This window comes from Streptomyces sp. NPDC127108 (assembly GCF_042677545.1).
Lineage (GTDB): Bacteria > Actinomycetota > Actinomycetes > Streptomycetales > Streptomycetaceae > Streptomyces.
Genome location: NZ_JBHXTE010000053.1, coordinates 1 through 55,042 on the forward strand (window position 1 = coordinate 1; position 55,042 = coordinate 55,042).

The window sequence follows — 55,042 nt, forward strand, 5'->3', positions numbered from 1 at the left end:
CGCGTCTGCCGGGTGCTCGGCAGACGCGTCTGCGGCTGTTCTCGCGCTGAGCGCGCAGTTCCCCGCGCCCCTTACGGGGCCCGGCCGGGCCTACGGGGCGCCGGCCCCGATGTCAGGCTCCGGGGCCCGCTCCAGTTCGTGACGGAGGTCGTCCAGCTCGGAGCCGCCCGCCATCTGGCGGGTCAGCTCGTCCAGGGTGATCTCGTCCCTGGAATGGCTGCCGGACATCGCACCGCGCTTGAGGAGGACGAAGCGGTTGCCGACCAGGTAGGCGTGGTGCGGGTTGTGGGTGATCAGGACCACACCGAGGCCGGCGTCACGGGCGGCGGCGACGTACTTGAGGACGACGCCGGACTGCTTCACGCCGAGCGCCGCGGTGGGCTCGTCCAGGACGAGGACCTTCGCGCCGAAGTACACGGCGCGGGCGATCGCCACGCACTGCCGCTCACCGCCGGACAGGGTGCCGATGGGCTGGTCCACGTCGCGCAGGTCGATGCCCATGCGGAGCAGCTCGGCGTGCGTGGTCCGGCGCATCAGGTCGACGTCGAGGCGCTTGAACGGGCCGGTGCCCTTCGTCGGCTCGGAGCCGAGGAAGAAGTTGCGCCAGACCGGCATCAGCGGGACGACGGCCAGGTCCTGGTAGACGGTCGCGATGCCGCGGTCCAGGGCCTCGCGGGGGCTGGAGAGCTTGGTCTCCTCGCCCTCGATGCTGAGGGTGCCCGCGTCGTGCTGGTGCAGCCCAGCGATGATCTTGATGAGCGTCGACTTGCCCGCGCCGTTGTCGCCCAGGACGCAGGAGATCTCCCCGGCGTGCACTTCGAGGGAGACGCCTTCGAGGGCGCGGATGTTGCCGTAGTACTTGCTGACGCCGTCGAGCTCGACCAGCGGCGTACGGTCCGCGGGGGCCGTGTCTTCCTTGGATTCGGCCTCAGTGGTCATTTCGTCGCCTCCGCGCGCTTGCGGACCCAGGCGTTGAGCAGGGTCGCGAGGAGCAGCATCGCCCCGAGGAAGAACTTGAACCAGTCCGGGTTCCACTCGGCGTAGACGATGCCCTTGCTGGTCATGCCGAAGATCAGGGCGCCGACGGCGGCGCCGACCGCCGAGCCGTAGCCGCCGGTGATCAGGCAGCCGCCGATGACGGCCGCGATGATGTAGATCAGTTCGTTGCCGACGCCCTCGCCGGACTGCACGACGTCGTAGTTGAAGAGCAGGTGCTGGCCGGAGACCCAGGCTCCGAAGGCGACGCCCATGTACAGGCCGATCTTGGTCTTGCCGACGGGAACGCCGACCGCGCGGGCGGCCTGCTCGCCGCCGCCGACCGCGAAGATCCAGTTTCCGGCGCGGGTGCGCAGGAGGACCCAGGTGGCGACCGCGATCATCGCGAGCCACCACACGATGGTGATCTTGAAGTCGACGCCGCCGATGGTGATGGTGGAGGCGAAGACGTCCTTGGCGGACGAGAAGCCCTCCATGTCGGAGATCGACTTGGTGGAGACGGTGTCGCTGATCAGCTTGGTGAAGCCCAGGTTCGCGCCGGTGAGCATCAGGAACGTACCGAGCGTGATGATGAAGCTCGGCGGGTCCGTGCGGATCAGCATCACGCCGTTGAAGACGCCGATGGCCAGGGTCGCGAGCAGGGACACGCCCACGCCGACCCAGACGTTCGCCGTCATCTGGTAGCTGAACATCGACGAGATCAGCGCGGACGTCGTCACCATGACGCCCGCCGACAGGTCGAACTCACCGCCGATCATGAGCAGCGCCACCGGCACCGCCATGATGCCGATCGTGGAGGCCGCGTACAGGACGGTGGCGAGGCTCGCCGCGCGCAGGAAGCTGTCGGCGACGATCGCGAAGAACAGGAACACCGCCACGGCGCCCACGACGGAGCCCAGCTCGGGCCGGCCCAGGAACTTCTTCAGCGGCGAGGTCTTCAGGAGCCGCTCGTCGACCGCCTTCTCGGGCCGCTGCGGTGACGGTGCGGGTGCAGGTGCGGTCGCGCTCATCGGGTCCCCCGCTTCGCGTATTCCTCCAGCTCGGCGGCCTGGTCCTTGGTGATGATCTGCGGTCCGGTGAGGACCGGCTTGCCGCCGCCGAGCACATCGGCGTTGTACTTGTAGAGCCACAGCAGGTCCACGGCCTCGTAGCCCTGGAGGTAGGGCTGCTGGTCCACGGCGAAGCCCAGCGTTCCGGACTTCAGGCCGCCCGCGACCTTCTCGTTGAGGTCGAAGGTGTCGATCTCGGCCTTGCTGCCCGCGCCGTCCTTGGCCTTCACGGCCGTGTCGGCGAAGGGCGCGCCGAGGGTGACCACGGCGTCGATGTCCTTGTCGGACTGGAGCTTGGCCTCGATGGAGGACTGCACGTCGGGCATGTTGGTGCCCTCGACGTACAGGTTCTGCATGTCGCCGTCGAACGTCTTCTTGGCGCCCTCGCAGCGCTGCTCGTGGCCGACGTTGCCCTGCTCGTGCAGGACGCACAGGGCCTTCTTCTTGCCGCGCTTGTTCAGCTCCTCGCCGACGGCCTCGCCCGCGATCGTCTCGTCCTGGCCGATGTGGGTCAGGGCGCCGAACTTCTTGGACTCCGCCGAGCCCGAGTTCACGGTGACCACCGGGATCCCGGCCTTCGTCGCGCGGGCCACGGCGGCCTTCATCGCGTCCGGCTTGGCCAGCGTGACGATGATGCCGTCGACCTTCTTGTCGATGGCGGCGTCCACGAGCTGCGCCTGCTGCTGCGCCTCGTCGTGGTGCGAGTACAGGAACTTGATGTTGTCCTTCACGGCGGCCTGCTTGGCACCGCTCTGCACGATGTCCCAGAACGTGTCGCCGTCGCCCGAGTGCGTGATCATCGCGAACGTCCAGCGCGGCGTGTTCACCGCGGCCCTGCCCTGTGCCTGCTGCGCCTTGCGGGCGTCCTCGGCGCGCTTGCCGCCGGTGCTGCTGCATCCCGCCAGGGACACCCCGAGCACCGCCACAAGCACGGCACCCACCGCACGTACTCCAGTCCGAACCCTTGCCACGACGTCGTGCCCTTCTTGCTGTCCAGTGTCTGCTGTGCCTGCGGTGCGCGCGGAGCCGTCCACGTTTGCGTTCGCGGCGCCGGTTTGGTTTGCAGTGCTTGCTGTGCTCTTCGGTGCGGCCGGGCCCGCTGCCCGGACCCGGCCGCCCAAGTATCGGTCACACGGATCAGCCGTGTGGTCATCGGGTACCGCGGGCGGTGTACTTCTCCAGCTTCGGTACGTCCTTCTTGGTCACCACCGCCGGACCGGTCAGGACCGGTTTGCCGCCGCCGATCACATTCGCGTTGGACCTGTACAGCCACAGCTCGTCGATCGCGAGGTAGCCCTGGAGGTAGGGCTGCTGATCGACGGCGAAGCCGACCTCTCCGGCCTTGAGCCGCTTGACCACCTCGGCGTTGAGGTCGAAGGTGTCGATCTCCGCGTCGCTGTCCGCGTCCTCCTTCGCCTTCACGGACACGGCCGCGATCGGCGCGCCCAGCGTGACGACCGCGTCGATGTCCTTGGCGGCCTGCAGCTTGGCGCTCACCGACGACTGGGCGCCGGGTGCGTTGGTGCCGTCGACGTTCAGGTTCTCCACCGTGCCGTCGAAGGTCTTCTTCACACCCGCACAGCGCTGCTCCAGCGAGACGTTGCCCTGTTCGTGGATCACGCACAGGGCCTTCTTGCGCCCTCGCCGGTCCAGTTCGTCGCCGACGGCCTCGCCCGCCACGGACTCGTCCTGCCCGATGTGGCCCAGCGCGCCGAAGCGGGTGGAGAACTCCCCGCCCGAATTGATCGTGACGACCGGTATCCCGGCCTTGCGGGCCTTGCCGAGCACGGCCTTCATGGCCTCCGGCTTGGCGAGCGTCACGACGATCCCGTCGACCTTCTTGTCGATCGCGGTCTGGACGAGCTCCGCCTGGCCCTTGCCCTCCTTGTCGTTGGAGTACAGGAACTCGACGTTGTCCTTCCTGGCGGCCTCCTTGGCGCCGTTCTGGACGATGTCCCAGAAGGTGTCGCCCTCACCGGAGTGCGTCACCATCGCGATCTTCAGGCGTGGCGTGCCGGCCGTCTTCCCGCCGTCACCGCCGTTCCCGTCACTCTCGTCGTCCTTGCCCCCGGAGCCGCTGCACCCTGCCGCGAGTGCGATGACCGCTAGGAGCGCTGCTGCCGTGCGGGCTGTACGCATGAGGGGTCCGCCCTTCTCCCGGCCGCGGAATCGCGGCTTCGGCCGCGCCGATGCGGCTTGAGGAGTTCTAACGGCGGGAGCGGGCCAACGTCAATGACTTTGTCAGAACATTCTTACGGCCGCACCAGAAGTTGGAACTCGAAGGAGTACCGCGAGGCCCGGTAGATGTGCGAGCCGAACTCGACCGCGCGTCCGGTGTCGTCGAAGGTCGTACGGCGCATCGTGAGCAGCGGCGCGCCCTCGGGCTCGGCGAGCAGACCGGCCTCGTCGGCCCCGGCGGCGCGGGCGCCGACGGACTGGCGGGCGCTGTGCAGCGTGATGCCGGCGGCGCGCATCAGCCGGTAGAGCCCGGTGGCCTCCAGGCGCTCCGTGTCGAGCGGGAGCAGTCCGGCGGGGATGTGGTTCCGCAGGTACGCCATCGGCTCGCCGTGGGCCAGACGCAGGCGCTCCACCAGGTGGACCTCGCTGCCCTCGGCGACCCCGAGGGCGGCGGCGGTCTCGGCGGTCGCGGGCTCGACGACGTTGCTCAGGACCCGGGTCTCGGGTCGCTGTCCGGCCGCCTCCAGGTCGTCGTAGAGGCTGCTGAGCTCCAGCGGGCGCTTGACCTGGCTGTGCACGACCTGGGTGCCGACGCCCCGGCGGCGCACCAGGAGGCCCTTGTCGACGAGCGACTGGATGGCCTGGCGGACGGTGGGCCGGGACAGGCCGAGGCGCCCCGCCAGGTCGATCTCGTTGCCGAGGAGGCTGCCGGGCGTCAGGGCGCCGCGCTCGATCGCCGCCTCCAGCTGCTGCGACAGCTGGAAGTACAGCGGGACCGGGCTGCTGCGGTCGACGCCGAGGTGCAGGGCCACCGTGGGGTCCACGGCCGGTTTGGCGGCTTTGGCCGCGGCTGGATCGGTCACGGGGTGAGCGTAGTCCCGGGAGATGATGACGGGAAGTTCGGAAGTTCTGTTGTCAGGACAAACCATTGACAGGAGCGCGGGTGCCTCGCGAAGGTGTGCCCATGCGCATCGGACTGATCGGAACGGGACGTATCGGCACCTTCCACTCGGCGGCCCTGGTCGGCCATCCGGGGGTGGACTCCCTCGTCGTCGCGGACGTGGACGCCGCGCGGGCGGCGGACCTCGCGGCCCGGGTGGGAGCGGAGGCGGTGCCCTCGGTGGACGCGTTGTTCGCGTCGGCCCCGGGCACGGAGGGCGGCCCCGGCGTGGACGCCCTGGTGATCACGGCGGCGACCTCGGCGCACGCGGAGCTGATCGGCAGGGCGGCGCGGGCCGGGTTGCCGGTGTTCTGCGAGAAGCCGATCGCCCTCGACCTGCCCGGCACCCTCGCCGCGCTCGCAGAGGTCGAGGCCGCGGGCACGGTGCTCCAGCTCGGCTTCCAGCGGCGCTTCGACGCCGGGTACGCGGCGGCGCGCGAGGCGGTGCGGGCCGGACGGCTCGGGCGGCTGCACACGGTGCGGGCCATGACGTCGGACCCGGCGCCGCCGCCCGCCGCGTACCTGCCGCTCTCCGGCGGCCTGTACCGCGACTGCCTGGTGCACGACTTCGACATCCTGCGCTGGGTGACGGGCCGCGAGGTGGTCGAGGTGTACGCCGTCGGGTCCGACGCCGGACCCGCGATGTTCCGCGAGGCGGGCGACGTCGACACGGCCGCGGTGCTGCTCACCCTCGACGACGGCACGCTGGCCACGGCCACGGCGACGCGCTGCAACGGCGCGGGCTACGACGTCCGCATGGAACTCGCGGGCGAGAACGACCAGGTGGCGGTCGGCGTGAACGACCGCACCCCGCTCACCTCGGCGGAGCCGGACGGACCGCCCGCGCCCGACAAGCCGTGGCCCGGCTTCCTGGAGCGCTTCGCCCCCGCGTACGAGGCGGAGCTGGCCGCGTTCGTGGAGGTCGTGCGCGGCGAGCGGGACAACCCCTGCGACGGCCGTGAGGCGCTGCACGCGCTGCGGATCGCGGAGGCGTGCGAGCGGTCGCGGGCCGAGCGGCGGCCGGTGCGGCTCGCGGAGATCGACGGGGGCTGAGGCCGCGCTCGCGGAGATCGACGGGGCCTGAGGCCGCGCTCGCGGCGGACGACGACGGCGGGCGCGGCTCAGCGAGGCGCTCAGGTCGACGTGGCGCGGACCGTGCCCTGGGCCAGCGCGCACAGCGACTCCGTGCCGTCGTCGGCCACGGCGAACAGGTCGCAGCGGACGACGGCCTGACGGCGGGTCGCCTCCGCCACCGTCGCACGGGCCACCAGGCGGGCGCCGGTCGCGGGGCGTACGTACTGAATGGTGAAGCCGGACGTCAGGACCGCGGCGCCGAGCACGGTTCCGGCCGCGAACGTGATGCCGTTGTCTGCGGCGTACGCGAGGACGCCGCCGTGCACGAAGCCGTTCTGCTGGCGGAGTTCGTCGCGTACGGGGATCTCCAGCGTGGCCGCGCCGTCCCCGAACGCCGTGACCTCGGCGCGCACGAGGCGGCTGAAGGGCTGGGCGTCCAGGGTCTTGCGGGCCAGGGGGAGATCGAGGGCGGCGGCGGGGTCGAGGTCTCCCGCCGCGCCGTGCTCTTGGTCGTGTTCCGTCATGAGGCGACTTCTACCATCGGACGCCCAGATGGCGCCTGCTCCGCATGAGCATTCCCGGCTTCCACTCCCCCGGTGTGCCGTCCAGGGCGAGGTCCGGGCAGCGCTCCAGGAGCGAGCGGAGGGCGACTTTCCCCTCGATGCGGGCGAGCGGGGCGCCCAGGCAGAAGTGGATGCCGTGGCCGAAGGCCACGTGGCCCTGCGGGGCGCGGTGGATGTCGAAGTCGTCGGGGGCGGGGAAGCGGTCCGGGTCGCGGTCGGCCCCGGCGAGGGAGACGATGACGGCCGAGCCCGCCGGGATCACCGTGCCACCGATCGCGAGGGGCTCGGCGGTGAAGCGGTACGTCGCGTTCGACACCGGTCCCTCGTGGCGCAGGGACTCCTCGACGGCGCCGTCCAGGAGGCCCATGTCGGCGCGCAGCTCGGCCAGCTGACCGGGGTGGGTGAGCAGCGCGTGCACGGAGTTGGCGATGAGACCGACCGTCGTCTCGTGGCCCCCGACGAGCAGCAGGAAGGCCATCGCGCGCAACTCACGCGCCGAGAGACGGTCGCCGTCCTCCGCCGTCGTGCGGATCAGCGCGCCGAGCAGGTCCTCATCCGCGGCGGCGGCGCGCTTGGCCTCGATCAACTCGTCCAGATAGGCGGCCATTTCCGCCAGGGCGCTGTTCCGCGCCCCCACGGTCGGCGGGGCGACGCAGTCGTTCGACATCCTGCGGAACTCCGCGCGGTCCATGTCGGGAACGCCGATGAGTTCGCAGATGACGGTGATGGGCAGCGGGAAGGCGAGGGCCTCGATCAGGTCGGCGCGGTCCCCCGAGGCGAGCATCGCGTCCAGGAGGCCGTCGGTGATCTCGTGGATGCGGGGGCGCAGGGCCTCGACACGGCGGGCGGTGAACTCGCGGGCGATGAGTTTGCGCAGCCGCGTGTGCTGGGGCGGGTCCGCCATCAGCAGGTTGGTGCCGAGCACTTCCTCCTCGGGGAGCTGAAAGCCCACGGTGGCCGAGGACTTGGCGAGGCGGGGGTCGGCGAGGGCCGCCCTCGCCTCCTCGTACCCCACGATCAGGTAGAGGTCCGCGTCGTCGTCCCGGTGTGGGATGCGGACGCGGTGGACCGGCCCGCGGGCGCGGAGTTCGGCGTAGACGCTGTAGGGGTCGGTGGTGAATCGGGGGCCGTATGCCGCGAGGTCGACGCTCTCCGCCATGCAGGTCCCTTTCGGTGTCCGTACCCCCTCAACGCGCGGGCGGTCGGTCCGAGTTCCCCCGGCTCACTCCTCGTTGAGCAGCCCCGCGTCATGGACCAACAGCGCGATCTGCACGCGGTTGTTCAGGTCGAGCTTGGTCAGGACGCGGGAGACGTGCGCCTTCACGGTGGCCACGCTCAGGTACAGCTCGGCGGCGATGTCCGCGTTGGACGCGCCCTTGCCCACGGCGACGGCGACCTCCCGCTCCCGGTCGCCGAGCACGTCGAGCCGGTCGAGGGCGCGCCGCCGCCGGTCGAGTTCGGGCCCGCCCCCGGCCACCTGCGAGATCAACTGCTGCGTCACGCTGGGCGAGAGCACCGGCTCGCCCGCGGCCACCGCCCGTACCGCCGCCACGATCTCGGCGGGCGCGGTGTCCTTCAGGACGAACCCGGCGGCCCCGGCCCGCAGCGCCCGCAGCACCTGCTCGTCGGCGTGGAAGGTGGTGAGCACTACGACCTCGGGGGCGTCGGGCCGCTTGCGCAGGGCCTCGGTGGCGGCGAGCCCGTCCATCGTCGGCATCCGGATGTCCATCAGGACGACGTCGGGCCTGACCTCCGCGACGAGGGCCGCGACCTCGCTGCCGTCGCCCGCCTCCCCCACGATCTCGATGTCGTCCGCGCCGCCGAGCATGAAGGAGAGACCGGCGCGGACCAGCGGGTCGTCGTCGACGAGCAGCAGCCTGATCGGATTCATGCGCCTACCGTAACCAGCATCGCGAGCCCGCTCGGCACGGCCGGGCCCGGTCACGACGGGAGCCTCAGGCGCAGCGGGCCGCAGCCGATGCGCTCCGCCTCCAGGGCGACGTACCGCGGCAGCAGCCTGCGGATGTCGGCGCTCCGCCGTCCGTCGTCCGCCCGGATCAGGAAGGTGACCTCGCCGGTCTGGCAGGAGGCCTGGTAGAGCCCCATGTCCTCGCGCAGGAAGCCGTGCCCGCGCGACTCCTTCTTGGTGTCCCCGACGGCACTGACCTCGCGGCCGCCGTCGAACGACAGGCCCTTGTAGAGCACCGCGAGCCTGGGGTCCTCGACCGTCATCAGCCGCAGCGACGGGTGGCCGAACAGGACGTCCCGGTCGCAGGTGCGCACGGGGGCGTCCTTCGAGGCCTTGGTGACGAGCGGCCGGTAGTAGCGGTTGACGATGTTCTTGCCCGGCGCCGCGAGGCCCTTGACGCCGCAGACGGCGTCCCGCTTCTCCGTCGTGAACTGCGGAGGCTCGGCGAGCCGGTCCGTGGGGTCGCCGATGGGACTGTCGCACCCGCGGTCGGCCATGTGGCCGTTGACGAGCTTGACGACGGCGCGCGCCAGCCGGGCGCGCTCGTCGGTGTCGACGGCGTCGCGGTAGTCCGTCCAGCCCGCCTCCACGTCGACGACGAGCGGGCCGTCGTCCTTGCTGGGCCGCCCGATGCAGCCCTCCGGTATCGCGAGCCACGCGCGCGTGTCCGACACCATGCCGAGCAGTCCGCCGCCGAGCGGTGTCATCCGCGCGGACAGGTACTCGTCGGCCCACTTGTCGCGCGCGCCGCCGAACCGGTCGTCGAGCCGGTGCAGTTGCGCGCGCACGCGCATCCCGCGCGGTGACTTCAGCTCGCACAGGCCCGACGGGCCGTCCGAGGAGATGCTGTCGTAACTGACGCCCACCTCGGAGGACTCGATGTCCCGCTTGCCGTGGAAGAGGTCCGCGACGTCGTCCTCGCCGAGCGCGCCCCAGCAGGCCCGCTCCTCGTGGAAGGGCCCCGCGTCGGCCTGCCAGGCCACGACGGTCCCGCCGAGCAGCGCGCCCGCGAGCGCCGCGGCGACGGCGGGCGTCCAACGGGCGCGGGCGAGGCGACGGAGACGGCGCCAGTGCCACCAGGGGGGCGGGGCGGCGGCGATGGCGGCGGCGAGCACGCCGAGGGGCTTGTCCGCCCGGTCGGGACTGGTGGCGGCCTTGGATTCCGCGGGGGTTTTGGGGGTGTCCGCAGGCGTCGCGGAAGACTCCGCAGAAGTCACGGCCCCCTCGCCCGCGTCCAGAACCCCCTTGTCCGCAGTCCCCTTGTCCACGGTCCCCTCACCCTTGTCCACGTCACTCATCGACCGCTCCCCTCCGTGTCGGCGGCCGGCGCGACGGGCGCGCAGCCGAGGCGCCGCGCCACCGCGTTGGTGAACGTGGCGAAGTAGTCGGAGGTGGTTCCGGTAGGCGCGCCGAGCAGCAGGAAGGACGTGGGCCTGCCCGCGCAGTCGGCGCGCACGACGCCGTGGTCGGAGGCGAAGGTTCCGGTGCCTCGCCAGCCCTTCCCGGGTGCGCGGGTCCCGGTCGCGCCGTCGAGGAGCGCCGAGATGCGGGGCTGGCGGACCATCACGGCGTCGAAGAGCGGCTGGTCCACACGCTCCCCGAGCCGCACGGAGCGCCCGATCCGGGCCGAGCAGGACTGCAGGTCGTCGTCGACCGTGCCGACCTGGTAGCGCAGGCGCATCGCGGCCTCCTTGCCGAGGTCGGACTCGATGTCGAGGCCGGGGATGCGGCAGACGGCCCCGTCGGGGAAGCTCTCCTCGCGTTCCGGCAGCGTGGGTACGGGACCGCTGACGCGCAGCGGTTCGCCGTCGGCGCAACCGGCGGCCTCCATCCCCTTGTTGGCGGCGGCCACGAGGAGTTCGGCGACGTCCCGGGAGCCGCCGAGCTTGGGGACGGCGGCCAGCACGTCGTCCGGCTCCGCCGCTTCGCTCGCGTCGAGGGTGACGGCGGTGGGCCGCCCGTCGCGGGTGTCGCACCGCTCGGGCAGCACGAGGAGCCCGTGGCTGCCGTCGGCGACGCCGGGAAGCCTGTCGGGCAGGGGCATCGCGCGGTCGCCGAGGTAGCCGCCGAGCCAGGTGACGCGACGGCCCGCGGACTGGGGCGCGGGACCGTACTTCACCGTGACGGTCGTGTCCTGCTGATCCTTGTCACCGTCGTACGTGTCGCTCGACGTGACCGACAGACGGCACTGGCCGCGCGGCTCGCGGGACGTCGGCGCGGTTCCCGTGGACGTACGGCTGCGGTCGTCGTCGCCCTCGAAGCCCTCGTCACCGAGGATGCCGGGCCCGCTGTCCTCCCGCCACGCGCCCCAGCAGTAGCGGTCGCGACCGTCGAAGGGCCAGGTGTCCGTGGCCCAGGTGCCGACGCCGCCCGCGAGCAGTGCGACCACGAGACCGGTGACCGCTCCCCCTCGCCGCGTTCTGACGAACCGCCGTACGCGTACCAGCCGTTGGGCCCGGTTATCCACCGTTATGTCCCCCGGCGCACCGCCGGACGCGCCCCCTGGGCTCTCCCCCGTCACGATCTCCGCCTCTCTCAGTAAGGCGGCTGATCGTACAGAAGGTGTGCGGACGCGAAGTCAGCAGGTTGCCCGCGAGGTCACGCCCATGGCAGCCAGGCCTCGACGGTGAAGCTCCCGTCGGATCCGCTGCCGTGGCCGAGCCGGCCGCCCGCGAGGGAGGCGCGTTCGGTCAGCCCGATGAGGCCCTGCCCCGAACCGGGCACGTCCGGCACCTCGCCGGGCGGCGGCGGATTGCGCACGGACAGGGTGAGGCCCTCGCCCGGCGCGCCCGCGACGACGACGGTGACCTCGGCGCCGGGCGCGTGCTTGCGGGCGTTGGTCAGGCCTTCCTGGGCGATGCGGTAGGCGGTGCGACCGATCGCGGCGGGCACCGCGTCCGGGTCGGGGACGCGCAGGTCGAGGACGACCTTCATGCCGGCCTCGCGGGACTCGGCGACGAGCGTGTCGAGGGCGGCGAGGGTGGGCTGCGGCCGCCCCGAGGCGTCCGCGTCCCCGCCGCGCAGGACGCCGATGACCTGCCGCAGGTCCTGCAGGGCCTCGTGCGCGCTCTCGCGGATGACCCCGGCGGCCCGGGCGATCTCCTCGCGGGGCGCGTCGGGCCGGAACTCCAGGGCGCCCGCGTGCACGCTGAGCAGGGTGAGCCGGTGGGCGAGGACGTCGTGCATCTCGCGGGCGATGGCCTCGCGGGCGAGCTGCTGGGCCTTCTCGGCGCGCAGCGCGGCCTCGTTCTCGGCGCGCCGCGCACGGTCGCGCAGGGCGAGCAGGAGCTGGCGCCGGGAGCGGACGAACATGCCCCAGGCGACGGTGGTCGCGGCGAACAGCGAGGTCAGCACGATCGAGAGGACGTAGGGCAGGTCCGGGTCGGGCCGCCACCAGTAGAAGGGCACCATCAGTGCCACGGACGTGCCGACGACCCACGCGGAGTACTTCCAGGGCCGGTGCACGGCGAGCGTGAAGTAGGCGACGACAGCCGCGCCGCCCGAGGTGTTCGACAGCAGGCCGACGGCGACCATCGCCACCGCGAGCCCCACCGGCCAGCGCCTGCGCAGCCACACGGCGGCGCAGGCGAGCGCGCCGAAGAGGTGGTCGAGCGCGGCCCAGCCCTCGGAGACGGCGGGGTTGTGCTGCACCTCGTCGCTGATGACAAGGCCCAGGAAGACGGCGAACAGGAAGCAGGCGAAGTCGACCAGCCAGTCGCGCACGGTCCGCTTGTACCGCCCGGTCCTGCCGGTGGCCCGGTCCGGGTCGAGCTCCGCGGCGACCGCCGAGGGCAGGAACCACTGCCTGCGGGCCACGGGCTCCGCCCCGGTCCCGACGTCTGCCGTGCCCGCGGGCTCCGTACGACTCTTCACTCGACAAATCTACGCACCGTACGGCGCCGCACCCGGCCCCCGTACGTGATCATCGACGAAAGTCGGAGCGTCCGAGACTTTGGGCGCACGGGGCGGGCGCCGGGGTGCGCCTTGCGACGGGCGCGGCCACGCCCCGCGGCCGATGTGCGCGCGGGGCCGCGGGGCGAGGCTGTTGTGCCATGAAACAGCTGCTTGAGTTCCTCGGTGTGATCCTGCTGATCCAGGGCGCGGTGGGCCTGTTGAACGAGCTCACCGGCTGGCTCGGCGGGTGGGGCGCCGTACAGCGCCTGGCCTTCGTCGACGGCTACGAGCTGTATCTGAGCATCGCGATGATCGTGCTCGCGTGCGCGCTCTTCGCCGCGGCGGAGAGCCGCAGGTTCGGCTGAGCCCGGGCGCGCGCCTCAGCCCGCGCCCGCCTCAGCCCGGCCGGGCCCCGCCCCGCACGCGGTCAGCAGCCGCGGTCGACGAGGTCGAAGGAGCGGTAGTGGTCGGCGGTGTAGTAGTCCTCCTGCTGGGACTCACCGGTGACGATGCGGCGCGCGCCCCGGTTCGGGGAGCCGGGGGTCTTGACGGTGTACTCGTGGTAGTAGCCGTTGTTCTGCTTGGGCAGGATGCCTTCCCTGTTCTGGAAGACGGTGCCGTCCTGCGGGTAGGGGTACGGGCCGCCCCGCTCGATCAGTTCGAGCGTGTCGTGCGCCTGGGACGGCAGGTCGGAGTAGCAGATCTCGCCGACGGCGGCGGCCGAGAACCCGGCGGGCGCGACGGCGGCGACCGTGTGGGGGGCCGCGGCGTTCGCGGTGCCGGTGACGGAGCCGCCGACGAGCAGGGCGGCGGCGAGGGCAGTGACGCTGATGATCCGTGGGGGGATTCGCATGCCCCCAGGATGACGCGCGTAGAGGTTGATGTGTCAACGTCAAGTACATCGAATTTTCCGGAAGTTAACTTCCTCCCCGGAGCCCTCACAGTGACGCCCCGCCTCAGTAACTCCCGTACTCCGGGCGCCCGTCGCGCTCGTACGTGTTGATGGCGACGCCCTTGGACGTCGTACGCGCCCCGGCGTGCCGGAACGCGGTGGGCAGGCCGCCCTCCGCGAACAGCCGCTTGCCGGTGCCGAGGACCACGGGGAACGTCAACAGATGGAGCGTGTCGATCAGTTCGTGCTCCAGGAGGGACTGCGCGAGCCCGGCGCTGCCGTGCAGCTGCAGCTCGCGGCCCGGCCGCTCCTTGAGCGCGGTGACGTCCTTGACCAGGTCCTCACGGCCGATGACCTCGGCGCCCTGCCAGTCGGCGCCGGTCAGCGTGGTGCTGGCGACGTACTTCGGCAGGGAGTTCAGCCGGGAGGCGATGGGGTCGGCGGGGTCGGTCATCCTCGGCCAGTACGAGGCGAAGATGTCGTACGTCCTGCGCCCGAGCAGAAAGGCGTCCGCCCGGTCGAAGACCTCCGTGACGAACCGGACGAAGTCCTCGTCCCCGTAGGGGAACGACCAGCCGCCGTGCGTGAAGCCGCCGCTGGTGTCCTCCTCCGGGCCGCCCGGCGCCTGGATGACTCCGTCGAGCGTGAGGAACTGGGTGAGCGTGATCTTCATGGTGTGACCTCTCCGGGACGACCGGCTGCCGCGTCCGCGGCGCGTTCGCCCCTGTCTCACCTACTCAGACCGCCGCCCGCGCCGGAAGTCATCGGCGCGCCACCGTGTCTCCCGGGCCCTCGGACTACCCGTCCGTTTACCGCCAGCCGTCCCCCGTGCCCACGGCTTTGATGGAACCCGTTGAAGCAGTTGAACCTGCAAGCACTTCTACGAATGGGCATGGATATGTCTTCTCTGAACGGCAAGACGGCTCTGGTCACCGGCGGCAGCCGCGGCATCGGCGCGGCGACGGCCCTGCGGCTCGCCCAGGAGGGCGCCGACGTGGCCGTCACCTACGTCCAGGGCGAGGACGCCGCCCGCGAGGTCGTCGCCAAGATCGAGGCCATGGGGCGGCGCGGGTTCGCCATCCGGGCCGACGCGGCCGACGCCGGGGACGCCTCGGGCGCCGTCGAGCGCGCCGCCGATGACCTCGGCGGCCTGGACATCCTCGTCAACAACGCCGGCGCGGGGGTGCTCGGGCCCATCGGGGACCTCGCCCTCGCCGATGTCGACCGGGTGCTCGCCGTGAACGTGCGCGGCGTCTTCCTCTCGTCCCAGGCCGCCGCCGGGCGGATGCGGCGTGGTGGGCGCATCGTGTCCATCGGCTCCTGCATGGTGCAGCGTGTGCCCGGGGCCGGGGGCACGTTGTACGCCACCAGCAAGGCCGCGCTCGTCGGGCTCACCAAGGCGCTCGCCCGTGAGCTCGGTGAGCGCGGCATCACCGTGAACCTCGTCCACCCCGGGCCCATCGACACCGACATGAACCCCGCGGACGGGCCCTACGCCCCCGCCCAGGCCGCCGGGACGGCCCTCGGCCGCTACGGCTCCGCCGGGGAGGTCGCTTCCATCGTGGCCCATCTGGCCGGGGAGGAGGCGTCGTACGTTACGGGGGCGGAGTGGGCGGTGGACGGGGGGCATGCGGCGTAGTCGGCCTCGCGGGTGCGCCCCAGGCCCGCCCCTTCTCCGAAACCGGGGGCTGCGCCCCCTGGACCCCGCTTGTCGGCGCTTCGCGCCTCGTCCTCAAACGCCGGACGGGCTAGAAGATGTGCGGCTGTATTTCAGCCCCTCCGGCGTTTGAGGAGCGGGGTCTGGGGCGGAGCCCCAGTTCGGGAAGGGGCGGGATTGGGGAGCCCCCCGGCAAGGCCCCCGCCTCAGCCCCCGAGCTCCCGATGCCGCGCGGCCAACGCGTCCGCCCCACCCGCCGTAGGCGCCCCGTACAGACGGAGCCGCGAGATCCCCCCGTCGGGGAAGATGTCGACGCGAGCGTGCGTCCCGACGGCACCCGCGGGCAGCGCGAAGCGATGGTTGGTGTCGGGCTGGAGCCGCGTACGGGGAAGGACCTCGACCCAGTCGCCGGACTCCCCGTCCCGGACGGAGACGGAGGCCCACCCGGCGGAGTTGCCCTTGAGGTAGGCGGTGTCGATCTCGAGGGCGCGGATCTCGGACTGCGCGGCGAGGCGATAACGGATCCAGTCGTGCCCCTGGTCCCGCCGCCGCCGCGTCTCCCACCCGTCGTCCATCTTCCGCGAACGGCCGGGCTGAATGGTGTTGGTGGCGGGCGAGTAGAACCGGTCGGAGGCGTCCTCGACCTGGCCGCCGTTCTCCAGGGCGACGACGTCGAAGGTGCCGAGGGCGGCGAGCCAGGCGGGGTCGGCGACGACTTCGCCGTGGACACGCAGGCGGGCGATGCCCCCGTCGGGGTGCTGGTTGACGCGCAGGTGGGTGAAGCGCTGGGGGACGTCGACGGCGAACCCGTTGGCGGCGTGGCCGCCGACAGCCGTGCGCGGCACGAGGGTCGTCCACTTCACGTCGTCGGAGAGGAGTTCGCCGGGCGTGGGCGAGCCCTCGACGTTGGCGCCCTCGATGGACACGGCCTGCGGGTAGTTGCCGCGGAAGTGCGCGGTGTCGATCACGATGCCGTGGACGACGCCGGGCGCGCCGAGCCGGACGAGCGCCCAGTCGTGGTCGTCCGCGGTGGGCCAGGGGTGCTCGGCGGAGACGCCGCGCCGCCGCCGGGTCTCCCAGCCGTCCATGATCTTGCCCTTGTGGCCGAAGTGCTCGGGGTCGAACTCGGCGTCGTTCGGAAGGAGCAGGTTCTCGCGCATGGCGAAGAACTCGTCGTTGGCGGCGATGACACCGGCCCCGAGCTGGCGGTCCGCGAGGTTGGCGTACTGGGTGAAGGGGAAGTCGGCGGTGCGGTAGTCGGCGTAGGGCTCGCCGCCGCCGTAGGGGTTCGCGTCGCCGGTGAAGCGGGGTATCGGTGTCGCCGTCACGGTGATCAGTTCTTCCTTTCCAGAAGTCGGCCCGTCGGCGCGCTGAACTCGCCGTCGGACACGATGCGTTGGCCGCGCAGCCAGGTGGACTTCACAACACCGCTGAGGGTCTTGCCCGCGTAGGCGGTGACCCGGTTGCGGTGCTGGAGGCGCGCGGGGTCCACGGTGAAGGTCTCGTCGGGCGCGAGGACCGTGAAGTCGGCGTCGCGGCCGGCCTCGATGGCGCCCTTGTGGTCCAGGCCGACCAGTTCGGCCGTGCGCGTCGACATCCAGCGCACGACGTCCTCCAGGCCGTACCCGCGCGCCCGGGCCGCCGTCCACACGGCGGGCAGGCTCAGCTGGAGGCCGGAGATGCCGCCCCAGGCGGTGGCGAAGTCGGACGTCTTGAGGTCGGCGGTGGACGGGGAGTGGTCGGTCACGACGCAGTCGATGGTGCCGTCGGCGAGCGCCTGCCACAGCAGGTCCTGGTTGGCGGCCTCACGGATCGGCGGGCAGCACTTGAACTCGCTTGCCCCGTCCGGGACTTCCTCGGCCGTCAGGGTGAGGTAGTGCGGGCAGGTCTCGACGGTGACGCGGACGCCCTCGCGCTTGGCGGCGGCGATCAGCGGCAGCGCGTCGGAGGACGACAGGTGCAGGATGTGGATGCGGGCGCCGATGCGCTTCGCGACGGCGATGAGGCCCTCGATCGCGGTGTCCTCGCTGACGCGCGGGCGGGAGTGCAGGAAGTCCTCGTAGCGCGGGCCGCTCCTCGCCGGGGCCGCCGCCAGCTCGTGCGGGTCCTCGGCGTGCACGATGAGCAGGCCGCCGAACCCGGCGATCTCTCCCATGGACACGGCGAGTTGATCCTGCGTCAGCTCCGGGAACTCGTCGACGCCGGAGGGCGAGAGGAAGCACTTGAAGCCGAAGACGCCCGCGTCGTGCAGGGGCCGCAGGTCCTTGACGTTGTCGGGCAGCGCGCCGCCCCAGAAGCCGACGTCGATGTGCGCCTTGGCCGCCGCCACGTCCTTCTTCGTACGGAGGTTCGCGACCGTGGTCGTCGGCGGCAGCGAGTTCAGGGGCATGTCCACGAGGGTGGTGATGCCGCCGGCGGCCGCGGCGCGCGTGGCCGTCCAGAAGCCCTCCCACTCGGTGCGGCCCGGGTCGTTGACGTGGACGTGGGTGTCGACGAGGCCGGGCAGCAGCGCGTCGTCGCCGAAGTCCTCCACGCGGGCGTGCGTCGGCACGGCGGCGTCGTGTGCGCGTACCGCCACGATCGTGCCGTCCGAGACGACGACGGACGCGGCGCGCGTCCCCTCCGGGGTGATGACGCGCGTCGAGCGCAGCACCAGTTCCTCGCCGGACACCGCGGCCCCTCTCTGTTCGCCTGTGCGTCTGAGACGCCTGATGCGCCTGTGCGTCTCCACCGACCTTCCGGCCAGCGGAATTCAACGTTCTGTTGAAGAAGTCTTCGCCTCGGCCCTCGATCCGTCAAGGGCCTATACGTTTCCACAAAGTGGAATTAGAATTCCGCACACCAGAACGTAGCTATCTACAACGCGGACCGTCAAGAGAGGTCCACGCCCGCCTCGAAGACCGGACAAACGCCCACTGACCGGCACCGACGTGACGGCCGCACCGGGGCTGTCCGGGAAAGTGCCCGGTAGGCTGCTGCCTTGCCTGCCCTCCCGTAAGGCCCCGAAAGGAACGCGCCGTGCCGACGTCTAGCGCCAGCACCACCGACGCCGCGAAGTCCCCCGCGAGCGGAGGCGTGCAGTCCCTCGAGCGCGCCTTCGACCTGCTCGAGCGCATGGCGGACGCGGGTGGCGAGGTCGGCCTGAGCGAGCTGTCCGCCAGCAGCGGGCTGCCGCTGCCCACCATCCACCGGCTGATGCGCACGCTCGTCGCCTGCGGATACGTCCGTCAGCAGCCCAACCGCCGGTACGCCCTCGGGCCGCGCCTCATCCGCCTCGGCGAGTCCGCGTCCCGGCTGCTCGGCACCTGGGCCCGGCCCTATCTCGCCCGGCTCGTCGAGGAGACCGGCGAGACCGCGAACATGGCGCTGCTCGACGGGGACGAGATCGTGTACGTCGCGCAGGTGCCGTCCAAGCACTCCATGCGCATGTTCACGGAGGTGGGGCGGCGGGTCCTTCCCCACTCCACCGGGGTCGGCAAGGCGCTGCTCGCGCACACCCCCGCCGACGAGGTGCGCGCGCTCCTCGCCCGTACGGGCATGCCCGCCGCCACCGAGAAGACCATCACCACCCCCGACGGGTTCCTCGACGCCCTCGAAGAGGTGCGTCGCGCGGGGTACGCCGTCGACGACAACGAGCAGGAGATCGGGGTGCGGTGCCTCGCCGTGTCCGTGCCCGACTCCCCCACGGCGGCGGCCATCTCGATCTCCGGCCCCGCGGGCCGCGTCACCGAGGAAGCCACCGAGAAGATCGTCCCCGTCCTGCAGCAGGTCGCGGCGGAACTCTCGGAGGCCTTGGCCACGACCACACCGTCGCCCTGACCTCGCGGGGCGCCCCAGTCCCACCCCTTCTCCGAAACCAGGGCTCCGCCCCTGGACCCCAGCCGGTGGGAGTCCCCTCCTGGTGAGACAGCCCACCCCCGATCGGCGCTCCGCACCTCGCCCTCAAACGCCGGACGGGCTGGAGACTTCGCCGATGTGAGCCAGAAGGTGCCGGGCTGTCGGTCTGCTGGTGCAAGTTCGGGCGGGTGGGTGGGAGATAGCCCGTCCGGCGATTGAGGACGAGGCGCGGAGCGCCGATCGCGGGGGTGCGCCCGGCCCACCCGCACAAGGGGTCAGCGGCGGTCGAGCCCGGAGGGCCGGAGGGCGCGCCGCAACCCCCGGACCACCATCACCGCACCCCCCGCATGTGCGTCCACATACCGCCGCACCCGCCCCCGCCCCCACCGCCGCCCACCCCGCGCCCCGATCACCAACAGATCCCCCGGCCGAGAGGCCACCCCGCACAGCACCGGCCCGGCGGGCCCCCGCAGGACCCGCCGCTCGACCGCACCCCCGGCCCACACCCCCGCGGGCACCCCGCCGAACACCGAGTCGAACGCGGCGTCCAACCGCTGCCACGCGGCCCGCTCCCAGTGCCGCGCCCACTCCCGGTCGGGCCACCGCGCGTACAGCGCCTCGCCCTCCGGCGGCTCCCAGGCGAGGACGACGACGAGCCGCCGCCCGCCCCACCGGGCCTCGCGCGCGGCGGCCCGCAGTGCCGCGAGGCTGGCCCGCGACCCGTCGGCCCCGCTGACCCCGACGACGACCCGCCCTTCCGTCTCCATGCCTGCCGTCTCCATGCCCGCCACCTCTTCGCTCTCCACTCCGAAGGGGGGCCACAGCTGGGCCACATTGCCCCCGGCACCCCGTCACCGCCGAGTCTGTAGGCTGATTGGCCTGGACAGCAGGGCCAATATGCAGGAGTTGGCATGGCAGACGTACGTACAGTGGTCCCTTCCCCGGACCGGCGCCTCGGCGGCACCCAGCTGGCGGCCCTGGTGACCGGCGCGGCCGGTGAGCGGCCGGGCTACCGGGCCCTGGCCCACACCGTCCGCACCCTCCTGCTCGACGGCCGGGTCCCCCTGCACACCCGGCTGCCCGCGGAACGCGAGCTCGCGTCGGCACTGGGTGTCAGCCGGGCCACGGTCACGGCGGCGTACGACCTGCTGCGCGAGAGCGGGTTCGCGGCCAGCCGGCGGGGCGCGAGCACCTGGACGGAGCTGCCGGAGGGGCGACGCCCGGCGAGCGTGGCGGCGTTCCCGGTGGGGGCGCCGGGCGAGGGCGTCCTGGACCTCGCGGTGGCCGCGCCCCCGGCACCGGCGGGGCTCGGCGACGCGGTGGCGGCGGCCGCCGCGCTGCTGCCCGCGCACGCGCCGACATCGGGCTACCACCCGTACGGGCTGCCGGAGTTGAGGGCGGCGGTGGCGGAGCGGTACACCCGGCGCGGGCTGCCGACGCTGCCCGGCCAGATCCTCGTCACCACGGGCGCCCAGCAGGCGATCTCCCTCGTCCTCGCCCTCCTCGGGCGGCCGGGCGACCGCGTCCTGGTGGAGAACCCCTCGTACCCGAACGCCCTGGACGCGGTCCGTCGCGCGGGCCTGCGCGCGGCGCCCGTGCCGGTGACGGACGCGGGCTGGGACACGGCCCTGGTGGAGTCGACGCTGCGGCAGACGGCGCCGCGGATCGCCTATCTCGTACCGGACTTCCAGAACCCGACGGGCGCCCTGATGCCGCGTGAGCAGCGGCTGCGGGTCCTGGAGACGGCGCGCGCCACGGGCACCTGGCTGCTGGTCGACGAGACGATCGCCGACATGGCCCTCGATGTGCCGCCGCCCGCGCCGTTCGCGGCGCTCGCCGCGCACGGGGTGGCCGAACAGGTCGTCACCGTGGGCTCGTTGAGCAAGTCGTACTGGGGCGGCCTGCGGATCGGCTGGGTGCGGGCGGGCTCACGGCTGATCACGGAGCTGACCATGGCGCGGATCCCGGCGGACATGGCCACGCCGGTGCTCGACCAGTTGGTGGCGGCGCAGTTGCTGACCGGGCTCGACGAGGTGCTGCGCGAGCGGCGGGCCGCACTGCGGGAGTCCCGCGCCGCCCTCGCCGCCGCGCTCGGCCGTCATCTGCCCGACTGGCGCTGGCAGTTGCCGCCCGGCGGCCTGTCGCTCTGGGTCGACCTGGGCGCGCCCGTCGCCTCGTCCCTCGCGCGGGCGGCGCTCGGGCACGGCGTCCGGATCGAGGGCGGTTCGCGGTTCGGCGCCGACCCGGGCACCCATGAGCACCGGCTGCGCATCCCGTTCACGCTGGCGCCCGACCGGTACGAGGACGCGGCCGTCCGCCTGGCCGCGGCGCTCGGCGGCGAGCCGCGGTCGACGGTCGCGGAGTCGGACCGCGTGGACTGGGTGGCGTGACACGGCGGGACCCGGCTGGGGGAACGGGGCGCCGCCGCGTTCAACGCGCGAGAGCCGCCGCATCACCTCGGATGCGGCGGCTCCCCGAACAGCTCCACGGCCCCTCTGACGCCCGTCAGAGCACCGGTCAGGGCACTGACCGAGCCGATCGAACTCGCGACGAGCAGCAGCGAACGACGCAGCCTGCGGGCCTCGGGCGCGCCCGTCGCGGCCATGGCGGCAAGGGCCGCTAACTCGTCCTCCGCTATCGCCCGGTCCGGGAACTCGCCCGGGTACGCGGCCAGTTCACGGCGCAGCCGGGACACGGCCGCCCGCAGTTCCGTCACCCGCGGATCCTCGAAGTTTCCCCTCACGACTCTCTGCCCAATGCTCCGCAACACAGCTCTCCCCCTCGCACGTCGTTGTGCGCCTGTTCGCGCGCGGGCCCGGGCGGACCCGCCGCGGCGGCCGGACACCGAAGGGGCGCGGGCGGATGAGGCCACACCGCGACACGGGCGTCACTTTCGGCCACGCCCCCGGCCGGAACAGGGTGCCCAGAACCCATGCGGTAAGCAAGAGTCATGACCGAATCACTGTCACCTTCCGTCCCCACCGCCCCCGTCGAGGTCGTCGGCCTGCTGTTGGCCGCGGGCGGCGGCCGGCGGCTCGGCGGGTGTCCGAAGGCCCTTCTGGAGCATCGCGGCGAGCTGTTCGTGGAGCGTGCGGCGCGGGCGCTGCGGGACGGCGGCTGCACCCGCGTGCACGTGGTGCTCGGCGCCACCGCCGATGTCGTACGGGAGCGGGCGGAGCTGCCCGGGTGCGTCCTGGTGGACAACCCGGACTGGCGCGAGGGCATGGGGTCCTCGCTGCGGGCGGGCCTCGCCTCGCTGCGCGCGGGCGACGCGGGGCCGGGGCCGGGGGCGGCGCTGGTGTGCCTGGTGGACCAGCCGGGCATCGGCGCGGCGGCGGTGGCACGGGTGCGGGCGGCGTACCGCTCTCCGGCGACGCTCGCGGCGGCGACGTACGCGGGCGAGCGCGGCCATCCCGTGCTGTTCGGCGCGGACCACTGGGACGGCATCGCGGCGAGCGCGACCGGCGACCGGGGCGCCCGTGCCTACCTGAAGGAGCACGCCGGGGCCGTCACGGCCGTCGAGTGCGGGGACGTGGCCGAGCCGTCCGACATCGACACGTTCTCCGACTTGGAGAGGCTCGAGTGAGCTGGTCCACTTGGAGTGACAGGCATGGCACTCAGCGCCACGTTCTGTCGACGAGAAGAATCTCGACATCAACAATCCATTGAACTTCCACCATAAGGAAACTAGTATCCACTGCTCAGAAGCGCCCGACCCGGTGGACGGCGCCCGCAGCCGTATCTCGGCACCGCGGCACTGAGTGCCGTGGCGACTGGCCCGGCGGCCGCGGGACACCGCACCGCCCGTGAAGCAAGCTCGCTGAAGGAAGTGACAGCTCATGTCCGCACCAGCGCCGTCCCCGCTGGCCATCGTCGACGCCGAGCCCCTGCCCCGGCAGGAAGAGGTCCTCACCCCCGCGGCCCTCGCCTTCGTGGCCGAGCTGCACCGCAGGTTCACGCCCCGGCGTGACGAGCTCCTCGCCCGCCGTGCGGAGCGCCGCGCCGAGATCGCCCGCACCTCGACCCTGGACTTCCTCCCGGAGACCGCCGCGATCCGCGCGGACGACTCCTGGAAGGTGGCCCCGGCCCCGGCCGCCCTGAACGACCGCCGGGTGGAGATCACCGGCCCCACCGACCGCAAGATGACCATCAACGCGCTCAACTCCGGCGCGAAGGTCTGGCTCGCCGACTTCGAGGACGCCTCCGCTCCCACCTGGGAGAACGTGATCCTCGGCCAGCTGAACATGAGCGACGCCTATGAGCGACGCATCGACTTCACGGACGAGCGCACCGGCAAGTCGTACGCCCTGAAGGACGCGGGCGAACTCGCCACCGTCGTGATGCGCCCGCGCGGCTGGCACCTGAACGAGCGGCACCTCACGGACGGGGACGGCCGCGCGGTCCCGGGCGCCCTCGTCGACTTCGGCCTGTACTTCTTCCACAACGCCCAGCGCCTCATCGACCTCGGCAAGGGCCCGTACTTCTACCTCCCGAAGACGGAGTCGCACCTGGAGGCCCGCCTCTGGAACGAGATCTTCGTCTTCGCGCAGGACTACGTCGGCGTGCCCCAGGGCACCGTCCGCGCCACCGTCCTCATCGAGACGATCACGGCCGCGTACGAGATGGAGGAGATCCTCTACGAACTGCGCGACCACGCCTCCGGGCTGAACGCCGGGCGCTGGGACTACCTCTTCTCCATCGTCAAGAACTTCCGTGACGGCGGCCAGAAGTTCGTCCTGCCGGACCGCAACCTGGTCACGATGACGGCCCCGTTCATGCGCGCCTACACCGAACTCCTCGTCCGCACCTGCCACAAGCGCGGCGCGCACGCCATCGGCGGCATGGCGGCCTTCATCCCGTCCCGCAAGGACGCCGAGGTCAACAAGGTCGCCTTCGAGAAGGTCCGCGCCGACAAGGACCGCGAGGCGGGCGACGGCTTCGACGGCTCCTGGGTCGCCCACCCCGACCTGGTCCCGATCGCCCTGGAGTCCTTCGACAAGGTCCTCGGCGAGAAGCCGAACCAGAAGGACCGGCTCCGCGAGGACGTCTCCGTGGCCCCCGGCGATCTGATCGCCATCGACTCCCTCGACGCCAAGCCCACCTACGACGGCCTGGTCAACGCCGTCCAGGTCGGCATCCGCTACATCGAGGCCTGGCTGCGCGGACTCGGCGCCGTCGCCATCTTCAACCTCATGGAGGACGCGGCCACCGCCGAGATCTCCCGCTCCCAGATCTGGCAGTGGATCAACGCGGGTGTGGTCTTCGCGGACGGTACGCCCGCGACGGCCGACCTGGCCCGTGAGGTCGCGGCCGCCGAACTGGCCGCGATCCGCGCCGAGATCGGCGAGGAGGCCTTCGCGGCCGGCAAGTGGCAGCAGGCCCACGACCTGCTGCTCCAGGTCTCCCTGGACGCCGACTACGCGGACTTCCTGACGCTGCCCGCGTACGAGCAGCTCGGCTGAGCCCACGCCCCCAGCCCCGTAGGGCACATGACGGCCGCCCCCGGTTCCTCTCGGTGCCGGGGGCGGCCGTCCGCGCACCCGCTGTCCCGTCGACGGGCAGATCTTCGCCTCCGCCCGCTCCCGTGGCATAACATCCCCGCCCAGCACGGCAGTTGACGGGATGTTCGACACGGGTGCGACGGAGGACGGGCATGAACCTGCGCAGACGACTGACGGCCGCGGCGATATCGGCGGTGGCGGTGGCGACGGTGGCCGCCACCACCGCCACCGCCGCGCCCCGCCAGGACCGGCACCCCCGGCAGGAACAGGGCTCGGGCCACGAGGCGACCCGCGAGGCCATGGAGGCGGTCGTCGCGGGCGGAGCTCCCGGCGTGACCGCGCGGGTCACGGACGCGGACGGCGTCTGGAAGGCCGCGGCGGGCCTCGGCGACATCAGGCGCGGGACCCCGCGCGGCGAGCGGGACCACTACCGCGTCGGCAGCATCACCAAGACCTTCGTGGCCACCGTCGTGCTCCAGTTGGAGGCCGAGGGCAAGCTGGACCTGGACGACACCGTGGGCTCCTGGCTGCCGGGCGTGGTCGAGGGCAACGGCCACGACGGCGACCGCGTCACCGTCCGCCAGCTCCTCAACCACTCCAGCGGGATCTACGACGTCAACGCGGACCCGGAGTACGCGCGCAAGGTCTTCTCCACGGACTTCCTCAAGCACCGCTACGACACCTGGACCCCGGCGCGGATGATCGCCATGGCGATGCGCCACGAACCGCACAACCAGCCCGGCGAGGGCGTGCTCTACTCCAAGACCAACTTCCTGCTCGCGGGCCTCGTCATCGAGAAGGCCACGGGCCGGTCGTACGGCGACGAGATCCGCCGCCGCATCATCGACCCCCTGCGCCTGCGCGGCACCCGCGTCCCCGGCACGTCCCCGACCCTCCCCCGCCCCAGCGGCCGCGCCTACGACCTGCTCTCCAGCCCGCCCGGCGGCACCCTCCACGACACGACGGAGCTGAACCCGTCCTACGCCGGAGCGGCGGGCGAGATGATCTCCAACGGCGCGGACCTGAACCGCTTCTACGCCGCGCTCCTGACCGGCAAGCTCCTCCCGAAGCGCCAGCTGGACGCGATGAAGACCACCATCCCGGTGCACCCAGACGTCCCCCAGATCCGCTTCGGCCTCGGCCTCGGCTCCTACCGGCTCTCCTGCGGCATCACCGTCTGGGGCCACACCGGCAGCGCGCTCGGCTCGTCGTCGGTCGCGGTCACGACGGCGGACGGCCGCCACACGCTGGCCGCGAACGCGAACGGGGACCGGTACACGTCGACCATGGGGCTGATGGACGCGGAGTACTGCGGAACCTGACCTCCCGTGAGCGGCCGGGTCCCCCGGCGGCTAGCGCTCCGAGTGCCCGAGGCTCCGCCCCGGCGCCACCACGTCACGCACCAGGCGCTTCACGGCGGTCGGCTCGGGGAAGCCCTGTTCGCGGCGGTCCCAGACCGTCGCGCCGTCGACGCGTACGACGAAGACGCCGCCCGTTCCCGGCTTCAGCGCCAGCTCGGTCAGTTCGGCCTCGAAGGTGGTGAGGAGTTCCTGCGCGAGCCAGGCCGCGCGGGGCAGCCAGCGGCACTGGGTGCAGTACTCGATCTCGACCCGGTGGGGCTCTACGTGGTCGCTCATGGGTACCTCTTCGCGGGGCGCGGGTCGGGTTTGCCGTGCAGGTTCGGGACCCGCTTCAGCCAGGCCGGGCGGGACGCCTCGGTGGCGCGGGCGCGCCGTTCGTCCTCGGCGGCGAGTGCGGCGCGGGAGGGGAAGTCGGTGGGGAGCCAGACGGCGGAGGCGCGGGCGCGGGCGGTGAGGTAGGTGACGTACGCGTCCCGCAGGGCGTCGGTCGTGGCGAAGCCGGGCTCGTCGGCGAGCCACGCGTCCGGGACCTCGGCCACGATGTCGCGGAGGAGTTCCTCGGTGACGCGGGGGGCGAGCTCCGCGTCGGCGGCCGCGGTGTCCGGGCCGTAGCGGCCGAGCGCGTGCTGCCGGAAGTCGTAGGCCTTCTCGGCGGTGGCGAGGACGGTGGCCGCGTCCCAGCGGTGGTGGAAGACGAGGGCCGCGCCGTGGTCGATGAGCCACAGGTGCGGCTCACGGGCGGCGAAGGTCGGCCAGACCATGAGGTTCGAGCTGTGCACCGTGCGGTCGACGTTCGCGGTGAGGGCGTCGAGCCACACGACCCTGCCCGCCTCCAGCGGGTCGACGTCGAGGTCGGTGTCGGGGGTGAAGTCGCGGGCTCCCGGCAGGTAGTCCATGCCCAGGTTCAGGCCCGCGCTGGCGCGCAGCAGGTCCTGCACCTCCTGGTGCGGTTCGTGCGCGGCGACGGCCGGGTCGAAGTGGGCGAGGACGAGATCGGGCACGCGCAGGCCGAGGCGGCGTCCCAGCTCGCCGACGATGACCTCGGCGACCAGCGCCTTGCGGCCCTGCGCGGAGCCGGTGAACTTCAGGACGTAGGTCCCGAGGTCGTCGGCCTCGACGATCCCGGGCACGGAGCCACCGGCCCGCAGGGGTTCCAGATACCGGACAGCCGTCACTTCTCGCAGCACACCAGCCACCCTAACCGGCGGCCGCAAGCCATTTTTGGAGCGGGCGGTCCTTGATCCATAAGATCCTCCGATGATCACTGGAAAGCGGTTCGCGGCGGGCTTCTGTGCCCTGTTCGCGGCCCTGAGCATGGGGCTCTCGCCCACGTCCGCGTTCGCGGACGACGAACCGGACCGCGCCGACGGCCCCGTCCCCAAGGTCGAGCTGCTGCTCGACGCGAGCGGGTCGATGCGGGCCCGCGACATCGACGGCAAGAGCCGCATGGCCGCGGCGAAGCAGGCGTTCAACGAGGTGCTCGACGCCACCCCCGAGGACGTCGAGCTCGGCATCCGCACCCTCGGCGCCAACTACCGCGGCGACGACCGCAAGACGGGCTGCAAGGACACCGAGCAGCTCTACCCGGTGGGCCCGCTGGACCGCAGGGACGCCAAGACGGCGGTCGCCACGCTCGCGCCCACCGGCTGGACCCCGATCGGCCCGGCCCTCCTGAAGGCCGCCGACGACCTGAAGGGCGGCGAGGGTTCGCGCCGCATCGTCCTCATCAGCGACGGCGAGGACACCTGTCAGCCCCTGGACCCGTGCGAGGTGGCGCGGGACATCGCCGCCAAGGGCATCCACCTCACCATCGACACGCTCGGCCTGGTCCCGAACACCAAGATGCGCGCGCAGCTGAGCTGCATCGCCGAGGCCACCGGCGGTACCTACACCTCCATCCGGCACACCGACGAACTCACCGACCGCGTCGGCCAGTTGGTGGACCGCGCGGCCGACCCCGTGGTCACGCCCGTGGGGGTCGAGGGCGCCGACCGGTGCTCTGCTGCGCCGCGGCTCAAGCCGGGTGTGTACACCGACCGCGCGCGCTTCGGCGAGCACCGCTGGTACCGCGTGGACGTCGAGCCGGGGCAGGAGCTGCGCGCCTCGGTGAGCGTGGCGGCCGACCGGGCCGTGACCAACGACTACGGCGTGCTGATGCGGGCCGTCACCAAGCACGGCCGCGAGATCGTGCGCGGTTCCGAGGCGGGCGACGGACGCACGGACGCGATCTCGACGGGCCTGCGCTACCCGAAGCCGGACCAGGACTCCGACGACTCCGACGAGGCCGGGACCGAGGCGGTCTGCCTCCAGGTGTCCCACTCCTACGCGCCCGCGTCCGGCGACGCGGCCGCCGCCAAGGGCAAGCCGGGTCTGCCCGTGGAACTGGCCGTCGACATCGTGGACGCCCCGGACGACGCCTCCGACGTGGCGGCGTTCGGTCTGGGCCGCGGCTGGTGGCTGCTGGGCGCGCTGGTGCTGACCGGCTTCGTCGGCGGATTGCTGTGGGGCTGGGTGGCGCGGTGGCGCGTCGCCGTCTGGAGGACGAGCTGATGCGTACGACACGTCTGTTGAAGACCCGCCTGATGGCGGCCGCGGGCCTCGCGGGCCTGGCCGCGCTCCTCAGCGCCGCCCCGGCGCTCGCCGCCTCCGGCGACGACGACAAGGGCAAGGCCGACGCGGGCACGTCCTTCCGCACCGCGACAGAGATCGAGCAGGGCCACCGCGCCACGGCGAGCGCGTCCACCGGCGACTACCTGTACTGGTCCTTCCCGACCGACGCGGGCCAGCGCCCCACCGTCAAGGCGACGGTGAAGCTCCCCGACGCGGCGCGCAAGGCCGACGCCCGGTGGCGCGTCGACGTGTACGACGGCCTGAGGCGCCGTCAGTCCTGCATGTACGGCATGCAGTCGAGGCCCGCGGACGCGGCGACGGTCGACCTGGCCTGCGTCCTGCGCCCGGTCCGCGCCTGGTCGGACCCCTGGTCCAACGACCCGCTCCCGGGCACGTACTACATCCGCCTGACGGCCACCGGCCTCAAGACGGCCGACCTGGGCGCCCCCGTCACCGCCGAGGTCGAGGTGACGTCGAAGGACATCGGCGGCTCGGCGGCGGTCGACGGCTCCCTGGCGAAGCCCCTGGTACCCGGCGCCTCGGTGGACACCGACGACACCGACGGCTCCCACACCCGGGCGGCCCTGTCGACGGCGGAACCGGAGGACGGCTGGGCGTCGGGCTGGTGGACGGACCGCTGGGTCTGGACGGGCGCGGGCGGAGTGCTCGCGGCGCTGGCGGGAATCGGCGGCTACGCGTTGACGCGCGGCACCGGAAGGGCTCCGTCGGGCGCCTGACGACGCGGTGAGGGCCCGTCCCACTCACACGGGCCCTCACCCGCACCCCGACCTCACCCCTCCCGCAACACCTCCGCCAACACCCCTCCCCCCTCCACCACCACATCCCCACCCCGCACCGCGTCCCCCCACGCCAACTCGCCCCGCGCAAGGGCGACACACACATCCGCCCCCAGCACGACCCGCGCGTCAGCCTCGCCCTCCCCACCCCCGTCGGCGTACACGGCCCGCCCCTCGGCCACGTCCCCGAGCCACAGCAGGAACTCCCCCTCCTCAAGCCGGACTTGAACGACCCCGTGCCCACCGAGCGCCTCCAACCGCCCCCGCAGCGGCAAGGCGAACCAGTGCGCACGCACCGCGTCGGTGGGGGCGCGCTCACCGAGGTCGAAGGCCCCCCACTCCCCGAGCGCCGCAAGGACGGGCAGCAACGCCCGCCCGCGCGGGGTGAGTTCGTAGACGTACGCGGAAACGGGCGCGGCCATCCGCCGCCGCGAGGCGATCCCGCCCTGCTCCATGTCCTTGAGCCGCGAGGCGAGCACATCCGTGCTGACGCCGGGCAGATCGGCGTGCAGGTCGGTGTACCGCCGGGGCCCGGCGAGCAGTTCGCGGACGATCAGCAGGGTCCAGCGGTCCCCGACGGCGTCGAGGGCGCGGGCGGCGGCGCAGTACTGGTCGTAGCTTCGGCGTGGTCGAGGTGGCATGCGTCGCAGTCTAGACAAGTTGTTGGACTTTCCAAGCGGCAGCTTGGTAAAACCAAGTAACGCACGCCACGGGAGGCACAGCACATGGAGTTCCGGCAGTCGAGCAAGCTCAGCGAGGTCTGTTACGAGATCCGGGGCCCGGTCATCGAGCACGCGAACGCCCTGGAGGAGGCGGGCCACAGCGTCCTGCGCCTCAACACCGGCAACCCCGCGCTCTTCGGCTTCGAGGCGCCCGAGGAGATCGTCCAGGACATGATCCGGATGCTGCCGGGCGCGCACGGCTACACGGACTCGCGGGGCGTCCTCTCCGCCCGGCGCGCGGTGGTGCAGCGCTACGAGGCGCTCGGCCTCGACGACATCGACGTGGACGACGTCTTCCTCGGTAACGGCGTGTCCGAGCTGGTGACGATGGCCGTACAGGCACTCCTGGAGGACGGCGACGAAGTCCTCGTTCCCGCACCGGACTTCCCGCTGTGGACGGCCGTGACGACCCTCTCCGGGGGCAAGGCCGTGCACTACCTGTGCGACGAGCAGGCCGACTGGTACCCGGACCTCGACGACCTGGCGTCGAAGATCACCGACCGCACCAAGGCCCTGGTGATCATCAACCCGAACAACCCGACGGGCGCGGTCTATCCGCGCGAGATCCTCGACGGCATGCTCGACCTGGCCCGCCGCCATGGCCTGATGGTCTTCGCCGACGAGATCTACGACCGGATCCTGTACGACGACGCGGTGCACCACAGCGTCGCCTCGCTGGCCCCGGACCTGGTGGTCCTGACCTTCTGCGGCCTCTCCAAGACGTACCGGGTCGCGGGCTTCCGCTCCGGCTGGCTGGTCGTGACGGGACCGAAGCAACACGCGCGGAACTACCTGGAGGGCCTGACGATGCTGGCCTCCATGCGGCTGTGCCCCAACGCCCCCGCGCAGTACGCGATCCAGGCCGCGCTCGGCGGCCGCCAGTCCATCCACGAACTGACGGCGCCCGGCGGCAGGCTGTACGAACAGCGCGACCGGGCCTGGCAGAAGCTGAACGAGATCCCGGGCGTCTCCTGCGTGAAGCCGCGCGGCGCGCTGTACGCCTTCGCGCGCCTGGACCCGAAGGTGCACGCGATCCACGACGACGAGAAGTTCGTCCTGGACCTGCTGCTCCAGGAGAAGATCCAGGTGGTCCAGGGCACCGGCTTCAACTGGCCGCGCCCCGACCACTTCCGCATCCTCACCCTCCCGTACGCTGACGATCTGGACGCGGCGATCAGCCGCATCGGCCGCTTCCTGAGCGGCTATCGCCAGTAGCCGAAGGCCCGCGGCCACGAGCCGCGCGTCCACAAGCCCCCAGGAGGAGCGTGCCGGTGACGTCCTGCGCCAGCTGCCAGACCCCGTCCCTCGTCCAGTTCGCCTCGCCGGACCTGGTCGCCAAGATCGTTTACGAGGGTCACGACGCCACGGACGACCCGGCCTGGCGGACGTCGGGGGCCGCCACCCTGGAGGACTACGGACGCTGGTGCAAGCACCTGTGCGGGATCACGTGCCTGCGGATGGCACTCGGCCCGGACGCGCCGTCGCTGTTCGAGCTGCGTGACGGCGCGCTGAAGTACGGCGGGTACACGGAGGACGCCGACGGCACGATCCGGGGTCTGATCTACGCGCCGTTCGCCGAGTACGTGCGCGACGTGCACGGCATGGACGCGACCGTGCACCGCCACCTCTCGCTCGACGAGATCCCCGCGCTCCTGGACGCGGGGCGCACGGTGATGGTGTCCGCGCACTTCGAGATCCGGCGCCCGGAGCGGCCCGCGCCGGGCAGGGGCGGGCATCTGGTCCTGATCACGGGGCGCACGGCGGACGGCGCACTGCACTTCCACAACCCCTCGGGCATCGACGCGCGCACCCGCACGGCCGAGCTGCCCGTGTCCCAATTCGAGCCCTTCTTCGCAGGCCGGGGCGTATCGCTCGGCCCGCGCGCGGACGCGCTGACCACGCACTGACAGGCGCTCATGACAGAACGTCATCAGCCCTGCCAGGATGGCGCGATGATGCATTCAGGCAGGGTCGCCGTCGTCGGCGGCAGCGTCGCGGGCTGTGCCATGGCGCTGGCGGCGCACCGTGGCGGGGCGGACGAGATCACGGTGTACGAGCGGGCGGGCGGCCGCCTGGCGGAGCGGGGCGTGGGCCTCGCCGTGCACAACTCCCGGTACGCGGAGCTGGAGTCGGCCGGGTACATGGACGCCGACATGCCGTGGGTGCAGCTGGTCAGACGCCGCTGGTACGTGCGGGACGAGCGGGCGTCGGGCCCGCTCGGGCATCCGATCGGCACGATGCCCTTCCCCTTCCGCACCTACAACTGGGGCCCGCTGTGGGGCGAGTTGCGGCGCCGGGTGCCGGAGTCCGTGGAGTTCCGCACCGCCACGTCGGTGGAGGCCGTGCGCACCGGCGCGGTCGGCGCGGAGGTGGACACCGCCGAGGGCACCGAGCGGTTCGACGTCGTGGTCGGCGCGGACGGCTACCGCTCCGTGGTGCGCGCCGCCGCCCACCCGGGCCTGCGCGCCGAGTACGCGGGATATCTGGCCTGGCGCGGCGCCTACCCCGCCGACCGCCTCGCCGATCCGCACCTGTGGGACGAGGAGGACTGCGTGTACGCGGTCTTCGACGGCGGACACGTGATCATCTACCGGATCCCGGACGGCGTCGGCGGCCACCGCGTCAACTGGGTCCTGTACACCGCGCCGCCCCCGGGCCTGGACGCCGACCTCGGCTTCACCAGCCCCACGAGCCTGCCGCCCGGCGGCCTCACCGACGCCCTCGGCGCCCATCTCGCGCACGTCGCCGACGCCCTCCTGCCGCCGTACTGGGGCGCCGTGGTCCGCGCGACCCGGCCCGAGGAGCTGTTCCTCCAGCCCATGTACGACTTCACGGCGCCCCGCTACGCCCTGGACCGGGTGCTCCTCGCGGGCGACGCGGCCACGGTCGCGCGGCCGCACACCGGCGCGGGCGCGGTGAAGGCGCTGCAGGACGCCACGGTCCTGGAGTCGGCCATCGCCACGGCGACGACCTGGCCGGAGGCCCTGGAGTCCTACGACACCGACCGCACCGTGGCGGGCCGCACGATGGTCGACCTGGGGCGGCGGCTCGGCCGGGCCCTGGTGGAGCGGACCCCTCGGTGGCGCGACCTGGACCAGGCGGGCCTGGAGTCGTGGTGGAAGCAGGCGGACGGGACGGGGGCGTTCGGGGGGCGCGAGCTGCGGCCCCGGTGAGGGCGGGCGGGCCGGAGCACCGAGGGCCCGTCGGCGCTGCTCCGCTGCTCCGGCCCTGCCCCCGCCCCTGTCACCCGGGACTACGGTCGCCGGGAACTACGCGCCGTTCCTGAAGTGCAGGATGCCCCAGGTGATGTGCCCGTCGCGGCCCGCGGCGACCCAGCGGGCGAGGCCGATCTTCATCTGCGTGAGGTAGTCGTGGCTGACCTGGCCGGCCAGTCCTTCCGCCTCCTGGCGCTCGGTCTCCTCGAGCACGCGCGCGTAGTGCGTGATCAGTTGCTCGCGGTGCTCCTCGAACCCGCCCGTCGGGGCGACGAACCCGAGCCGGGCGAGCTCGCGCTTGTAGAAGCCGGGCGAGCCCATGTCGTCGAGGTGGATGCGGTCGAGGATCGGCTGCAGGACACCCGGTGGGCAGTTGTCGACGGCCATCGGGTCGGTGAAGATCAGCCGGCCGCCGGGCCTGAGCACCCGGGAGATCTCCTCCAGGACCCGGACGCGGTTGCCGCTGTGCAGGAAGGCGTCCTGCGACCAGACCACGTCGACCTGGTCGTCCGGGTAGGGGATGTCCTCGAAGGACCCGTCGACGACCTCGATGAGGCCGGAGAGACCGCGGGCGTGGTTGAGCTCCTTGTGGCGCTGGTTCTCCACCTCGCTGAGGTTGAGGGCGAGCACGCGGCAGCCGTACGTCGACGCCAGGTACCGCGCGGAGCCGCCGTAGCCGGAGCCCAGGTCGAGGACCACGGACTCCTCGGTGAGGCCGAGCTTGTCGGCCATCCGCTCGACGGTGCGGCGGCTGGCGTCGGCGATGGGCTCGCCGGAGTGGTCGTACAGGCCGATGTGGATGTCCTCGCCGCCCCAGACCCGGGCGTAGAAGGTGTCCGCGTCGGTGGAGTTGTAGTAGCTGCGGGCGACGCCGACGGCCCCGCTGTACCGCTCGTCCTGCTCGTCGTCCGCGCGGTACTCCTTCTCCGCGACGTGCACGAAGAAGTCGGGCTGCTCGCCCCGGTAGGTGTGCTGGAAGTCCCCGTACGTCTCGATGTTCTGGAACCCCACCTCCGACATGAGCCGCCGGGTGTAGTCCTTGCGCAGCGGGAACATGTTGAGGTGGTAGACGGAGTCGTCCGGGAAGCTGTACCGCATCCGCACGAGGCCCTCGTCGACGTACTCGGGCTCCACGGACACGTCTTCGCCGCAGTAGTAGTACGTGTGCTTGCTGGTGTAGCCGTCGTCGAGGATCGCGTCGTAGTTGCGCTGGTCCAGGACGAGGATCCCGTCGTGCTTGAGCATCGCGTAGAACTCGGCGAGCGCCCTGCGGCGGTCGCGCTCCGAGAACAGGTGGGTGAAGGAGTTGCCGAGGCACACGATGGCGTCGTACGCCCCGTGCACGTCGCGGTTGAGCCAGCGCCAGTCCGCCTGGACGACCCGCATCACGTGGCCGTCCTTCATCCCGTTGGAGAAGGCCGCCGACAGCATCTCCGCGCTGCCGTCCGCGCTGACCGTCTCGAACCCGGCGGCCAGCAGTTGCACGGAGTGGAAGCCCGTGCCGGTCGCGACGTCGAGGACGCTCTTCACGCCCCGTTTGCGCAGCAGGTCGATGAAGAAGTCTCCTTCGCTCTGCGACCTCCTCTCCCAATCGATGAGCGAGTCCCATTTCTCCACGAAGCTGGGTATGTACTCCTCGGTGTAGTGGCCGGTTTCTCGTACTTCGACGGGGTTTTCGCCGAACTTCTGAGCCGGATGCACGATGAACACCCTTCGACTTCAATGGGGGATGGCCTGGGCACATCGCTATCCCAAGGCGGGTACCCCCATGCGTCCGCGCTTCGTATACATACGCTGGGCTGACGATCCGCCGACCAGAACAGGACCCGCAACGCCATGGGTGATCTTCTCCTCGTACGTCACGGCGAGACCGAATGGTCCCTGTCGGGGCAGCACACCAGCTGGTCGGAGATCCCCCTCACCGAGAACGGACGCGCCCAGGCGCGGTCCGTGGCGCCGCTCCTCGGCAAGTACCGCGTCGACGCGGCCTTCACGAGCCCGCGCGTGCGCGCGCGTGAGACGGCCGAGCTGGCGGGCTTCGCCCACGCGCGCATGGATCCCGATCTCTCCGAGTGGGACTACGGCGCGTACGAAGGCGTCACCACCGTCGAGATCCACCGCACCCGCCCCGACTGGTTCCTCTTCACCGACGGCGTCGCCCCCGGGCCCGCCGAGCACCCCGGCGAGACCCCCGCCCAAGTCGGTGAGCGGGCCGACCGGATGCTCGCCAAGGTCGACGCCGCGCTCGCCAACACCGAGGGCAGCGTCGTCCTCTTCGCCCACGGCCACTTCCTCCGCGTCCTCACCGCCCGCCGCCTCGGCTTCCCCCCTGCGGCGGGCGCCCACTTCCAGCTCGCCACCGGCACCGTGAGCCGCCTCAGCTACGAACACGGGCGCCCGGTGCTTGCCACGTGGAACGTGCGGCCGTGAGGGCTGGGGCCCTGCCGGGGGCTCCCCAACCCCGCCCCTCCCCGAACCCGGGGGCTGCGCCCCCGGACCCCCGCTATCGGCGCTCCGCGCCTCGTCCTCAAACGCCGGACGGGCTAGAAAATGTGCGGCTAAGTCTTAGCCCCTCCGGCGATTGAGGAGCGGGGTCTGGGGCGGAGCCCCAGTTTCGGGAAGGGGCGGGGTTGGGGAGAGCCCCGCAGGGCCGATGTCAGTGGCACGAGGCAGTATCGGGAGCATGGCCAAGCCGACCACAGCAGCCCAGCGCCGCGTCATCGCGGAGGCCGACCCGACCACGGGCCGCCTGACCGGCACGGAGGCCCAGCTGACGGCCCTCGTGCGGCTGCGCCTGGCCTTCCGCCACCCCCGCCCCCCGCATGCGTACTTCCTGACCCCTGCGGGCCACCGCGTCCGGGAGGAACCGGAGCGGGCGGTCCCGGAGACGGCCCCCGTGGAGCCGGTCCCCGGCGTGTTCGCCGCCCGCACGGGCACGGAGGACGCGGATCACGCGGTGGACGGCCCCGCGCGGCAGCGCGAGGTGCGGGGCGCGTGGCTCGGCCTCGTCGAGATGCGCCGCATGACCAACGCGGACGCGGACCGGGACCGCCCCTGCGCGTGGGAGCGCGCGCATCTGGTGCAGGCCGCGGCGATAGCGCTGGAGGCGGCGGGCCGCACCCCGGCGGGCCGGGGCCGTGAGGGCTATCGCGTGACGGCGACCCCGCAGCCGGAGGCGGTGGCGGTGCGCGAGCCGACGGCGGCGGGCGTCCGGGCGTGTGCGGAGGCCCTGGAGCGGGCGGGGTGGCAGGTGAGCGAGCACAGCGAGCGGGGAGCGGGAGCGGGGCGGTATGTCCTGGTGTCGCCCCGGAGGGGATGAGTTTCGGCGGTGGCCGGAATGCCGCAGGTCGAGAGGGTGTTGGTGTGGAACCTGATGACATCCGTTGAAGTTGAGAGGAAAGCCGTGTCGCAGCACTCGTCACCCGAGCCGTTCTCCGTGGGCGTCAGCGTCCGCGGGTACGAGACGGACTCCCAGGGTCACCTCAATCAGTCCGTGTACTTGCAGTACGCGGAGCACGCGCGCTGGTCGGCGCTGCGGGCGGCCGGCATCGAGCAGCGGGACCTCATCGGGAAGGGGGTTGGCCCGGTCGCCCTGGAGAACACGGTGCGCTATCGGAGCGAGCTGCGGGCGGGCGACGAGGTGCAGGTGACCTGCCAGTTCGTGTGGGGTGAGCGCAAGACGTTCCGGATCGAGCAGACCCTCGTGCGGGCGGACGGCCAGGTGGCCGCGACGGTCTCCGGTCTGGGCGGTCTGCTCGACCTGAAGGAGCGCAGGATGGTGGAGGACCCGAAGGAGTACTTCAGGGCGCTGGCGTCGGACCCGCGCGTGCTCGGCCTCTGACACGTACGGGGACGCCGGTCGCGTCAGTCGGCGGTCAGTTCCGCGAGGTCGGCCGCTTCGAGGCGCAGCCCGGCCGCGGCGGCGTTCTCCTCCAGGTGCGCGAGGGACGACGTCCCTGGGATGGCGAGCATCGCCGGGGAGACGGCCAGGGACCAGGCGAGGGTGACCTGCGCGGCCGTGGCGCCGTGCCGGTCGGCGACGGCGCGCAGGCCCGCGATGTGCGGGGCGCCCGCGCCGCCGAGGGGGAAGAACGGCACGTAGGCGATGCCCTGGTGGGCGCAGAGCGCGATCATCGCCCGCGCTTCGGCGTCGCGGTGTCCTGGGCTGAACCTGTTCTGGACGGCGGCGACGGGCGCGACGGCCTGCGCCTCGGCGAGTTGTGCGGGGGTGGCGTTGCTGACGCCGAGGTGCCGGATGAGGCCTTGTTCGCGGAGTTCGGCGAGGGCTCCGAAGCGGCCGTCGCCGGGGCCGTCCGTGCCGAGGAACCGCAGATAGACCAGGTCGAGGTGGTCGCGGCCGAGTTCGCGCAGGTTCCGGTGGACGTCGGCCTTGAGCTTCGCGGGGTCGGCGGCGTCGAGCCAGTTGTGGTCCCGGTCGCGGTCGGGCCCGACCTTGGTGGCGATGACCAGGTCGTCGGAGTAGGGGTGGAGGGCTTCGCGGATGAAGGTGTTGGCGGAGAGGTCCTTGTGGAAGTAGAAGGCAGCCGTGTCGATGTGGTCGACGCCGAGTTCGACGGCGCGGCGCAGCACGGCGCGGGCCGCGCGGGGGTCGCCCGCGGGTCCTTCCCAGGTGCGGCCCGGCAGCCGCATCGCGCCGAAGCCCATGCGGTGGACGGGCAGGTCGCCGCCGAGGAGCCAGGTTCCGGCGGCGGTGGCAGGACCGGGGGTGGAGGCGGGACCCGGGGCGGCTCCCGGTGCCGGGTCAGCTCCCGGTGCCGGGTCAGCTCCCGGTGCGGGGGCCGCTCCCGGTGCGTGGGCGGAGGTCACGGCGGGCTTGTCGTTCACGTTCGGCATGGCCCCATCGTGCGGGCGCCGGGGCCCGGGTGGGCGCGGGTGGCACGTTGTTGCCAGTTCGGAGAGGCTGTCCCGGCCGGGGCTCGGAAAGCCGGAAAAGGCAGAAAAGGCGGAAAGGTGGAACGGGGCCATGGGGTACGGGGAGACGGCGGACTTCGTCACGCTGCGGGGCGAGGAGGAACTGGTGCGGCGCGCCGGTGATCTCTTCGCGTCCGCCCGGGACGAGTTCCTGTGCGGGGCCGCCGACCTCGTCACCTGGTCGGGCGGGGTGAACGCCGTCTTCGCCGACGGGAAGCGGCCGCCGCTGCGGCCGGGGCGCCCCGGCGGGCTCGCGATGCGCAAGGTGTACACGCGGCGGGCGCTCGGCGACCCGGAATCGGAGCGGCGGCTCGCGGCCATCGCCGCGTCCGGCGCGCAGGTGCGGATCTCGGCCGCGCCGCTGGCCCGGGAGGCGATCGTCATCGACCGGCGGGTGGCGGTCCTCGCCGGGTCCGAGGGGCGGGGCGCGCGTACGTACACGGTGGTGCGGGCGGCCGATGTCGTCGAGGGCGTCCACTCGCTGCTGTACGCGACCTGGGAGGCCGCCGAGGACGTCGCGGACTGCCTCGCGGGCGCCGCGCCGCCCGCGTTGGACGCGGAGGCCCGTTCAGTGCTCGGGGCGTTGTCCGACGGGCTCACCGACGAGGCTGCCGCTCGGCGGCTCGGGATGTCCTTGCGGACCTACCGGCGGCGGGTGGCCGGGCTGATGGCGACCCTCGGGGCGACGTCGCGCTTCCAGGCGGGGGTGCGGGCGCGGGGGCGGTAGCCCCGCGCGGCGCGCCCCGGGCCCGGCCGCGACCAGTTCCTGACCGAGCGTGCCCCGCGAGGCGACTGTTCAGCCGCACGGCAGCCACGCCCACACCGTCTTCCCCGGCGCCCGCTCCACCACCCCCCACTCCGCCGCCAGCGCCGCCACCAGGACCAGGCCCCGCCCCGACTCGGCGTCCGGGCACGGCAGTTCGGGGCTCTGCGGCGGGCGGCGCTCCGTGCGCGTGTCCGTGACCTCGACGCGTACGCCGTCCGCCGCGAGCAGCAGGCGCAGCTCGAAGTCCCGGCCCGCCACGCGGCCGTGCGTCACCGCGTTCGCCGCCAGCTCGGCGGTCACCTGCGCCACCGCGTCGGACAGTTCGCTGTCGTACGGGACGCCCCAGCCGTCGAGGTGGTACCGCGCGACCCTGCGGGCCAGGCGGGCCCCTCGCGGGGTGGCGCTGATGCGCTGCGTGAACATATGTGCTGGTGTGGGGGTTTGCACCTGGAGTGGCATGACACCCACCGTGACCTGCACTGTCGTCCGACGGGAGCCCCGGAACTCGTACGCTGCGTAAGTGTACGGGTGCGAAGTGTGGACAGTACGGGTAACTGTCCGTGAGCATGGGCGCGTTGGCGGGGAACGGTACGCAAGCGTCTGGGGAGACCCGTGATGTCGTCAAGCACGCCTGGAACGAACGAGCCCGAGCCGACCGACGGGCTCAAGGCCTTCGGTGCGGCCCTGAAGAGCTTTCGCAAGCGGGCCGGTTATACGCAGGAGGCTCTCGCCCCGGAGATTGGTTACTCGACGCACTTCGTGGCGTCGATCGAGCAGGGGCGGCGGTTTCCGCCCCCACGGTTCGTCGACCAGGCCGAGGCCACGTTGGACGCCTTCGGGACGCTGCGGCTGGTGGCCAACCAGCTGTCGCGCCAGCGCGGGTTGGCGTCCTGGTTCCGTCAGTGGGCCCAGCTGGAGCAGGAGGCGATCACCCTCTACACGTACGAATGCCGTTTGGTTCCCGGGCTGTTGCAGACGCCCGCGTACGCCGAAGCGGTGTTCTCCAACCGGTTGCCGACGCTCGGCGACGAGCAGATCCAGGCGCAGCTGGCGGCGCGCATCGAACGCCAGAGGCTCCTCACGGAGCGGCCGAACACGGCCTACAGCTTCATCCTCGAAGAGCACATGTTCCTGCGGAACTTGGGCGGACCAGAGGTCACAAGGGAACTCATCGATCACATCGTCGCCCTGGCTGCCCGGCGCAACATCGAGGTCCAGATCATGCCTCTGGTCCGCGAGAGTCACGCCGGGCTGGACGGCCCCGTGCAGCTCCTTGAGGGCCCTGACAATCGCTGGTTCGCTTACTGCGAGGGCCAGCGCGGCGGACAGCTCATCTCCGACGCGAAAGAGATCAGCGTGCTCCAGAAGCGGTATGCCAGGATGCGTTCACAGGCTCTCTCGTTCGAGCACTCGGTGAGCCTGCTGGAGCGGATGCGAGGAGCATGATGGGCACCTCCGAACTGGCCTGGTTCAAGAGCAGCTACAGCAGCGGCACCGACGGCGACTGCGTCGAAGTGGCCCCCGGCCCCGCCGCCGTACACATCCGTGACTCCAAGAACCCCCAAGGCCCCCAACTCGCCCTGGAGCCAAGCGCCTGGGCCGACTTCCTCACGTACGCGCGTACCCGACCCGGAGGCCGTGCGCGCTGAGGATCTGCGGCAGCGGCTGGAAGAACGTCGTGCCGCCGGACGCGCAGTTGCCGCTGCCGCCCACGACGATGCCGAGCGCCGCGTCACCGGCGAAGCCGGGGCCGCCCGCGTCGCCGGGCTCGGCGCAGACGTTCGTGCGGATGAGGCCGTGCACGGTGCCCTCGGGGAAGGTGACCGAGGCGTTCAGGGCCTGGATGGTGCCGCAGTGCATGCCGGTCGTGGGTCCCGTACGGCAGATCTGCTGGCCCACGACGGGCTGCGGGGCGCGGTTGATGCGGATGATCTGGCTTCCGGCCCTGATCTCGCTGGGGTAGGTCAGGGTGGTGTTGGTGTAGCGCACGAGGGCGTAGCTGCTGCGGGGGAAGACGACGGTGTCGGTGACGCCGACCGGGACGGTGAGGCCGGGGTCGGCGTACCACTGGGTGCCGACGGTGCCGCAGTGGCCGCCCATGATTCCGTAGAACCGCGTGCCGTTGATGACGTTGAAGGCGACCGTACAGCGGCCGCCGGCGGAGTAGAGGACGTCGCCGCCGCGGACCGCCGTCGCGGCGGGCGCGGCGGCTGTCGCCGAGGGGGCGGCGAGGAGGCCCAGGGCCGCCAGGGTGGCGCACAGTAACTGGGCGATGATCAGCCGGAGTCTCATGGGTTCTCCTGTGGGGGCGGGGATGTGCGCGTGGGCATTGTTGCGAAGTCCGGCGGGCCCGTCACGGGGTGCGGCACGTGCCCCGTTCGTCGATTCCGAACGCGGGCATACTGGTGCCATGGGCACTGACCCGCTGGGCGCACCTTCCCTCACGAGCACCGACGCACAGCCCGAAGCGAAGCGCGGGCAAGGTGCCGATGAACGGCGGCAGATGGCCGACGACCGCGATGCCGCTGCCGACCAGCGGGATGCCGCTGCCGACCAGCGGGATGCCGCTGCCGACCAGCGGGAAACAACCGCCAACCAGCGCGAAGCCACCGCCGACAGGCGCGAAGCCGCCGCCGACAAGCGGGATGCCAGCGCCGACCAGCGCGAGGCCACCCTGGACGCGTGGCAGGACAGGCTCACCGCCCATGAGAAGCGTCTGGACGCACGGCGTCGCGACGCGGGAGAGACGACTCCCAGCATGCGGAGGCGCTCGTACGAGCAGATCGGGCGCACCCAGATCCTGCTGGAGGCCAGCCAGGAGCGCCTGAACCGCAGCAAGGCGGCACTGCGTCGCGCGGATGCCTCGGACCTGCGCCAGCAGGACGCCGTCAACCGGGAGGCAGCGGCCGCCGCCAAACAGATGGCGGAGCGGACCCCGGTTCTGTTGGAGATCCTGCAGGCCCGGGCGCGCCTGCTGCGGGAGCGGGCCGTAGCGGCGGCCGAGGCGCTGGCCAAAGCCGAGGACGCCCTGGTCCGCGAGCACAGACGACGCCACCGGGCCCGGGAAGCGACCGAACACCACCACCGCGCCACCGAGGCCCGCTCCGTGGCCGCCACACTGTCCGCCATCGCCGAACCGCCCGAGGGCGAGGGCGAGGGCTAGCCCCCCACGAAGAGCCGCACGTGTCGGCAGAAACCTCCCAGCACCTTTGACTTGTTTTGAAGCACTCGCTTCAGAACATGCTAGGGTCCACCCGGGTTCTGAAGCGACTGATTCAAAACGAGTCGCGCCCCGTCGCAACCACCAGCCACAACCAGGGAGGGACCTCCATGCCGCTCGCGGTCTACGTGTTGGCGCTCGGCATCTTCACCCAGGGCACATCGGAGTTCATGCTGTCGGGGCTGCTCCCCGGCATGGCCGACGACCTGGGCGTTTCCATACCGGACGCCGGACTGCTCATCTCGGCGTTCGCGATCGGCATGGTCGTCGGCGCGCCGCTGCTCGCCGTGGCGACGCTGCGCTGGCCGCGCCGCACGGCGCTCGTGCTGCTCCAGGCCGTGTTCATCGCGGGGCACGTCGTGGGCGCGCTCGCGCCGGGGTACGGCGTCCTCTTCGCGACCCGGATCGTCACCGCGCTCGCGTACGCCGGATTCTGGGGCGTGGCCGTCGCCACGGCCGTGGCACTCGTGCCGAGCGAGGCCAAGAGCAAGGCAGTCGGGCTCGTCGCGGGCGGCCTGACGCTCGCGACCATCGTCGGCGTCCCGGCCGGTACCGTCCTCAGCCAGTCCGCGAGCTGGCGCGCCGCCTTCTGGGCGGTGGCCGCGGCGACCGCCGTCAGCCTGGCCGCGACCGTGCTGGCCGTGCCGGGCGGCCGGGGCTCGCGCGAGGCGCCGTCCGTGCGCGCCGAGCTGCGCGGCATGAAGCGGCCGCAACTGTGGCTGTCGTACGCCGTCACCGGCTTCGCCTTCGGCGCGGTCATCGTCACCTTCTCCTACCTCGCCTCCCTGCTCACCGACGTGAGCGGCCTGAGCGAGGGCTGGGTGCCCGCCGTGCTCGCGCTGTTCGGGGCGGGCGGCATGCTCGGCCTGCTCGTCGGCAGCCGCACCGCGCAGGCGCACGCCGTCGGCACGCTCGGGTGGGGGCTCGGCGGGCTCGCCGTGATCTCGGCGGCCCTCGCGCTCACGGCGGACACCGCCATCGCCGTCGTACTCGCCTTGATCTTCCTGCTCGGCATGGCGGGGTACGTCACCAACCCGGCGCTCCAGTCCCGGGTGTTCACCCTCGCCCCCGACGCGCCCACCCTCGTCGGCGCGACCAACACCGCCGCGTTCAACGTCGGCAACACCCTCGCGCCGATGCTCGGCGGGCTCACCATCGACGCCGGGTACGGGTACACGTCGGTGGCCTGGGTCGGGGCGGGGCTCGCTGTGCTCGGGTGCGCGGGGGCGCTGTGGGCGGGGCGGCTTGAGCGGGCGACGGCGCGGGCCGCGCGGGGGCGGACTCCCCTGACCGCCGCCGCGGCCCCCGCCGATCTCACCGCTCCCGCCGGTCCCAGTGGTTTTGAAAAGGTATTCCAAAACCGGTAGGCTCCGGTCCATGGCCAGGCCACGACAGTTCGACGAGGACCGCGTCATCACCGCCGCCATGGAGACCTTCTGGCGTCACGGGTACGAGGGCACGTCCACCCGCGACCTGTGCGACAGCACGGGCCTCGGCCCGTCCAGCCTCTACAACACCTTCGGCGGCAAGCGCGAGCTGTATCTGCGCGCCCTCGACCGCTACTACGAGACGGTCACCGGCGCGCAGATCGAGCGGCTCCAGGGGCCCGGCACCGCCAAGGACCGGCTGCGCGCGATGATGCTGCATTCCGTCGACAGCGACCTCGACGCGGACGACGGGCGCGGCTGCTTCGCGATCAACGCGGCGATCGAGCTGGCCGGGCTCGACGCGGACGTCAAGCGGGTCGTCCGGCGCAACTTCACGCGGGTCGAGGACGAGGTGCGCGCGGTCGTCGAGGAGGGCCAGAGGGCGGGCGAGATCCCGGCGGACCGCGACGCCCGCGCGCTGGCCCGGCTCGTCCAGAGCACGTACTACGGCCTGCGCGTCCTCGGCCGCGTACAGGACGACCGCGACGTGCTGCTCGCCACCATCGACAACACCCTGGAGCGGCTGTGACCAGCGTGGACGTACAAGGGACCGCCGGGTCCCCGCCGCCTCGGACCGACCTCCTCACCGCCATGGAGGACAACCTCGCCGCGCACGCCGGGCATCTGCACCGGAAGCTGCCCGGCGCCACCGTCACCGAGGCCGACGACCTGTTCGTCGCGGACAGCGGCATCGACGACGACACCTTCAACATCGTCGCCGCCGCGCGGTTCGCGCCCGAGGCCGCGGACGCCCGGATCGCCGAGACCGTCGAGCGCCTCGCCGCCACCGGGCGCACCTTCTCCTGGTGGGTCGGCGCGGCGTCCACGCCCGGCGACCTGGGCGAGAGGCTCGCGGCGGCCGGGCTCACCGCCGCCGAGACCGAGACCGGCATGTGGCTCGACCTCGGCGCCGCCCCGCCGCGCGCCCGTTCGCAGGGCCTGGAGATCCGGCCGGTCACGACGGCCGCCGAACTCGCCGCGTACGCCGCGATCCTGGCCGCGAACTGGGAGCCGCCCGCCCCGACGGTCCGCGCCTTCTACGCGGCCGCCGCCGAAGGCGCACTCGCCGTCGGCTGCCCGGCCCGCTACCTCGTCGGGTACGCCCGCGGGCGACCCGTGTGCACGGCCGAGGTCTTCCTGCACGCGGGCGTCGCCGGGATCTACAACATCTCGACGCTCGCCGCCGACCGGCGCCGCGGCCACGGCGGCGCGATCACGCTGGCCGCGCTGCACGCGGCTCGCGACGCCGGGTCCACGACGGCGGTCCTCCAGGCGTCACCCGACGGCGAGCCCGTCTACCGCAAGCTCGGCTTCGCCGCCCTCGGCCGCTTCACCGAGTACGCAGTTGCGTCGACGGCACGATCTGCTGCGGCTGGTTAGGGCTCGACCACAGCAGCTTCATGTGCGCCTCACCGGTGTTCTCCGCGTAGTCGATGCGGATGCTGTGGCGCTTCCCGGCCGTCAGCGCCACCCGCGCCTTGTCGACCTTCGGCTCGTGCGGGTTCCAGGAGTCGATGACGAGCTTGCCGTCGATCCAGACCCGCACCACGTCGTCGGAGACCGTGGTCAGCGTGTACGTCTCCGTGCGGCGCGGCTCGATCGAGCCCGTCCAGCGGACGCCGAAGCGGTCCGACGGGATCGACGCGTCCGGTGAACCCCCGAACTTCCAGGCGTGGTTGACGGTGGAGTCGGTGCGGGTGATCTTCGGGGTGCCGGAGAGCTCCGCGTTGTCGAAGATCTCCTGCTTGAGGCCCGTGCCCTTGCCGGGGCGTGCCGTGCGGCCGGGGTCCACGGTCAGTTCGATCACGGTGGCGGTCGGGTTCGTGGCGTCGCCGGAGGGCGTCAGGTCGTAGCCGTCGCCCGCCTTGGTGACGGTGACGTGCTGCCGACTGCCGAGCACCCGGGCCGACTTGATCCGGAAGTCGGTGCGCGCGGTGAGGTGCAGGGCGTTGCCCGCGCCGGGCCAGCGCGTGACGGCCGCGTACAGCTTGTCGCCCTTGCGGCTCACCGCGCCCCACTTCGGCTCCTCGACCAGGCCGCCGTAGCGCGCTCCGTACACCGCCTCGCCCTGGCCCGCCGTGCGCAGCCAGGTGCCCATCTCCTCGAGGCGGTCCACGGAGGGCTGCGGGATGCGGCCGCGCGCGTCGGGGCCGACGTTCAACAGGTAGTTGCCGCTGCGGGAGGTGGTGGCGAGCAGGTTGTGGACGAGGCTCGTGCTCGACTTCCAGTTCTGGTCGTAGCGGGCGAAGCCCCAGTTGTCGTTGAGGGTCATGCAGGACTCCCACAGCTGGCCGTCCACCGGCGCGTCGGGGATCTCCTGCTCGGGTGTGCCGTAGTCGCCGTCGACCACGCGGCGCTTGCCGACCCGGTTGTTGATGACGAGGTCCGGGTTCAGGCCGCGCAGGTACGACTCCAGGCGCTCGCCTTCCTTCGCGGTCCACGGGTTGTGCGGGTCCTCTGTGTCCCACTCGCCGTCGAACCACAGCAGCGCCGGGTCATAGCTGTCGACCAGCTCCTTGAGCTGGGCGTACATGCGCTTCTCGTACTTCGGGAAGGTCGCCGGGTCGGGGAAGTCCGGGTCGTGCCAGTCCCAGATCGAGTAGTAGAAGCCGAGCTTGATGCCCGCCTCGTCGGACGCCTTCTTCAGCTCCGCGAGGATGTCGCGCCTCTTGTCGAACGACGAATGGTCGCGCAGGTTCCAGGAGTTGACCTTCGTCGGCCACATCGCGTAGCCCTCGTGGTGCTTGGACGTGATGACGATGTACTTCATCCCCGCGTCCTTGGCCGCCTTCACCACCGCCTTCGCGTCGAAGTCCGCGGGGTCGAAGGCCTTGGCCTGCTTCTCGTACGCGTCCTTGGGGATCTTGCACTGGCGCTGGATCCACTCGGCGTTGCGGCAGACCGTGCCGTCGGGGCGCCTGTACTCGCCCTCCAGGTTCGAGTACGCGCCGAAGTGGATGAACATGCCGAAGCGGTCCTGGCGGAACCAGTTGGCGCGGTCGGCGGTGAAGGGGTCATCGGCGGCGTGGTCGGTTCCGGGGCCCCCGGCGGGGCCTGCGGGCGGGGCGGGGGCGCGGGGCGCGGGCGTGGCGGCGGCCGCCGGGAGGGCCGTGGCGGCGAGGGCCGCGGCGAGGAGCAGAGCGAGCGTGGGGACTCTTCTACGCATGTGCGGGCTCCTGTTCGTTGACGGAACGCTGCGGAACGTAGGAGCAGATACATCCGATGTCAATGCGAGGAACGAGACGTTCCCTGGGTTCAGTTGGGACGTACGGCACTCGATGATCCGATGAATCCTGGTGGTCCTTGGTGCAGTCGAACTGATCCCAGGAACATGTCCGGCGGCCCTGGATCTCGCGCTCGGGCGTGTGGCAGGCTCCTCCGAGTCCCCCCACCAGACCCGGAATTCAGGACTTCTCCGTGCGCCGAATACCTGCCGTTGCCGCCTGCGTCGCCGCCGCGCTCTCCCTCGTGCTGACCGGATGCGGGGGTGACGGCAAGAAGAGGGACAAGGGCTCGTCGGGTTCCACGGCGTCCGTGGAACCGGCGGAGAAGACCCCCGGCAAGGGCGGCGGGAAGGACGGCGCCGAGCAGACCGCGTCGCCCACCCCGAGCCGTACGAAGAAGGCGACCGCCACGCCGACGCGCGCCGCGACGCCGACCGCCCCGGCCACCCCCACCAGGCCCCGCGCCAGCGCCCCCGCCGTCCCCCCGAAGAAGACCACCCGCCCGGGCACCTCCGGACCGCAGTCCGTGCAGGGCACCTGGTACCACGTGGCGCGCGGCAGCGGCGGACGGCTGATCGTCCTGACCATCAACGGCACCTCGATGAACATGGCGTCCGGCAGCAAGTCCTGCCCCGGCACCATCACTTCGGCCATGGTGATCAGGGCGACCTGCATGGGCGAGTCGGCGGCCGGAACGGCGCGGCTCAGCGGCGGGCAGCTCACGTTCGCCTGGCCGAACGGCGGCGGCAACGACTACTTCCGGCGGACGCAGCCCGCGGCCTGAACGGCGCCCGGGCCCGGGCCGAACGGCGTGAACGGTGCCCGACCGGGCGGTGAAGGACAGCGCAACCTCGGGCCCGAGGGTTACGGAACGGGGCGGGGCCGGGCAAGAGTCACCTCGGTACTCGCCGCCCGCCCCGACCCCGGGAGCCCCGTATGCCGCATCCGCCCCGCCGCCGTACCGTCCTGACCGCGTTCGCCGGCACCGCCGGTGCCGCCGTGGCCTGTTCGCCCGCCTCCTCGCGGGGCGCGGACGGCCCGGCGCCCGGTACCTCGGTCCGCACGCGCACCGGGACCGGGCCCGCCGCGGCGGCCACCGCGGCCGCGCGAAGACTGCTCCCCGACCACTGGGAGCAGGTCGCGTTCAAGACGGTCCCGAGCGCCGACGACGTCTTCCGGGTGTCCGGAAAACGCGGTCACATCGTCGTGTCGGGACCCACCGCAGCCGTCCAACTCACCGGCCTGCGCCACTACTTGCAGCACACCGCGCACGCCACGATCACCTGGGCGGGCGACCAGCTCGACCTGCCCGCGACGCTCCCCGCCCCGGGCGCCCCCGTCACCCGGCGCGCCGACGTCCCGCACCGCTTCGTGCTCAACGACACCAACGACGGCTATGTGAACGCCTACGCCGACTGGACCTACTGGGAGCACGAACTCGACGTACTCGCCCTGCACGGCTACAACGAGGTCCTGGTGTACGCCGGGGCCGACGCCGTCTATCACCGGATGTTTCAGGAGTTCGGGTACGACGACGAGGAGCTGCGGGCCTGGGTGCCCGGCCCCGCGCACCAGCCGTGGTGGCTGCTGCAGAACATGTCGTCCTTCCCGCACCCCGTGTCACGGCAGTTGCTCGCGAGACGCGCCCGCCTCGGCCGCCGCATCGCCGACCGGGCCCGTGAGCTGGGCATGACGCCCGTGCTCCCCGGCTACTTCGGCACCGTCCCGCCCGGTTTCGCCGACCGCAACCCGGGGGCGCGGACCGTGCCGCAGGGCGACTGGGTGGGCTTCGCGCGGCCCGACTGGCTGGACCCGCGCACCGACGCCTTCGCGCGCGTGGCGGCCGCTTTCTACCGGGTGCAGGACGAGCTGTTCGGCCCTTCGACGATGTACAAGATGGATCTTCTGCACGAGGGCGGCAAGCCCGGTGACGTGCCGGTCGGCGAGGCCGCGAAGAGCGTCGAGAAGGCGCTGCGGACGGCGCACCCGGACGCGCTCTGGGTGATCCTCGGCTGGCAGCACAACCCGCCGAAGGAGATCACGGACGCCGTCGACAAGTCCCGGATGCTCGTCGTCGACGGGCTCAGCGACCGATTCCCCACGGTCACCGACCGCGAGTCCGACTGGGGCTCCACGCCGTACACCTTCGGCTCGATCTGGAACTTCGGCGGGCACACGGTCCTCGGCGCGAACACGCCGGACTGGGCGGATCTCTACGAGAAGTGGCGCACCAAGGACGGCAGCACCCTGCGCGGCATCGCGCTCATGCCGGAGGCCGCCGACAACAACCCGGCCGCCTTCGCCCTCTTCTCCGAACTCCCGTGGCTGAATGGCGACTTGGACCTCAAGGAGTGGTTCGACGCATGGTCGGTGGCCCGCTACGGAGCGGCTGATCCGCACGCGCGGGCCGCCTGGGACGTGCTGCGCCGCACCGTCTACGGCACCACGCGCGCCGACAAGTGGGCCGAGGGCGCCGACGGCCTGTTCGGCGCGCGCCCCGGGCTCGCGGTGACGTCGGCGGCCTCCTGGTCGCCGAAGGCGCTGCGGTACGGGGCGGCGGACTTCGAGCCCGCGCTCAAGGAACTGCTTTTGGTGCGGCGGGAGTTGCGGAGGTCGTCCGCGTACCGCCGCGATCTGCTCGACGTGGCACGGCAGGCCCTGTCCAACCGCAGCCGGGTGCTGCTTCCGCGCGTCAAGGACGCGTACGACCAGCGGGACACCGCCCGCTTCGAGCGGCTGACCCGCACCTGGCTCGGCCTGATGGACCTGCTCGACCGCCTGGTCGGCACCGACGCGCGGCATCTGCTCGGCCGGGCGCTCGCCGACGCCCGGGGCTGGGGCGCCGACGCCCGCGAGCGGGACCGACTCGCCTACGACCAACTGTCGTTGCTGACCGTGTGGGGCACCCGCGCCGGGGCCGACGCGGGCCTGAAGGACTACGCCAACCGGGAGTGGGCGGGCCTGGTCGGCGGGTTGTACCGGCTGCGCTGGAAGACGTACTTCGACGAGCTGCGCGCCGCGCTCGACGAGGGCCGCGCGCCGAAGGACATCGACTGGTTCGCCCTTGAGGACCGGTGGACCCGGCAGCCGGGCCGGCTCGCGGTCCGTCCCACCGGGGACACGTACGCGATCGCGAAGCAGGTGCGCGCCGCGCTCGCCCGGTCCGACTGACGTCGGCCGGAGGTGGTCGCCGCGCCCGCGGACGGAACAGGAATCCGCCGCGGGCGCGACACCCTCACCAGGAACTGGTCAGTGCCTCACCAGGGGGACGATCAGGCGGGGCACTCCTTCCACTTGACGCGGTAGATGGTGCTGATGTCCCCGTCGGTGGAGTCCATCGTCATGAAGCTGGTCTTGGTCCGGTCCGAGGTGCCGACGTCGACGCGCAGCTCGGTGTTGATGTTGAAGTTGCGCTGTTTGCCGCAGGGCGCCCAGACCAGCTGGGTGACCTCGGTCTCGTCCGTGGCCTGCCAGTTGTCGGCGACAGGGCCGTTGAAGGAGTGCGTCTTGGTTCCCGTGTCCGGGGAGCCCTGGAAGTAGTACGAGGCCTTCTCGGTGCCCTTGGCACCCCTCTCCAGTGAGGCGAAGCCGCGGTAGTCGGCGCTCGCGATGGCGTAGGTGAAGCCGTGGGGGACGTGGACGATCAGGCTGAGCTGGCAGTTCTTCCTGAACGCCGTGGGAGCGGAGTTCCCGCCCGCCTGGGCGAGGTAGTCGCTGTAGGTGACGGTGAAGGCCGTGTTGTCCTCGGAGACGGCGACGGCGGCCGTCCCTCTCGGGCAGCCCGAACCGTTCACAGTGGCGACGTCGATCACGATCTTGTCCGGCGGCGGGTCGGAGAAACCCGACGGATCCTGCGCGGGCAGGCCCGCGCCGATCAGGGCGGCGAGTGCGCCCCCGGCGAGCAGTGCAACGGACATGGTTCTCCCAATTCTTGCTTCGGCCCACGGCGCGGCGCGCGCAGGGCGCGGGGCACCGTGAGGTGGGGGATGTAGCGGTGCTGGGAGGAACTGACTCAGCCCTCGCACGGGGGCCACGAGCGGCCCGCGGGCGATGAGCGGAGGCTGAGGGTGATGGGATAGTACGGACCAGCGTGAGCAGCGACTAGGGCGATGTCCGGCCATGTATGGGCGAAGTCGCGCGGCCCGTGAGGTGCCTGAGCGGTACACATCCGACGACTCTTGTTTGACGGGTATACGTCATCCTCAAATTCTGGTAGGAAACCTTCCTAACAGAACAGCGGAACGCTGAACTCCCCCACCTGGAGGATCCGTTGCACGCTCACCGCACCCCCCACGGGCGCACCACGCGTCGTGCCGTGATCGGCCTGGTCGGCGCCACCCTGGTCGCCGGTTCCCTGGCCCTGACCCAGACCGCGGGCGCCGCCCCGGCCCCGGCGCCCGCGAGCGCCGCCCCCTCGGTCTCCGCCGCCGCCGGGCTCGACGACCCGGCGAAGAAGGAGATCGCGATGAAGCTGGTCTCCAGCGCGGAGAACTCCTCGCTCGACTGGAAGGCGCAGTACGGCTACATCGAGGACATCGACGACGGCCGCGGCTACACGGCGGGCATCATCGGCTTCTGTTCCGGCACCGGCGACATGCTGGACCTCGTCGAGCTGTACACCCAGCGCAAGCCCGGCAACGTCCTGGCGAAGTACCTGCCCGCGCTGCGGAAGGTCGACGGCAGCGACTCGCACGAGGGCCTGGACCCGAACTTCACCAAGGACTGGAAGAAGGCCGCGCAGGACTCGGCGTTCCAGAAGGCCCAGAACGACGAGCGGGACCGCGTCTACTTCAACCCGGCGGTCAAGCAGGGCAAGGCCGACGGCATCGGCACGCTCGGGCAGTTCGCCTACTACGACGCGATCGTCATGCACGGCGACGGCGGCGACAACACCAGCTTCAGCAACATACGCAAGCGCGCCCTCACCAAGGCCAAGCCCCCGGCGCAGGGCGGCGACGAGGTCAAGTACCTGCACGCCTTCCTCGACGCCCGGGTCTGGGCGATGAAGCAGGAGGCGGCCCACGAGGACACCAGCCGCGTGGACACCGCGCAGCGCGTGTTCCTCAACAAGAAGAACCTGAACCTGAACCCGCCGCTCGACTGGAAGGTCTACGGCGACTCCTTCCACATCGGCGGCTAGCGGGCACCTCGCGCGGGCGGGCGCTCGGGGCACCGGGGGGTGCCCCGAACGCCCGCGCCCGCCTCAGTGCGTGACCGCGGACGCGGAGTGTGTGCGCTGTCCCGCGATCTCCTCGCCGGGCTCCATCGGCGCCGTGACCTCGTCGTCCTCGCTGCCCTTGCCGGTGTGGTTGAACAGCAGGTTCAGCACGACCGCGGCGACACAGCCGGTGGAGATGCCGGAGTCCAGGATGATCTTCGCGGTCTCCGGGAACGCGTGGTAGAACTCCGGCGCGGAGATGGGGATCAGGCCCACCGCGAGGGAGACGGCGACGATCAGGACGTTGTTGTCCTTCTCCAGGCCCGCCTTGACGAGGGTCTGGATGCCGCTCGCGGCGACCGAACCGAACAGGACCACGCCCGCGCCGCCGAGCACGGGACGCGGCACGACCGCGATGAGCGAGGCGGCCATCGGGCACAGGCCCATCAGGACCAGGAAGCCGCCACCGGTCGCCACGACGTACCGGCTGCGGATCTTCGTCATCGCGACCAGGCCGATGTTCTGCGCGAAGGCGCTGCACATGAAGCCGTTGAAGAGCGGGCTGACGGCGGAGCCGAGGGTGTCGGCACGCAGGCCCGCGGCGATGGTCTTCTCGTCGGCGGGGCGGTCCACGATCTCACCGAGAGCGAGCATGTCGGCCGTCGACTCGGTCATGGAGACGACCATGACGACACAGAGCGAGACGATCGCGGCGGCGGCGAACTGCGGGGCGCCGAAGTGGAACGGCGTCGGGAAGCCGACCACGTCCGCGTCGGCGACAGGACCGAAGTCCGTGACGTCGAAGGGGATCGCGACGAGCGTGCCGATCACGAGCCCGAGCAGCACCGCGATCTGCTTCACGAAGCCGCGCGTGAAGCGGCGGAGCAGCAGCACGATCACGAGCGTGACGCCCGCGAGCGAGAGGTACTTGGTCGAGCCGTAGTCGTCGGCCGCCGGGTTCGGGCCCTGCATCCAGCCGAAGGCCACCGGCATCAGGGAGATGCCGATGAGGGTGATGACCGTGCCGGTCACCACGGGCGGGAAGAAGCGGACCATCTTGGAGAAGAACGGCGCCGCGATGAAGCCGAGCAGACCCGCGACGATCACCGCGCCGAAGATGATCGGCAGCGCGTCGTCCTTGTCCTTGGTGGAGTCGACGACCGCCAGCATGGGCGCGACACCGGCGAAGGTGACGCCGTTGACGAAGGGCAGGCGGGCGCCGATCTTCCAGACGCCGATCGTCTGGAGGAAGGTCGCGAGACCGGCGGTGAACAGACAGGCGCCGGTGAGGAAGGTGAGTTCCTTCGCCGAGAGGCCGACGGCGGCGCCCACGATGAGCGGCGGCGCGACGACGCCCGCGTACATGGCGGCGACGTGCTGCAGGCCGGTGGTGGCCATCTTCAGCGCGGGCAGCTTCTCGTCGACGGGATGTGGGGGCCCGTCGGGCTGTGGGGTGGTGCCTTGCTTGGTGAACCTGGGCTTGGTCGCCACTGCGGCTCCTCCGTTTGTTTTCCTGTGCCGGCTGCGGACCGGCACGCGCTTCTGGGAGGTGGTGCGTGATGCAAGGACTTGCTCGTTATGCGGTTGTGAAGCGCCCAGGTAGTACTGACCGCCCCGGCGACGTGAAGCTTTGGGCCACGTTCCGGGGCGGCACTCGAGCAGCCCGCTCGGCTGCTCGAGTCCGGTCGGGGGCCGTCCCCCCCGACCGGAGATCCAGGGGTCAGCTCCCCGCGGCGATGCGCGCGAGTCGCTGCGCCTCGTCCCGCGCGGTGCGGGCGATGGCGTCCTCGTCGACGTGCAGGAGGCGGCCGTTCTCGACGACCGGCTCGCCGTTGACGAGGGAGAGCGTCACCGGCGCTGCCGCGCCGAAGACGATGGCGGTGACCGGGTCGGCGATCGAGGAGTGCCCGATGCCGTCGATCTTCCACAGGACCAGGTCGGCGAGCTTGCCCGCTTCCAGGGAGCCGATCTGGCTCGCCCGGCCGAGGACCTGGGCACCGCCGTACGTCCCGAGGCGCAGGGCCTGACGGGCGTTCAGGGCGGCTTCCTTGTGGGCGCCCAGGCGGTTGATGAGGAGCGCGTTGCGCAGTTCGGTGTGCAGCTCGCCGGACTCGTTGGACGCGGTGCCGTCCACGCCGAGGCCGACGGGGACGCCCGCGGCGAGCATGTCGGGTACGCGGGCGATGCCGGCGGCGAGCCGGGCGTTGGAGGAGGGGCAGTGGGCGACGCCGGTGCCGGTGCGCGCGAACGCCTCGATGTCGGAGTCGTTCATGTGGACGCAGTGCGCCATCCACACGTCCTCGCCGAGCCAGCCGGTGGACGCGAAGTAGTCGGTCGGGCCCAGGCCGAACAGCTCGTGGCAGAACTTCTCCTCCTCGACCGTCTCGCTGCCGTGGGTGTGCAGCCGCACCCCGAGGCGGCGCGCCAGCTCGGCGCCCTGCTTCATGAGTTCGGTGGACACGGAGAAGGGCGAACAGGGGGCGACGGCCACCTGCGTCATGGCGCCGAAGGACGCGTCGTGGTGCTTCTTGACGGTCTCCTCGGTGGCGGCGAGCGCGCCCTCCAGGGTCTCGACGGCGAAGTCCGGCGGCAGGCCGCCGTCCTTCTCGCTGCGGTCCATGGAGCCGCGCGCCAGGGTGAAGCGCACGCCCATCTCGCGGGCCGCCCCGATGATGGCGCCGGACAGGTCGCCGGAGCCCTTGGGGTAGACGTAGTGGTGGTCCATGGCGGTGGTGACGCCGCCGCGGGCCATCATGCCGAGGGAGCCCTGCGCGGCGGCGCGGACCATGTCCTCGTCGATGCGCGCCCACGTCGGGTACAGCGCCACCAGCCAGTTGAACAGGTTGTGGTCGGTGGCGAGGCCCCGGGTGATCCACTGGTAGAAGTGGTGGTGGGTGTTCACCAGGCCGGGCGTGACCAGGTGTCCGGTGCCGTCCACGCGGCGTACGACGTTCTCCAGGCCCTCGGGGGCCTTCCCCGCGCCGATCGACTCGATCGTGTTGCCCGCGACGACCACGTACCCCGAGGCGTACTCGGTGTCGTCGGCGTCCACGGTCGCGA

54 protein-coding genes (1 of these 54 cut by a window edge) are annotated in these 55,042 nt (G+C 72.0%); 26 read left to right on the forward strand and 28 right to left on the reverse strand.

Going from position 1 to position 55,042, the window contains the following annotated elements; all coding sequences use genetic code 11:
- Positions 1-90: 90 nt before the first annotated feature.
- From ACFVHO_RS33965 to ACFVHO_RS33985, 5 genes are all read right to left on the reverse strand, one after another.
- On the reverse strand, positions 91-939 hold the full coding sequence (locus ACFVHO_RS33965; RefSeq protein ID WP_385723310.1) for an ATP-binding cassette domain-containing protein: 849 nt from the start codon (positions 937-939) through the stop codon (positions 91-93).
- Positions 936-2,006, reverse strand: coding sequence for an ABC transporter permease (locus ACFVHO_RS33970; RefSeq protein WP_385723312.1), 1,071 nt, complete (start codon positions 2,004-2,006; stop codon positions 936-938). Before ACFVHO_RS33970 ends, ACFVHO_RS33965 begins: the two co-directional genes overlap by 4 nt.
- Positions 2,003-3,016, reverse strand: a complete 1,014-nt coding sequence (locus ACFVHO_RS33975) for a sugar ABC transporter substrate-binding protein (RefSeq protein WP_385723315.1) — start codon at positions 3,014-3,016, stop codon at positions 2,003-2,005. Before ACFVHO_RS33975 ends, ACFVHO_RS33970 begins: the two co-directional genes overlap by 4 nt.
- Positions 3,017-3,194: 178 nt before the next feature.
- A complete protein-coding gene (locus tag ACFVHO_RS33980) occupies positions 3,195-4,184 on the reverse strand; it encodes a sugar ABC transporter substrate-binding protein (RefSeq protein WP_385723317.1) in 990 nt (329 codons plus the stop codon).
- A gap of 113 nt (positions 4,185-4,297) precedes the next feature.
- Positions 4,298-5,047, reverse strand: a complete 750-nt coding sequence (locus ACFVHO_RS33985) for a GntR family transcriptional regulator (RefSeq protein WP_385723473.1) — start codon at positions 5,045-5,047, stop codon at positions 4,298-4,300.
- 140 nt (positions 5,048-5,187) lie between these two features.
- Here ACFVHO_RS33985 and ACFVHO_RS33990 point away from each other — a divergent pair, with 140 nt between their 5' ends.
- Positions 5,188-6,216 (forward strand): Gfo/Idh/MocA family oxidoreductase, encoded by a 1,029-nt coding sequence (locus tag ACFVHO_RS33990; RefSeq protein WP_385723319.1) that lies wholly within the window; start codon positions 5,188-5,190, stop codon positions 6,214-6,216.
- Between the two features lie 80 nt (positions 6,217-6,296).
- Here ACFVHO_RS33990 and ACFVHO_RS33995 read toward each other — a convergent pair whose 3' ends face one another.
- From ACFVHO_RS33995 to ACFVHO_RS34020, 6 genes are all read right to left on the reverse strand, one after another.
- A complete protein-coding gene (locus ACFVHO_RS33995; protein WP_385723322.1) occupies positions 6,297-6,761 on the reverse strand; it encodes a PaaI family thioesterase in 465 nt (154 codons plus the stop codon).
- A gap of 10 nt (positions 6,762-6,771) precedes the next feature.
- Entirely contained in the window at positions 6,772-7,959 is a 1,188-nt protein-coding gene (locus ACFVHO_RS34000) for a cytochrome P450 (RefSeq protein ID WP_385723324.1), read from the reverse strand.
- A 63-nt stretch (positions 7,960-8,022) separates the two neighbouring features.
- Complete coding sequence (locus ACFVHO_RS34005) at positions 8,023-8,691, reverse strand: response regulator (protein WP_385723327.1); 669 nt, start codon at positions 8,689-8,691, stop codon at positions 8,023-8,025.
- A 50-nt stretch (positions 8,692-8,741) separates the two neighbouring features.
- Positions 8,742-10,067 carry a hypothetical protein gene (locus ACFVHO_RS34010; RefSeq protein ID WP_385723330.1) on the reverse strand — a complete coding sequence of 442 codons (1,326 nt, stop codon included), beginning with the start codon at positions 10,065-10,067 and terminating at the stop codon, positions 8,742-8,744.
- Entirely contained in the window at positions 10,064-11,158 is a 1,095-nt protein-coding gene (locus ACFVHO_RS34015) for a hypothetical protein (RefSeq protein WP_385723332.1), read from the reverse strand. The genes ACFVHO_RS34010 and ACFVHO_RS34015 overlap by 4 nt, the downstream gene beginning before the upstream one ends.
- A 209-nt stretch (positions 11,159-11,367) precedes the next feature.
- Positions 11,368-12,642 (reverse strand): sensor histidine kinase, encoded by a 1,275-nt coding sequence (locus ACFVHO_RS34020; protein ID WP_385723335.1) that lies wholly within the window; start codon positions 12,640-12,642, stop codon positions 11,368-11,370.
- Positions 12,643-12,821: 179 nt separating this feature from the next.
- On the opposite strand from ACFVHO_RS34020, the gene ACFVHO_RS34025 reads away from it, so the two are divergent.
- Positions 12,822-13,028, forward strand: a complete 207-nt coding sequence (locus ACFVHO_RS34025) for a hypothetical protein (protein WP_385723338.1) — start codon at positions 12,822-12,824, stop codon at positions 13,026-13,028.
- 62 nt (positions 13,029-13,090) lie between these two features.
- Here ACFVHO_RS34025 and ACFVHO_RS34030 read toward each other — a convergent pair whose 3' ends face one another.
- Complete coding sequence (locus ACFVHO_RS34030; RefSeq protein ID WP_385723341.1) at positions 13,091-13,516, reverse strand: ribonuclease domain-containing protein; 426 nt, start codon at positions 13,514-13,516, stop codon at positions 13,091-13,093.
- A gap of 103 nt (positions 13,517-13,619) precedes the next feature.
- Positions 13,620-14,228 (reverse strand): dihydrofolate reductase family protein, encoded by a 609-nt coding sequence (locus ACFVHO_RS34035; protein WP_385723344.1) that lies wholly within the window; start codon positions 14,226-14,228, stop codon positions 13,620-13,622.
- Positions 14,229-14,453: 225 nt separating this feature from the next.
- On the opposite strand from ACFVHO_RS34035, the gene ACFVHO_RS34040 reads away from it, so the two are divergent.
- Complete coding sequence (locus tag ACFVHO_RS34040; protein WP_385723347.1) at positions 14,454-15,194, forward strand: SDR family oxidoreductase; 741 nt, start codon at positions 14,454-14,456, stop codon at positions 15,192-15,194.
- 224 nt (positions 15,195-15,418) lie between these two features.
- On the opposite strand, the gene alc is transcribed toward ACFVHO_RS34040, so the two are convergent.
- Both alc and allB read right to left on the reverse strand, forming a co-directional pair.
- Positions 15,419-16,540 carry an allantoicase gene (gene alc / locus ACFVHO_RS34045; RefSeq protein WP_385723350.1) on the reverse strand — a complete coding sequence of 374 codons (1,122 nt, stop codon included), beginning with the start codon at positions 16,538-16,540 and terminating at the stop codon, positions 15,419-15,421.
- A 5-nt stretch (positions 16,541-16,545) separates the two neighbouring features.
- A complete protein-coding gene (gene allB, locus ACFVHO_RS34050) occupies positions 16,546-17,883 on the reverse strand; it encodes an allantoinase AllB (protein ID WP_385723352.1) in 1,338 nt (445 codons plus the stop codon).
- Between the two features lie 347 nt (positions 17,884-18,230).
- Here allB and ACFVHO_RS34055 point away from each other — a divergent pair, with 347 nt between their 5' ends.
- Positions 18,231-19,031 carry an IclR family transcriptional regulator gene (locus ACFVHO_RS34055; RefSeq protein WP_385723355.1) on the forward strand — a complete coding sequence of 267 codons (801 nt, stop codon included), beginning with the start codon at positions 18,231-18,233 and terminating at the stop codon, positions 19,029-19,031.
- Between the two features lie 293 nt (positions 19,032-19,324).
- Here the strand turns inward: ACFVHO_RS34055 and ACFVHO_RS34060 are convergent, their stop codons facing one another.
- Positions 19,325-19,831: a universal stress protein gene (locus ACFVHO_RS34060; protein WP_385723358.1), complete on the reverse strand. Its 507-nt coding sequence runs from the start codon at positions 19,829-19,831 to the stop codon at positions 19,325-19,327.
- Between the two features lie 129 nt (positions 19,832-19,960).
- On the opposite strand from ACFVHO_RS34060, the gene ACFVHO_RS34065 reads away from it, so the two are divergent.
- Positions 19,961-21,439, forward strand: a complete 1,479-nt coding sequence (locus ACFVHO_RS34065; protein WP_385723361.1) for a PLP-dependent aminotransferase family protein — start codon at positions 19,961-19,963, stop codon at positions 21,437-21,439.
- Between the two features lie 62 nt (positions 21,440-21,501).
- Here the strand turns inward: ACFVHO_RS34065 and ACFVHO_RS34070 are convergent, their stop codons facing one another.
- Positions 21,502-21,819 (reverse strand): DUF5955 family protein, encoded by a 318-nt coding sequence (locus ACFVHO_RS34070; RefSeq protein WP_385723364.1) that lies wholly within the window; start codon positions 21,817-21,819, stop codon positions 21,502-21,504.
- Positions 21,820-21,999: 180 nt separating this feature from the next.
- On the opposite strand from ACFVHO_RS34070, the gene ACFVHO_RS34075 reads away from it, so the two are divergent.
- From ACFVHO_RS34075 to ACFVHO_RS34085, 3 genes are all read left to right on the forward strand, one after another.
- On the forward strand, positions 22,000-22,635 hold the full coding sequence (locus tag ACFVHO_RS34075) for an NTP transferase domain-containing protein (RefSeq protein WP_385723366.1): 636 nt from the start codon (positions 22,000-22,002) through the stop codon (positions 22,633-22,635).
- Positions 22,636-22,888: 253 nt separating this feature from the next.
- Positions 22,889-24,511, forward strand: coding sequence for a malate synthase A (gene aceB, locus ACFVHO_RS34080; protein ID WP_385723369.1), 1,623 nt, complete (start codon positions 22,889-22,891; stop codon positions 24,509-24,511).
- A 191-nt stretch (positions 24,512-24,702) separates the two neighbouring features.
- Entirely contained in the window at positions 24,703-25,872 is a 1,170-nt protein-coding gene (locus ACFVHO_RS34085; RefSeq protein ID WP_385723372.1) for a serine hydrolase domain-containing protein, read from the forward strand.
- A 30-nt stretch (positions 25,873-25,902) separates the two neighbouring features.
- Here the strand turns inward: ACFVHO_RS34085 and ACFVHO_RS34090 are convergent, their stop codons facing one another.
- Together ACFVHO_RS34090 and ACFVHO_RS34095 are read right to left on the reverse strand one after the other, a co-directional pair.
- A complete protein-coding gene (locus tag ACFVHO_RS34090; RefSeq protein WP_385723375.1) occupies positions 25,903-26,187 on the reverse strand; it encodes a SelT/SelW/SelH family protein in 285 nt (94 codons plus the stop codon).
- Entirely contained in the window at positions 26,184-27,098 is a 915-nt protein-coding gene (locus tag ACFVHO_RS34095; protein WP_385723378.1) for a HipA family kinase, read from the reverse strand. The genes ACFVHO_RS34090 and ACFVHO_RS34095 overlap by 4 nt, the downstream gene beginning before the upstream one ends.
- 70 nt (positions 27,099-27,168) lie before the next feature.
- Here ACFVHO_RS34095 and ACFVHO_RS34100 point away from each other — a divergent pair, with 70 nt between their 5' ends.
- Together ACFVHO_RS34100 and ACFVHO_RS34105 are read left to right on the forward strand one after the other, a co-directional pair.
- Positions 27,169-28,461: a VWA domain-containing protein gene (locus ACFVHO_RS34100; protein WP_385723380.1), complete on the forward strand. Its 1,293-nt coding sequence runs from the start codon at positions 27,169-27,171 to the stop codon at positions 28,459-28,461.
- Positions 28,461-29,258, forward strand: a complete 798-nt coding sequence (locus tag ACFVHO_RS34105; protein ID WP_385723382.1) for a hypothetical protein — start codon at positions 28,461-28,463, stop codon at positions 29,256-29,258. The genes ACFVHO_RS34100 and ACFVHO_RS34105 overlap by 1 nt, the downstream gene beginning before the upstream one ends.
- A 53-nt stretch (positions 29,259-29,311) precedes the next feature.
- Here ACFVHO_RS34105 and ACFVHO_RS34110 read toward each other — a convergent pair whose 3' ends face one another.
- Positions 29,312-29,959 carry a winged helix-turn-helix transcriptional regulator gene (locus tag ACFVHO_RS34110; RefSeq protein WP_385723385.1) on the reverse strand — a complete coding sequence of 216 codons (648 nt, stop codon included), beginning with the start codon at positions 29,957-29,959 and terminating at the stop codon, positions 29,312-29,314.
- Positions 29,960-30,043: 84 nt separating this feature from the next.
- Between ACFVHO_RS34110 and ACFVHO_RS34115 the strand changes: the two genes are divergently transcribed.
- Genes ACFVHO_RS34115 through ACFVHO_RS34125 form a run of 3 tightly spaced genes read left to right on the forward strand, consistent with a single transcriptional unit; the run spans position 30,044 to position 33,213 of the window.
- Positions 30,044-31,255, forward strand: coding sequence for a pyridoxal phosphate-dependent aminotransferase (locus tag ACFVHO_RS34115; RefSeq protein WP_385723388.1), 1,212 nt, complete (start codon positions 30,044-30,046; stop codon positions 31,253-31,255).
- Between the two features lie 56 nt (positions 31,256-31,311).
- On the forward strand, positions 31,312-31,947 hold the full coding sequence (locus ACFVHO_RS34120) for a peptidase (protein WP_385723390.1): 636 nt from the start codon (positions 31,312-31,314) through the stop codon (positions 31,945-31,947).
- 48 nt (positions 31,948-31,995) lie between these two features.
- Positions 31,996-33,213: an FAD-dependent monooxygenase gene (locus ACFVHO_RS34125; RefSeq protein ID WP_385723476.1), complete on the forward strand. Its 1,218-nt coding sequence runs from the start codon at positions 31,996-31,998 to the stop codon at positions 33,211-33,213.
- Positions 33,214-33,309: 96 nt separating this feature from the next.
- Here the strand turns inward: ACFVHO_RS34125 and ACFVHO_RS34130 are convergent, their stop codons facing one another.
- Positions 33,310-34,956 carry a methyltransferase domain-containing protein gene (locus ACFVHO_RS34130; protein ID WP_385723393.1) on the reverse strand — a complete coding sequence of 549 codons (1,647 nt, stop codon included), beginning with the start codon at positions 34,954-34,956 and terminating at the stop codon, positions 33,310-33,312.
- A gap of 135 nt (positions 34,957-35,091) precedes the next feature.
- On the opposite strand from ACFVHO_RS34130, the gene ACFVHO_RS34135 reads away from it, so the two are divergent.
- From ACFVHO_RS34135 to ACFVHO_RS34145, 3 genes are all read left to right on the forward strand, one after another.
- Positions 35,092-35,685, forward strand: coding sequence for a histidine phosphatase family protein (locus tag ACFVHO_RS34135; RefSeq protein ID WP_385723396.1), 594 nt, complete (start codon positions 35,092-35,094; stop codon positions 35,683-35,685).
- 253 nt (positions 35,686-35,938) lie between these two features.
- Positions 35,939-36,574 (forward strand): hypothetical protein, encoded by a 636-nt coding sequence (locus ACFVHO_RS34140; protein ID WP_385723399.1) that lies wholly within the window; start codon positions 35,939-35,941, stop codon positions 36,572-36,574.
- Between the two features lie 54 nt (positions 36,575-36,628).
- The gene (locus ACFVHO_RS34145; protein WP_385723402.1) at positions 36,629-37,096 is read left to right on the forward strand and encodes an acyl-CoA thioesterase; all 468 of its coding nucleotides are present in this window, start codon (positions 36,629-36,631) and stop codon (positions 37,094-37,096) included.
- Positions 37,097-37,119: 23 nt separating this feature from the next.
- Here ACFVHO_RS34145 and ACFVHO_RS34150 read toward each other — a convergent pair whose 3' ends face one another.
- Positions 37,120-38,109 (reverse strand): oxidoreductase, encoded by a 990-nt coding sequence (locus ACFVHO_RS34150; protein ID WP_385723404.1) that lies wholly within the window; start codon positions 38,107-38,109, stop codon positions 37,120-37,122.
- Between the two features lie 130 nt (positions 38,110-38,239).
- Between ACFVHO_RS34150 and ACFVHO_RS34155 the strand changes: the two genes are divergently transcribed.
- On the forward strand, positions 38,240-38,914 hold the full coding sequence (locus ACFVHO_RS34155; protein ID WP_385723407.1) for a DNA-binding response regulator: 675 nt from the start codon (positions 38,240-38,242) through the stop codon (positions 38,912-38,914).
- Positions 38,915-38,983: 69 nt separating this feature from the next.
- Here the strand turns inward: ACFVHO_RS34155 and ACFVHO_RS34160 are convergent, their stop codons facing one another.
- Positions 38,984-39,376, reverse strand: coding sequence for an ATP-binding protein (locus ACFVHO_RS34160; protein WP_385723409.1), 393 nt, complete (start codon positions 39,374-39,376; stop codon positions 38,984-38,986).
- A gap of 192 nt (positions 39,377-39,568) precedes the next feature.
- Here ACFVHO_RS34160 and ACFVHO_RS34165 point away from each other — a divergent pair, with 192 nt between their 5' ends.
- Together ACFVHO_RS34165 and ACFVHO_RS34170 are read left to right on the forward strand one after the other, a co-directional pair.
- Positions 39,569-40,399 (forward strand): Scr1 family TA system antitoxin-like transcriptional regulator, encoded by an 831-nt coding sequence (locus ACFVHO_RS34165; RefSeq protein ID WP_385723412.1) that lies wholly within the window; start codon positions 39,569-39,571, stop codon positions 40,397-40,399.
- A complete protein-coding gene (locus ACFVHO_RS34170; RefSeq protein WP_385723479.1) occupies positions 40,399-40,602 on the forward strand; it encodes a DUF397 domain-containing protein in 204 nt (67 codons plus the stop codon). The genes ACFVHO_RS34165 and ACFVHO_RS34170 overlap by 1 nt, the downstream gene beginning before the upstream one ends.
- Here ACFVHO_RS34170 and ACFVHO_RS34175 read toward each other — a convergent pair.
- The gene (locus ACFVHO_RS34175; protein WP_385723414.1) at positions 40,562-41,245 is read right to left on the reverse strand and encodes a S1 family peptidase; all 684 of its coding nucleotides are present in this window, start codon (positions 41,243-41,245) and stop codon (positions 40,562-40,564) included. The two genes, ACFVHO_RS34170 and ACFVHO_RS34175, sit on opposite strands and share 41 nt — an antisense overlap.
- 118 nt (positions 41,246-41,363) lie before the next feature.
- On the opposite strand from ACFVHO_RS34175, the gene ACFVHO_RS34180 reads away from it, so the two are divergent.
- The 4 genes from ACFVHO_RS34180 (at position 41,364) to ACFVHO_RS34195 (ending at position 44,980) form a co-directional block, all read left to right on the forward strand.
- Positions 41,364-42,116 (forward strand): hypothetical protein, encoded by a 753-nt coding sequence (locus tag ACFVHO_RS34180; RefSeq protein WP_385723417.1) that lies wholly within the window; start codon positions 41,364-41,366, stop codon positions 42,114-42,116.
- A gap of 167 nt (positions 42,117-42,283) precedes the next feature.
- A complete protein-coding gene (locus ACFVHO_RS34185) occupies positions 42,284-43,540 on the forward strand; it encodes a Cmx/CmrA family chloramphenicol efflux MFS transporter (protein WP_385723420.1) in 1,257 nt (418 codons plus the stop codon).
- A 10-nt stretch (positions 43,541-43,550) separates the two neighbouring features.
- The gene (locus tag ACFVHO_RS34190) at positions 43,551-44,129 is read left to right on the forward strand and encodes a TetR/AcrR family transcriptional regulator (protein ID WP_385723423.1); all 579 of its coding nucleotides are present in this window, start codon (positions 43,551-43,553) and stop codon (positions 44,127-44,129) included.
- 62 nt (positions 44,130-44,191) lie between these two features.
- Complete coding sequence (locus tag ACFVHO_RS34195) at positions 44,192-44,980, forward strand: GNAT family N-acetyltransferase (protein WP_385723482.1); 789 nt, start codon at positions 44,192-44,194, stop codon at positions 44,978-44,980.
- Here ACFVHO_RS34195 and ACFVHO_RS34200 read toward each other — a convergent pair.
- Positions 44,931-46,766, reverse strand: coding sequence for an alpha-L-fucosidase (locus ACFVHO_RS34200; protein WP_385723426.1), 1,836 nt, complete (start codon positions 46,764-46,766; stop codon positions 44,931-44,933). The two genes, ACFVHO_RS34195 and ACFVHO_RS34200, sit on opposite strands and share 50 nt — an antisense overlap.
- 251 nt (positions 46,767-47,017) lie before the next feature.
- Here ACFVHO_RS34200 and ACFVHO_RS34205 point away from each other — a divergent pair, with 251 nt between their 5' ends.
- Together ACFVHO_RS34205 and ACFVHO_RS34210 are read left to right on the forward strand one after the other, a co-directional pair.
- Positions 47,018-47,608, forward strand: coding sequence for a hypothetical protein (locus ACFVHO_RS34205; protein ID WP_385723429.1), 591 nt, complete (start codon positions 47,018-47,020; stop codon positions 47,606-47,608).
- A 152-nt stretch (positions 47,609-47,760) separates the two neighbouring features.
- Positions 47,761-49,995: an alpha-N-acetylglucosaminidase gene (locus ACFVHO_RS34210; protein ID WP_385723431.1), complete on the forward strand. Its 2,235-nt coding sequence runs from the start codon at positions 47,761-47,763 to the stop codon at positions 49,993-49,995.
- Positions 49,996-50,096: 101 nt separating this feature from the next.
- On the opposite strand, the gene ACFVHO_RS34215 is transcribed toward ACFVHO_RS34210, so the two are convergent.
- On the reverse strand, positions 50,097-50,741 hold the full coding sequence (locus ACFVHO_RS34215) for a DUF4360 domain-containing protein (protein ID WP_385723433.1): 645 nt from the start codon (positions 50,739-50,741) through the stop codon (positions 50,097-50,099).
- A 353-nt stretch (positions 50,742-51,094) separates the two neighbouring features.
- Between ACFVHO_RS34215 and ACFVHO_RS34220 the strand changes: the two genes are divergently transcribed.
- Positions 51,095-51,964 carry a chitosanase gene (locus ACFVHO_RS34220; RefSeq protein WP_385723435.1) on the forward strand — a complete coding sequence of 290 codons (870 nt, stop codon included), beginning with the start codon at positions 51,095-51,097 and terminating at the stop codon, positions 51,962-51,964.
- Between the two features lie 63 nt (positions 51,965-52,027).
- On the opposite strand, the gene ACFVHO_RS34225 is transcribed toward ACFVHO_RS34220, so the two are convergent.
- Both ACFVHO_RS34225 and ACFVHO_RS34230 read right to left on the reverse strand, forming a co-directional pair.
- Positions 52,028-53,473 (reverse strand): nucleobase:cation symporter-2 family protein, encoded by a 1,446-nt coding sequence (locus ACFVHO_RS34225; protein ID WP_385723438.1) that lies wholly within the window; start codon positions 53,471-53,473, stop codon positions 52,028-52,030.
- A 229-nt stretch (positions 53,474-53,702) separates the two neighbouring features.
- Positions 53,703-55,042, reverse strand: the 3' portion of a protein-coding gene (locus ACFVHO_RS34230) for an 8-oxoguanine deaminase (RefSeq protein WP_385723440.1). 61 nt of this gene lie beyond the right edge of the window; the window shows 1,340 of its 1,401 coding nt (coding positions 62-1,401); its start codon lies off the right edge, out of view; the stop codon is at positions 53,703-53,705.

Bases quoted from the DNA above. Each gene is read 5' to 3' on its own strand.
- ACFVHO_RS34110 (WP_385723385.1), bottom strand. From the start codon at position 29,959: ATGCCACCTCGACCACGCCGAAGCTACGACCAGTACTGCGCCGCCGCC.
- ACFVHO_RS34035 (WP_385723344.1), bottom strand. From the start codon at position 14,228: ATGAAGATCACGCTCACCCAGTTCCTCACGCTCGACGGAGTCATCCAG.
- ACFVHO_RS34175 (WP_385723414.1), bottom strand. From the start codon at position 41,245: ATGAGACTCCGGCTGATCATCGCCCAGTTACTGTGCGCCACCCTGGCG.
- ACFVHO_RS34150 (WP_385723404.1), bottom strand. From the start codon at position 38,109: ATGCCGAACGTGAACGACAAGCCCGCCGTGACCTCCGCCCACGCACCG.
- ACFVHO_RS34215 (WP_385723433.1), bottom strand. From the start codon at position 50,741: ATGTCCGTTGCACTGCTCGCCGGGGGCGCACTCGCCGCCCTGATCGGC.
- ACFVHO_RS34085 (WP_385723372.1), top strand. From the start codon at position 24,703: ATGAACCTGCGCAGACGACTGACGGCCGCGGCGATATCGGCGGTGGCG.
- ACFVHO_RS34135 (WP_385723396.1), top strand. From the start codon at position 35,092: ATGGGTGATCTTCTCCTCGTACGTCACGGCGAGACCGAATGGTCCCTG.
- ACFVHO_RS34060 (WP_385723358.1), bottom strand. From the start codon at position 19,831: ATGGAGACGGCAGGCATGGAGACGGAAGGGCGGGTCGTCGTCGGGGTC.
- ACFVHO_RS34185 (WP_385723420.1), top strand. From the start codon at position 42,284: ATGCCGCTCGCGGTCTACGTGTTGGCGCTCGGCATCTTCACCCAGGGC.
- ACFVHO_RS34115 (WP_385723388.1), top strand. From the start codon at position 30,044: ATGGAGTTCCGGCAGTCGAGCAAGCTCAGCGAGGTCTGTTACGAGATC.
- ACFVHO_RS34125 (WP_385723476.1), top strand. From the start codon at position 31,996: ATGCATTCAGGCAGGGTCGCCGTCGTCGGCGGCAGCGTCGCGGGCTGT.
- ACFVHO_RS34165 (WP_385723412.1), top strand. From the start codon at position 39,569: ATGTCGTCAAGCACGCCTGGAACGAACGAGCCCGAGCCGACCGACGGG.
- ACFVHO_RS34195 (WP_385723482.1), top strand. From the start codon at position 44,192: ATGGAGGACAACCTCGCCGCGCACGCCGGGCATCTGCACCGGAAGCTG.
- ACFVHO_RS34025 (WP_385723338.1), top strand. From the start codon at position 12,822: ATGAAACAGCTGCTTGAGTTCCTCGGTGTGATCCTGCTGATCCAGGGC.
- ACFVHO_RS34090 (WP_385723375.1), bottom strand. From the start codon at position 26,187: ATGAGCGACCACGTAGAGCCCCACCGGGTCGAGATCGAGTACTGCACC.
- ACFVHO_RS33965 (WP_385723310.1), bottom strand. From the start codon at position 939: ATGACCACTGAGGCCGAATCCAAGGAAGACACGGCCCCCGCGGACCGT.
- ACFVHO_RS34065 (WP_385723361.1), top strand. From the start codon at position 19,961: ATGGCAGACGTACGTACAGTGGTCCCTTCCCCGGACCGGCGCCTCGGC.
- ACFVHO_RS34160 (WP_385723409.1), bottom strand. From the start codon at position 39,376: ATGTTCACGCAGCGCATCAGCGCCACCCCGCGAGGGGCCCGCCTGGCC.
- ACFVHO_RS34075 (WP_385723366.1), top strand. From the start codon at position 22,000: ATGACCGAATCACTGTCACCTTCCGTCCCCACCGCCCCCGTCGAGGTC.
- ACFVHO_RS33980 (WP_385723317.1), bottom strand. From the start codon at position 4,184: ATGCGTACAGCCCGCACGGCAGCAGCGCTCCTAGCGGTCATCGCACTC.
- ACFVHO_RS34040 (WP_385723347.1), top strand. From the start codon at position 14,454: ATGTCTTCTCTGAACGGCAAGACGGCTCTGGTCACCGGCGGCAGCCGC.
- ACFVHO_RS34200 (WP_385723426.1), bottom strand. From the start codon at position 46,766: ATGCGTAGAAGAGTCCCCACGCTCGCTCTGCTCCTCGCCGCGGCCCTC.
- ACFVHO_RS33990 (WP_385723319.1), top strand. From the start codon at position 5,188: ATGCGCATCGGACTGATCGGAACGGGACGTATCGGCACCTTCCACTCG.
- ACFVHO_RS34170 (WP_385723479.1), top strand. From the start codon at position 40,399: ATGGGCACCTCCGAACTGGCCTGGTTCAAGAGCAGCTACAGCAGCGGC.
- ACFVHO_RS34155 (WP_385723407.1), top strand. From the start codon at position 38,240: ATGGGGTACGGGGAGACGGCGGACTTCGTCACGCTGCGGGGCGAGGAG.
- ACFVHO_RS34210 (WP_385723431.1), top strand. From the start codon at position 47,761: ATGCCGCATCCGCCCCGCCGCCGTACCGTCCTGACCGCGTTCGCCGGC.
- ACFVHO_RS34180 (WP_385723417.1), top strand. From the start codon at position 41,364: ATGGGCACTGACCCGCTGGGCGCACCTTCCCTCACGAGCACCGACGCA.
- ACFVHO_RS34005 (WP_385723327.1), bottom strand. From the start codon at position 8,691: ATGAATCCGATCAGGCTGCTGCTCGTCGACGACGACCCGCTGGTCCGC.
- ACFVHO_RS34030 (WP_385723341.1), bottom strand. From the start codon at position 13,516: ATGCGAATCCCCCCACGGATCATCAGCGTCACTGCCCTCGCCGCCGCC.
- ACFVHO_RS34000 (WP_385723324.1), bottom strand. From the start codon at position 7,959: ATGGCGGAGAGCGTCGACCTCGCGGCATACGGCCCCCGATTCACCACC.
- ACFVHO_RS34190 (WP_385723423.1), top strand. From the start codon at position 43,551: ATGGCCAGGCCACGACAGTTCGACGAGGACCGCGTCATCACCGCCGCC.
- ACFVHO_RS34105 (WP_385723382.1), top strand. From the start codon at position 28,461: ATGCGTACGACACGTCTGTTGAAGACCCGCCTGATGGCGGCCGCGGGC.
- ACFVHO_RS34145 (WP_385723402.1), top strand. From the start codon at position 36,629: ATGACATCCGTTGAAGTTGAGAGGAAAGCCGTGTCGCAGCACTCGTCA.
- ACFVHO_RS33970 (WP_385723312.1), bottom strand. From the start codon at position 2,006: ATGAGCGCGACCGCACCTGCACCCGCACCGTCACCGCAGCGGCCCGAG.
- ACFVHO_RS34010 (WP_385723330.1), bottom strand. From the start codon at position 10,067: ATGAGTGACGTGGACAAGGGTGAGGGGACCGTGGACAAGGGGACTGCG.
- ACFVHO_RS34140 (WP_385723399.1), top strand. From the start codon at position 35,939: ATGGCCAAGCCGACCACAGCAGCCCAGCGCCGCGTCATCGCGGAGGCC.
- ACFVHO_RS33995 (WP_385723322.1), bottom strand. From the start codon at position 6,761: ATGACGGAACACGACCAAGAGCACGGCGCGGCGGGAGACCTCGACCCC.
- ACFVHO_RS34100 (WP_385723380.1), top strand. From the start codon at position 27,169: ATGATCACTGGAAAGCGGTTCGCGGCGGGCTTCTGTGCCCTGTTCGCG.
- aceB (WP_385723369.1), top strand. From the start codon at position 22,889: ATGTCCGCACCAGCGCCGTCCCCGCTGGCCATCGTCGACGCCGAGCCC.